This is a genomic window from Veillonella sp. CHU740 (assembly GCF_003992055.1).
In the GTDB taxonomy this organism is placed as follows: Bacteria; Bacillota; Negativicutes; order Veillonellales; family Veillonellaceae; genus F0422.
This window is the reverse complement of the sequence record NZ_RQVD01000006.1, coordinates 57,672-107,439: the sequence shown is the minus strand read 5'-3', so window position 1 is coordinate 107,439 and position 49,768 is coordinate 57,672. Positions and strand designations below refer to the sequence as shown.

The following is a 49,768-nucleotide window of genomic DNA, read 5'->3' as shown; positions in this document are numbered from 1 at the left end:
GAATAGCGCTAGCTATTTAGATAGCTAGCGCTAAGAACTTCTTATATGAGCAGCCCCCACATTTGACAAAGAGCCTAAATAATATATAAAAAAACAGACACTGTATACACAGTGTCTGTTACTCGTTGGTGCCGGAGGTGGGACTTGAACCCACACGGTGTTACCCGCTTGATTTTGAGTCAAGTGCGTCTGCCATTCCGCCACTCCGGCTCGTCAACAATTAATAGTATACATATATTAAAGATTTTTGTCAAGTCTATATCTATCTATTTTTGTTAACTCTTATGAACGCCATATTTCTATTGCTATAGGATACACCTATAACGAATCTACATATATCTAGAATGGATTCCGTATATGATATGCAAGTTTACCTAATACATGGTCAACCGGTACAAATCCTATAAAACGGCTATCTGATGAATGATTTCGATTATCCCCCATCACAAATACGTGACCTTCTGGCACTGTAATTGGTAAGGATCGTTCAAACTTCATCGTTTCCTTCTTTGTGTAGGGTTCATTTAATTTTTCCCCATTGCGCCATACATGACCTTCTTTGAATTCCAATACATCCCCTGGACGTCCTATGACACGTTTTACCCACACATCATGTCCTTGCAAAGAAGAAACAACTACGCTGGCGTAATTCATCAATGGTTCTGTTATATCATCTTTCCAAGAACGTTCACGTTGCACACGGCTATCTATGATAACAATATCCTCATAGTCAGGCAAAGAACGTGTCACATGAGACCATTTACTAATCAGCAAGAAGTCTCCATTATGAAGAGTATCCTCCATGGATTCTCCAGATACACGGGTTGGTTGAATTAAGAAAATGTGCGTGATCATTGCTACCAGTAAAGCAACAATAATTGCTTGTCCCCATTCTCTAGCTTCTTTTAAAATTTGACTTCCTATCGCTTTATCTTTTTCCATTATCGTTTCATACCTTTCTCCCTATACAATAGGGCTGTATTCTATTCTGTTCCTAGATATATTAATGAATAGACTTTTTACCAAATTGTCCCCCAAATACATCATGTACATCATTAATGGTAATGAAAGCATTTTCATCCACTTCATAGATAATATCTTTTAACTTAGTCATTTCCAAACGAGTCACTACACAATAGATAATCCGCTTTGGTGTTTTCGTATAGGCCCCTTCTCCATATAGTAAGGTAACACCACGTCCTAAGCGATGCATTACCACATTAGCCACTTCTTCAGATTTGTCGGTGATGACCATAACACCTTTCGACTCTTCTACCCCTGTGATAACAAGATCCATCATCTTATAGGCTACAAAGTAAGCAATCAATGAGTACATGGCACTATTCCAATCATACACAAAGCCTGCCGCACCTAAGATAAAGAAGTTAAAGAACATAACAATCTCACCGACAGAGAAAGAGCTTTTTTTATCAAATATGATGGCCACAATTTCAGATCCATCCAAAGAGCCACCATTCCGTATAATAATCCCTACCCCAAGGCCTAGAATAATGCCACCGAATACGGAAGCCAATAAAGGGTCCCTCACAAGAGGTGGTATATCATGCATAAACACAGAGAATAGAGAAATACATGCAATGGCAAATAGTGTAGATATGGTAAAGCTTTTACCAATTTGTTTATACCCTACATATAAAAATGGTAGATTGATGAGGATTACAAATATACTAAATGATATTCCTGTAATCTTACTCGCCATAAGAGCGATACCGACAACGCCACCGTCAATTAAATAATTGGGCACGAGAAATACATCTAGCCCATAGGTATAAATAGCAGCTCCGATAATCATCATAAAATACCGTAGAGCCACGTCTATCATTGTTCGTTTTTTGCTCTTATGTTCTTTCATTACTTAATTACTGTCTCCTTATGTGTTACTAACCAACGTTCTCCAATAATCCATGCTGTAATATCATCGACAGGTACCGGAGGATATAACATTCCTCTGGGAATTAACCGTCTCCAACCCCTTGGAGGATGCACTTCAAAATATCGTTTTCGAGCTTCTTCCGTAGTATGTGATTCATCCATATAGGAAAAGTGCTTTCCTTTTTTCACAGCTACGTCTCTTACTATATCTCCCACTGCACGGTGATTAGTGCCATCTCCACAAATTAAGTATTGCACGGAAGGATACATTGTAACTAGTGACTCCAGTTTCTTTTCAATCGACAGCGTTGGAACGATGTCCATCATCAATAGTATTGACTCACCGGATAGAATCGCTATACCAGTTTTTTCTCGACCAGGATCTACCACTAGTACATAGGCTGTTGTTTTCATATATGACCTCTCAACTGTCAGCAGGTATGACCCTCAACTGTATTTGTACAGGCCCACTAGTAAATGTATCTTCTCGAGTAATTGCTTCTAGTTTCACAGGCCCTTTTTGTAATTCTACCTTACGAATCGTATCAAACAGTTCATTTCCCGGAAGAGATCCTACTTCACCTGTGATTGGATCTGGTAGAATACCTCTTTCTTTTGCCTGTGTATTCACAGCTTTCAAAAATGCTAATACATCGTCTTGTGCGCCTTGCCCCCCTTGAACCGTAGAGGACCACAAGACAGTACCTTTTTGCAATACTAACGTATGTTGATAGGCATGAACCTCTGCCAAGGCAGGCTCTCCATAAATAATATTAGCCGCAGCTGTCACACGTATCATCAAGGGTGTATTGGACGCTGCAATTTGTTTCGCAATGGCATCCAAATTATCTCGACTAATATAGATTACAGTTTTTTCTTCATTCATTTGGAATCGATTTAGAATCAAACGGTTCGTATCTTTCAAGAAGCTTGTGAGTGCTGCCATGCTTTCTACTTCCCCTAAACCTGGACGAATCACAGCTTGGGCTAAGACTTCCCCATTGCGGAACACTACATTACCTTCTCGCACATGGTTAATACCATATTCTAGTTGTTTTGTAGTCAATTGTAACTCTTCCACATGGCTTTCCAATTGGTCTTTGACCGTTTCTAAATGGCCCACTGCTGCATTGGAAGCAGACAATTTATGTTCGGCTTCTGCATATGCATCCTGAATGGAAACTAACCGATCTCCCATATTCGACAATGCACTTCTCGTCTCTTCTAATTCACTTTCTGTCGCCACTACATCATTCTGTACTTGTCGCAACTGCTTATTTTTCTCTTGTAACTCATTGTTACTTTGATCTAAGGCTTTTGTTTTTGTTTCAATATCTGCTGAAAGTTGTGCCATTTCTGCTTTCAATTGTTCCATACCAAATAGTGCTGTACGCACATTATTTGAAGCAATGCTCAATATACCTAATGTAGATGCAGAAATTACTATCCCCGTTACTATAGTAACAATAATCGATGTATATTTAGGTCGCAACCCAAATAAGCTCATACGCCGTTTTCCTACTTTTGTACCGATTTTATCGCCTAAAAAAGCAATCAACCCTCCCATGACTGTAATAATGAGAAGGACCCATAATCCGACTAACATGGCAATATACCTCAACATAAAAATGATTATCTCTATACCTCTAACTAGTATATCAAAATCCCTACTCTACTACAATGGTTATAGGAAGATAAAAAGAATAGCACCAACTATTTCCATAATTGGTACTATCAATTTTCCTATACGCTACATCAATTTTTATTTTGACACACGCCAATTTAAATATAATCCTGCAAAAACGCCTAAGATATTAGGAATCCAAGCTGCCATTAACGGAGGTATAGCACCACCTTTACCTAAGGCACCGGATAATGTCATAACACCATAGTAAATAAAAATGACAAGAACTGAAATCCCGAATCCGATCGAGGAACTAGACCGTTGTTTTTGCAATCCTAATGGAGCACCTACTAATGCAAAAATAAAGCTGGCCACCGGAATTGTAAAGCGTTGGTACATTTCCATTTGCCATTCCGTAATTTTTCCACCTGTGGCTTCCATCCCTTTGATTTGTTGTCTAATCTCTTTAATTGTCATTTCTTCCGGCTTACGCTGAGAGTGACTAATTTTATCAGGATCTTGCTGTATTGGCAATATTTGTTCATCAAAATGCAATGTCCTATCAATACCTTCACCAGATGCATTGATATCATAAATGGTTCCATCATGCATAATCCAATATTGACCATTCCAATTAGCCGTTTTAGCACGTTCAATTTGTGTCACTTCACCATCGGTAAACTGTTGCACTGTAATATCTGATAAGAGCTTAGTTTCACTATCATATTTGCCAGCATACATCAGGGTATTAATCTTTTGGTCAGACAATGTCTTTAATACGATATGCTCCTGTGTTTGTGGTGTTGCCTTCTTAACAATCTCTTCCCGAATAATTGTCTGATATGCATGGTTTGCAGCAGGCACCACATACTCATTAAAAGCAATAGAGCATAGAGAAATCAAAAAGGCCATAATATACACTGGTGTAGCCAATCGTAAAAAGTTTTGCCCTCCTGCTCGCATAACAATAATTTCACTAGACCCACTTAATCGACCAAATGTCATTAAAGAGCCTAGTAGAACGGACATAGGGAATGTCAAAATAACAATATTAGGCAATGCTAATAGAAATGCTCTTGTAACAGACCATAAGCTAGCCCCATATTCAGTAATGTATTGAGCGATTCGAAATAGCGTACCTGTTCCGATAAAAATACTAGTAAAAGCAAAGATACCGAATAAGAAGGGCCCTATGAAAGCTTTCAATATATATTTATCTAAAATTCTCATATCTTCTCCTACATCCGGAAGTCATCGCCTAAATAGAATTTCCGAGCCACCTCACTGTTGGCTACTTCATCGGCAGTACCTTCTAATAAAATCTTACCACTATTCAATATATACGCTTTATCTACAATCCCTAATGTTTCTCGCACATTATGGTCCGTAATAAGAACACCAATCCCTCGATCCTTCAAATGACGAATGATAGATTGGATATCAGCTACTGCAATAGGGTCAACACCAGCAAATGGCTCGTCCAATAAAATAAACTTAGGACTTAACGAAATGGCCCGAGCGATTTCTACCCTACGACGTTCACCACCAGATAGTTGAATTCCCAATCTGTCTCGTACATGGGTAATATGAAACTCTTCAAGTAAAGATTCCATCATATCCTTTTGCTCTGATTTAGATAACTTCGTAGTTTCCAACATAGCAAGGATATTATCCTCTACCGTTAAATTGCGAAATATAGATGCTTCTTGTGGTAAGTAGCCAATTCCGTAAGTAGAACGCTTATACATAGGCATATGCGTTACATCTACATCTCCAATAGAGATAGTGCCAGAGGATGCCTTTTCCACACCAACAATCATATAGAATGTCGTTGTTTTACCGGCTCCATTAGGACCTAAGAGGCCCACAATTTCCCCTTCTTCTACGCGAACACTCACTTGGTCCACTACATTTCGCGATTTATATGTTTTAATTAAATCCTTTGTTTCTATATACATACAAGCTCCTTACTTTGGAGTAATGATTAATGTACTACGTCCTCCAAGAGTTTCTGCACTGTTGTCGCTTAGAGTAATTTTTAGCTCTGGAGCCTCCAGAACATTACCATTTTGTACTGCTTTCGCATTGCCTTTTAGATAGGCTACCCCATCATTTTGATTTGGTGTTTGTGTATACACAGCAGAATCAGCTGTCGCATTTACATTACGACTGGTGCTAGATAATGTAACACCACCTGTAGCTGTTGCTGAGATTTGGTTAGTATATGCTTCAATACGTTGGCCTGTCAGTACATTATCAGCCATGATGAGCTTACCATTACCAATGATCTCACCGTACCCAGTTTCCGTATTATAGTTTACACGATCACCGTACAGCTGTCGATCATCCTTTTGTAAATGCACATCTCCTGTGGCATCAAATTGACGATTTTGTAAAGAATGTACCTCTCCGGCTGCCATGGACATGTTTGTACCAATCATACTCACGCCCCCCGTTAAGAAACCTTCTTCACTTTTAGTATTGTACCAGCCAGAAGCACCAGTTAATGTCTTATCATCCTTTGTGATTACCACACTGCCTTTTGCTTCTGCTCGACCAGTCGAGCCATCATATGTTAATTGATCAGCGGTAATCATAATGCTGCCGGCTTGACGAGTATCCGCAGGAGCTGCCCATACGGGAATCATCATAACACCGCCCACAAGAGCCGCTACGAGTAAATGTTGTATTTTCATGAATATCCTTCCTACTTGCGAATCAATTGAGCATGACCTTTTGCTGTTACTTGTTGCAAGATCATATCTGCTTCTAATGCATCCCCCTCTAATGTTGTTTCCCCATCGGAGTATGTAAATTTAGAGGTAGATTTGAATTGTTGAGTTTTACTTATATATTCTATTCCTTCTGTACGAAGGCTAGCACCTGTATTAGAAGTAGCTTCTATACCACCTGATAAAGTAATCTTTCCATGATCACTAGAAACGACTCCTTTCGGTGCTTTTACAGTTAATACCGTTCCATCCCGATGAAATGTGCCCGTAATCATATCTAATGTAATCACTTTTGTTGTTTGGTCCACACTTATTTTTTCTGCTTTTACAGACCAAACTAGTTGTCCATTTTTTTCTTCTTTTAATTCTGTTCCATTAAAGCTAATGGAGTTTCCTGAAGGACCTTCTGTAGCTGTTTCTGTTCCACCATAGAGAAAATAGCCCAGTCCAATCAGGATGGCAATGCCTACTATGATAGTGAATAGAAGTTTTTTATTTTTCTCCATGCACTGCCTCCCGCACTTGCAATTTTCGTTCGATATCTGCAATATCCTCTAACTTTGTATTCCAACGATGTTGGAACCATAGCCATTCATCTGGATGTTCTTTGATAAAATCTTCTGTAATTTTAACAGTCTCTTCCGTAAGGCGGAACATATCTTTCTCCACATCACCAGTATCTTTATAATGCAGTGCTGGTAGAATATGTACAATATGTCCATTCTCCTTGCGGGAAGCAAATACAGGAACGACTGGAGCTTTAAATTTTCTTGCGAATGATGCTGGTCCCGTCACTGCTGACGATTCCTGTCCTAAAAACATCACTGGAAGACCTTGGTACCATCCATCTTGATCGGCCAAAAAGCCCAATAGCTTTTTAGCTTTCATAGCCTGTGCGGCACCTCTCATTTCTGATCCACCACGGGCGAATACTTCGAGACCTACCATTTCACGATATTCATTCATCAATCTTGTGAATTGTGCGTTCGGTTGATTCTTAACTATCGTTGTAGAAGGGTATCCATTAGCTGCTAAAGCAGCGCCCATCCATTCCCAATTCCCAATATGGGCCGTTAAGATAACAACACCTTTATCTTCAGCCATAGCTGCTTCTAAATGCTCTGCCCCTCGCAACTCAATATGTTCTTTAATAAACTCTGGTGTTAGGTTTGGCATATATAGCGTTTCTAATACAGATCGTCCCAAATTTTGAAATAAACGATCTAAGATAGCCATGGCTTCTTTTTCCTCTATGGCAAGGCCAATCATAAGGTTGTTTAAACCTCGTTTAACCTGTTTTTTTCCAAAAATTTTATACAACGGCCCTAGGAAAGCTCCAACAGATAAAATTGTAGAATATGGTAATTTACATACTAGCTTACTAATTGTTTTCAATGCCGTATATTGCCATTCTCCTGCCATGTAAGCCTCCTTTCTATTGACCTGTATGATAGGATTCGTCTTTATACTTGCGTACAGCTTCCTCCCAAAGTCCTTCATGTTTTAATATATATTCTACAGCTTCTCGAACGGCACCTTCACCGCCCTTAGCCTGACAAATATAATGAGCAATATCTTTTACTTCTTTCGCCCCGTCTTGAGGGGTAATTGGTAACCCTACTTTAGACATAATGCCTAAATCATTTAAATCATCGCCGATGTAGGCTACCTCATCGGCTGTTATAGGAAGGACCTTCAATAGCTCTTGAAGACCTTCACTTTTGTTATGACTTCCCATTTGCAAATGAGAAATTTTTAATTCTTTTGCGCGTCGCTCTACCATAGGCGATGTACGGCCTGTAATGATCGCTGTATATAGCCCCATGGTATGCGCTAATGTTAATCCTAATCCATCTTTTGCATGGAATGCTTTTATTTCTTCCCCTGTAGATGTATAGATAATCTCACCTTTTGTAAGGACTCCATCTACATCGAGAACTAAACATCGTATCGCCATTACACAATGCCTCTTCGCAATAAATCAGTAATATGTACCAAGCCTAAACTTTTACCATCATGACTGACTACGGGTAATACAGTAATCGGTCTAGGCTGATGCTTTTCCATCATATGTAAGGCTTCTGCCGCTAACTTATCCTTCGTAATCGTACGCGGCGCTTTTGTCATCATATCTTCAATTGGCCATACTAGGAAATTACTACCAGAATCTAAGCCCCTTCGTATGTCCCCATCTGTAACAAGGCCCACTAAATTCCCTTCTTCATCTATGACATTCGCAGCTCCTAACCCTTTATTTGTCATGACAAACAAAGCATCTTTCACCGTAGCTGTCCTATGAATGACTGGATTGTCTTCCTCCCCATGCATGATGTTCTCTACCGTCAATAATAGTTTGCACCCTAAGGATCCACCTGGATGGAATACAGCAAAATTTTCTGGTGTAAATTGATGTTGGTCTAACAAACATACGGCTAATGCATCACCTAATGCCAACGCTGCTGTCGTACTAGTAGTCGGTGCTAACCCTAATGGGCAAGCCTCTTTTTCTACTTCTACTAATAATGTTACATCGGAATTTCTTCCTAAGGTAGAACTTTGGTTCCCTACTACAGAAATAAGTTTAGCTCCGATACGGCGTAATGATGGCAACAAACTAACTACTTCACTTGTTTCTCCACTATTGGAAAATGCAAGTACCACATCATCAGATGTCACCATACCTAAATCCCCATGAACACCTTCACCGGGATGAAGAAACAATGCAGGTGTGCCAGTACTAGCTAAGGTAGCAGAAATCTTACGAGCAATATGGCCCGATTTCCCCATACCAGTACAAACAACACGACCTTTGGCTGCTAAAATTAACTCTACAGCCTCTACAAAACGGTGGTCTAATGTTTCAATTAAATCTAATACTGCTTTTGATTCTTCTTGGAGCACTTGTGATGCTCGTTCAAGTATCTTCATAGTTCACCTGCATCCTTTACATCTGTCCTATTTTTTTACGATTGTATCGATAGCAATTAAATCTGTCAATAATTCCTCTACGGAATCAAGATATAGCATATTTGGTCCGTCTGAAAGAGCTTCTTCAGGATTATCATGGACTTCAAAGAATAATCCATCTACACCACTCGCTACCGCTGCCCGTGCTAAGTTAGCAACAAACTCACGCTGTCCAGAAGATGCCGTACCCGCTCCACCTGGCAATTGTACAGAGTGAGTCGCATCAAAGATAACTGGATAGTCAAAAGATCTCATAATTGGGAAGGATCGCATATCTACGACCAAATTATTATAACCGAAACTAAATCCTCGTTCTGTAAGCATCAAATTTTGGTTTCCTGTTTCTTCCATTTTTTTCAACACATTGCTCATATCTTTAGGAGCCATGAATTGACCTTTTTTGACATTCACGCACTTTCCAGTAGCTGCTGCTCCATACACCAAGTCCGTTTGACGGCATAAGAAGGCAGGAATTTGAAGGATGTCCAATACCTCTGCTGCTCGTTCAATTTGTGTAATATCATGAATATCACTCACTACAGGGACTTGTAATTCTTCTTTAATAGCTTTTAAAATTTCTAATCCTTCTTCCAAACCAGGACCACGGAATGAAGAATAGCTAGATCGATTTGCTTTATCAAAAGAAGCCTTAAATACATAAGGAATTCCTAATTTTTCGCAAATTTCTTTCATGCGACGACCTATAGCCAATGTACGTTCATACCCTTCAATAACGCAAGGGCCTGCTAATAAAAATAAACCTTTACCACCACCAACGGTGAGGTTACCAATCTTAACCTCTTTCATAGGTTCTCCTTTCTTAGAGCATATATTATGCATCTAATGTTCGAAATATTTCATTTACCCGATCTAAATCTTCTGGTGTATCTACACCTACAAAGCGCTGATCAGTTGTAATCACTCGTATTGTATAGCCATTCTCCAAAGCCCGTAATTGCTCTAATGACTCTGTTAACTCCGCAGGGGTAGGTTCCATCTTCGCATAATTCAATAAGAACTGGCGTTGATATCCATACATCCCTACATGTTTTAACGGAGGCTGCACGAAGGCGTTTCTAGGGTACGGAATTAAAGACCTTGAAAAATACATAGCATTTCCTAAGCGGTTTACAATAACCTTTACAGCACTAGGTTCGTTGTATTCCTCTTCTAATAAAGGGCATCCAACCGTTCCCATTTGTAAACTACTGTCTTCTTTAAACTCTCTTGCCAAGGCATCAATGACATTGGCATCTATAAGTGGTTCATCCCCTTGTACATTGATAATCACATCAATCTCAGTATGTGTTGCAGCCACTTCTGCTAAACGATCTGTACCTGTTAAATGATCTGGTCGAGTCATCATAGCTTGTCCACCAAAGGCTACCACCGCATCATATACTCGTTGATCATCTGTAGCAACAATAACTTGTTCAATCTCCGTCGCCTTAGAAACTTGTTCATATACACGTTGGATCATTGGCTTATCACCAATCATGGCCAACGGCTTTCCCGGCAGACGAGTAGACCCATACCTAGCTGGTATAATACATGCGATATGCATTTTAATTCCCCTTTGCTACACGTAATAGATAGGATGTAAATTCTTCTTCACCAGCAGTAAATTCAATGCCGATGACAAGAACATATATTGGAATTTTCAAATCTCGAATGGCACGCACTTGAGATAATTTTACTGCATCTTTTTCTGTAGTGATAATACCTTGAATGCCCTTTGTAAAACAATGTTGCCAAATCTTAACTACATCCTCTTCCGTGTAGTCATGATGATCGCCAAAGCTCATCATGTCTTGCACTGCAAAGCCATAGCTTTTTAAGTTTGTTATGAAAGAAGCTGGCTGACCAATTCCACTGACAGCTAATAACGGTGTACCATCATAGTCTGCTATATCATGAATAGGACCAGAGTGACTCCATTCTTCTAATGTTTGAAATCCTAATGTTTTATGAATCGTTTCCGCTACGGGGATATGTGGTACCAATGTATATATCTCATTGCGCAAATCCTCTAGTACTTCTGGTTCCACCTGATTAGTTTTTGTTAATACAATATAGTGAGCCCGCTTCAGATTGTCTAGTGGTTCACGCAATAATCCCCGTGGTAATACATGTCCATAGCCAAATGGATGACTTGCATCAATTAATACAATATCTGCATCTCGTCCCAACGCTCTATGTTGAAAACCATCATCTAGAACCAATACATTTGACCCTAACTGCTCAACAGCTATCTTCGCAGATTCTACTCGTTTAGTCCCAATCACCACATTTGCATGAGGTAATGTTTTTGCTAACAACCAGGCTTCATCACCACTGATAAAAGAAGATACCTCTACATGACCTTGGCGAGAAACAACAATTGATTTTTTATTATTATCTGCTTTATAACCACGACTCAATACACTCACAGCATATTGTTTTCTGTCCAATACTTCACATACATATCGTACCATAGGTGTTTTACCTGTGCCACCAACAGTTATATTCCCTACACTAATCACTGGTACTGGTGCTGTATATACTCGTTTGGGATCATTATATTGGTCATTGCGATATTCTACCACTTTTTCATATAAGCGACTTGCCTTACTCAGTCCACCTCTAAGCATATCTCCAACAGATCCACCCATCTGCCCACTAATAATATACTTAAAAAGTTGTTCCCCTTTCATGATTCCGCCTCCTTATCTATCCGTCTAGTATAGACTAGGATGTTAAAAATTATATGAAGACTCACAACAAAATGTGTTGTAACTAGTTTAATAGCTTTCTAACCTCTTCTATATTACGGGCTGTTGCTCCTCTATTTTCAGCAACTACTGTTAAACAATTTTGACTCATTTCTGTGCGCAACTCTTCATGTTCACAAAGTTTTAGCATCACATGCAACAATTCTACTTCATCTTGTACCATAGTACAAGCAGACCTAGATTGCAACAGACTATAAATTTCCTTAAAGTTAAACATATGTGGCCCTACAATAATCGGCTTTCCATGTGATGCAGGCTCTAATATATTATGTCCCCCTCGTGGGATAAGCGATCCTCCCACAAATACAATATCTCCTACACTATATAAACGACCTAATTCTCCTATGGTGTCTAAAATAACAACAGAAATCTCTTGGGACACTGGTTCTGTCATTACGCTACGACGAACAACAGATAATTGGTGCTCCTCTACCATACTTTGTATGTCTTTACCTCGTATAATCTGACGAGGTGCAATTAGCAATTTTGCCTTTGGATTTATAGCTAGTATTTCCTTAAATGCTTTGAGTAAAGATAGTTCTTCCCCCTCGTGAGTGCTACCAGCAATAATAATAGGATGACTTTCAGTAAACCCAAATTCACGGCGTAATTGATCTTGCTCTTCCTTGCTTACAGTCCCATAGGTCTGATCATATTTTGTATTCCCCGTGACCACCACTGTATCTGAGTTCACACCAAGTTGAAGAATATTGTTTCTGTCAACAGCTGATTGCATGCAAAATCTATCAATGCACCCTAACATCTCATCCGTGAAAGATTGCACCTTTTTATATCGTTTTACAGACCGATCACTAATACGCCCATTGACCATCATAATAGGTATCCGTTGTTGAGATGCCATATGTAAAAAATTAGGCCATAACTCCGTTTCTACTAACAGAATCGCCACGGGACGTATCTTGTACAATAATCGTTTTACGAATATAGGAAAGTCCAAGGGAAAAAAGATAATCCCATCTGCTTCCTCTATAATACGTGTAGCCATACCGTGCCCTGCTTTCGTGACCACAGACACGACGACAGCCATATGAGGAAACTGTTGTTTTAGCTCCTTCACGATAGGGCTTGCTGCCACTACTTCACCAACAGACGCAGCATGTATCCAAATAACTGATGTATCAGCTATAGCCTCTTTCAAAGGTGTAGGTAGAATTCCCATACTCTGTTTCATACGAGAATAAAACCCTGTCTCTACAATCCACCAATATACTATGCAAGGAAGCAATCCTATCCAAAATATGCTAAGTACTACATTATATATCCAGTACATTGTTTATTCCTTTGCCGAAAATTGAACAGAATATAAATGACTATATACACCACCACATGCTAACAATTCGTCATGTGTACCTTCTTCTACTACAGATCCTCGTTGTAACACTACAATGTGGTCTGCATGTTTTATGGTACTCAAGCGATGTGCTATGACAAGAGCAGTTCGATTCTTCATCAATCGTTCCAATGCTTCTTGCACAATTTTTTCACTCTCCGTATCCAATGCCGAAGTAGCTTCATCTAGAATCAAGATACTAGGATTCTTAAGAATCGCTCTAGCAATAGCAATCCGTTGTCGTTGTCCACCTGATAAAGAGTTTCCTCGTTCTCCTACCATTGTATCAAAACCTTCCGGTAGCTTTTCAATAAACTCATACGCATTAGCAGCCTTAGCTGCAGCTAATACTTCTTCATCTGTAGCATCTAATCGGCCGTATAAGATATTATCTTTTACTGATGCATTAAATAACATGGTATCTTGTGGCACAAGCCCAATATTCTCACGTAATGATTGGAATGTGGTGTCTCGAACATCGACACCATCAATACGAATACAGCCACCAGTGACATCATAAAATCTAGGTAATAGATTAGCAATCGTTGATTTACCAGCTCCAGATGGTCCTACAATAGCCACCGTTTGTCCTGGCTTTGCATGAATCGTAACACCGTTTAATGCTAGCCCTTCTCCATCATAGGAAAACGTTACATTATCAAACTGTACATCTCCTTGCACATGAGCCAGTGGCTTTGCAGTTTCTGATTCTTTTACATGCGGTTCCGTTTCTAATATATCAATTACACGATCGCCGGCTGCTAACGCTTTTTGTAAATTACCATAGACTTGTGTCAACCGTTTCACAGGGTTTGATAAATTAATCGCATAAATTAAAAATGCAATCAAGGAACCTGCCGTAATATAGCCTTGTACTACAGAGTAGCCACCATACCACAGAATTACCACCACTGCAATGGCTGCAGAAAACTCTACCATAGGGCTCATGAGAGCTGTTAATTTTGTAGCTTTCATGGCTGCATCAAAGTTATTTTGATTTTCTTTTTGAAAGCGACCAAATTCATAATGTTCACGCGCAAAGGAACGAATCACACGAACACCAGAAATTACTTCTTGCAAAAATGCTGTAATATCTGCTGTTCTACCTTGCACTTCATGACCAGCAGAACGCAATCGTTTACCAAATACATTTGTTAACCCCAATACAACTGGCACAATAATTAAGGTTAATAGGGACAATTTCCAATCTAGATAGAACATGAACACTAGTGAACCTACTAATGTAACACCTTCCGTCATAAAGGAGATTAAATTATCAACGATGGCTTGCTGTAGCGCACCTACATCGCTGGTAATATTACTCATGATAATTCCCGTCTTACGACGATCAAAATAGGCTTGATCCAATCGTTGCAAATGCTTGAACAGCGTTTCTCGAATATCGATTACCACACGTTGTCCTACATAAGCCATTGTATAATTCTGTCCATAGGTTGCAAACCCACGAATCAAAAAGATAACCAAGATAGCCATCACTATGATGGTCAACATTGCCATATTCTTATCTTGTAACACTTCATCTACTACATTTCGAATTAACCATGGTACTACCAGATACCCCATGGCTGCTACAATCATACAAAAGACGCCTAATGCAAGCCGCATCTTGTATGGACCAATAAAGGCTAATAGTTGTTTATATCGGTTCATTTATGCCTCCTTCATTGCTACTGATGCAATGACATCAGCTACACGTTGCACCGCACCTGGCGCACCTAAATCTACTTTCACTTGGGCCAAGTCTAATTTCATCTGTTCATATATAGAAGTATCATCAAGTATCTGACTCATTTCATGACATACATTAGATACTGTCACTTCCCCTTGTAAAAGTTCAGGTATCACACGGCGTTTTGCGATAATATTTGGCAGACCTATATCTTTAATATTCACCAACAATTTCCCAATTCCATATGTAATAGGTGCTACCTTATAAATTAATAATGTAGGCACATTCATCAATGCTGTTTCCAGTGTCGCCGTTCCAGATGCAGCGATACAAGCCGTACAAATTTGCATTAAATCATAATTATTACCTTCTGTAATCGTAATAGGTACCGAATATTTTTGAATAATAGCTTCCAAATCAGCTCGTGGTATTGTATGTGCTCTTGGCAAGAAAAATGCAAGATCAGATCTAGACTTTGCTAGCTCTTCAGCAGCACTCAGCATAGTTGGCAACAACCCCTGTACTTCTTGTTTTCGACTGCCCGGCATTAACAATATATTACGCGCTTCTGGAGACGCTCCAAAATGAGTACATGCTTCTTCTCTCGTCATAGCTGGTTTTACAATATCCACTAGCGGATTGCCGACGAACTCCACATCGACGCCAAACTCTTGATATGCTTCCGCCTCAAAAGGAAAAATTGATGCTACCTTTGTCACTGTTTTAGCAATATCTTTGCCTCTACCCTTATTCCAGGCCCAAATAGTAGGCGCAATATAATATACCACTGGTATACCTAAATCATGTGCTACTTTAGCCAGCTTCATATTGAATCCAGGATAATCAATACATACTAATACGTCTGGTTTCTCACGCAACATCGCTTCTTTTAAGAACGTACGTAATTTAAAGAACGTTGGCAAATGTTTAATGATTTCAACGATACCAATGAAACCTAACTGTTCAATATCATATATAATATCGACCCCAGCTGCTTTCATCAAATCTCCACCCATGCCAAACAACGTGGCATCTGGGTACTTTGAAAGCAAAGCTTTCGCGACGCTGGCACCATGGGTATCTCCCGACGCTTCACCAGCAGAAAACATAATTTTCATTCTTACTCCTCATCTGGCCCTTCTACAGCACAGATTACGATACCTAATTCATTCGCTTTTTTTAGGACAGCTTCCTGTTCTATGAATATAGTTCGTTTCGCTTCCATCGCTAAGACTTTGCAATGACTGCCAATCATAGATTCCAATGTCTTCATGCCTACTGCAGGCACATCAAAACGTACATCCTGATTAGGCTTTGCTGTTTTTACAACCACAGCACCTTCTCTTGCCAAGGATCCCCCACGTTGAATGCATGCATCTGTACCTTCAATCGCTTCTATAGCCATCGCAGCTTGTTCTTTAACAACCACCGTTTGTCCAATGTCGAGACCACCCATTTGCTTTGCTAGGGTAAATCCAAATTCTATATCTAACGCTTCCGTTTCTGTAGGCTTCCGATGTGTCATAACACCTACTGGCGGCATCAAGGAACGCATATATTTCGTTTGATCTGCCACTTGAAGGCCTTCCTTCTCAAGCTCAGCTACAATGGCTAACATAATCGTATCATCTTTACGATTACGTAGGCGATTGAGTATTTTGATAGTTCTCATATCTGGAATAGTAGTAATCTTTTTATAGAGATGTTCTTTCGTTACCTTCCCAAGCATGGTTACATCCGTAACACCTTCTTTTAAAAAGGTTTTTATCACCGTATCTGATTTAAAGACGCTAATTTGATAGTATGCATCGGCTTCTACTTGTAATTGTGGAGCCCCATCAGTCACGACGGATATAACCACAACTTCATATCCTTCTCGTTGGGCTGCGCGCATAAATTCAACTGGCAGATTACCAATCCCTGCAATCAATCCTACTTTCGCCATAACGCCTCCTACTAACTTTTAATTATAAAAATTCCAATCTATATTATACCATAGAATCAGTATATAGGCATTAAAGTTCACCATAATAAAATACATGCCAAGTGCACTTTGACACTTAGCATGTATTTGTTATCATATATGAAATTAATCTCTTCTCACGCGCATAATACCGCGATCTGCATTTCGTAAGAATCGTAACATGTGTTCGATTTCAACAGAAGATGTTAAGTTCATTTCCATTTCTTCAATCGCTTTGGATAAACTATATCCACTACGATAAATGATCCGGAATGCTTTCTTTAATTCTCTGCGCACTTCTTCTGAAACACCTGCACGTGCCAAGCCTACAGAATTCAATCCAATGACATGTGCTGGTTGTCCATCGGCAATCACATACGGTGGAATATCTTGTACAACTTTTGCCATTCCGCCTACCATAGCGTTGCGACCGATTTTTACAAATTGATGCACACCGGCAATACCGCCAATGACAACTCGATCTTCTACGATAACATGCCCTGCTAAACCTGCACAATTACTCATAATAACGTTATTACCAACAATACAGTTATGAGCTACATGAGTACAAGCTTGGAATAAACAGTTATTGCCAATGCGAGTTTCCTCGCCTTCGCCAGTTGCACGACTAATCGTTACAAACTCACGAACTACTGTGTTATCACCAATCACGCAATAACTTTTTTCACCTTTAAATTTTAAATCTTGTGGTTCAAGACCAATAGCACATCCAGGAAAGAACTCGTTATTCTTACCGATCGTTGTCCAGCCACCAATGACCACATTTGCACCAATCTTGGTACCATCTCCGATTTCAACATGTTCTCCAATGACTGCACCAGGGCCAATGATAACATTCTTACCTATTTTGGCATCGGGATGTATGACTGCACTACTATGAATTTCAGATGTTGCATTTTCCATGCCAACTACTATCATCTGCGTCACTCCTTACATTTTGAAAGTTATTCTGGTTTTACCAAGGCGAACATATACTCACCACTAGCTACTAATTTATCACCTACGTAAGCGCGACCTTCTACTTTACCCATGCGGCCTTTAATTTTAACCACATCAGCTTCCATACGCACTTGATCACCAGGTTTTACTGGGTGACGGAAACGTACTTTGTCAATACCTGTAAACATTGGTGTCAATCCACGATTTTCCTCTGGATATAAAAGGGCAATACCACCTACCTGCGCAATTGCTTCTGTAATCAACACCCCTGGCATAACAGGATTGCCTGGGAAGTGTCCCATGAAATGCGGTTCATTGAATGTACAGTTTTTAATTCCTACAGCACGTTTCATAGGTTCCATTTCAATAATACGATCTACCAATAAAAATGGATAACGATGTGGTAGAATCTCCATAATTTCTTCAACAGTCAGAATCATAGTATGCCTCCTCTTACATTTCTTTCAAAATCTCTCTACTTAGGCGAGAATTTAAGTTATGACTTGATTTTACAGCAATAATATGGCCTTTTAAATGGCCTACTAAAAATAAGTCTCCCAATATATCTAAAATTTTATGTCGCACCAATTCATCAGGAAAATTCAAGTTTGATAAGCAAGTCGTCTCATCATAGACAATGACATTCTCTGTAGAACCGCCTTTGGCCAATCCCATTGCTTGCAACTGTTCGATTTCCTTAGTAAATCCAATCGTGCGTGCGGGAGCAATCTCTTTGGCAAACACTTCTGGGGTGATTTCATAATCACCATGTTGTGTACCTAGCATAGGATGACTATTGATACTTGTGAATGTCACACGGAATCCATCATAAGGGCGTATAATAATAAACTTATCATCTTCATAAACTCCATGAGACTCTTGTACTACATGGACATATCGTTCTGCATCTTGTTCTACAATACCTGCTTCCTGTATCAAAGACACAAAGGTTGCAGAACCACCATCAGCTATTGGAGGTTCAGGTGAATTCAATTCTATAATACAGTTATCAATGGCCATACCATAAAAGGCTGCCAATATATGTTCCACGGTAAATACTTTTGCCTCTCCATCTTCTAATGTGGTAGCACGCATAGTATTTGTTACATTGCGTATATCTGCTTTCACAGAAGGAGTCCCTGCTAAATCAGTTCTTACAAATGTAATTCCTGTATTAGCTTCACTTGGTAATATACGCATATGTACTGGCAATCCACTATGCAAGCCAGTTCCTTCATAGTCAATAGGTCTGCCAATTGTTTGTTGTTTCATTGGGGCCTCCTTTCTATTATTTTTGATTCATTACATCTGGTGGTACTTCTATCGTATCACCATATAAACGACGGGTCCATTTCCAACGGTTATGGAGCCAGAACCAATCTTCTGGATATCGTCTAATATAATCTTCTAACCATTCATTCAATATTGTCAAGGTAACTGCAATATCACGTTTTCGATCATCAGTTTTTTCTGCATAAATCGGTGGATGCACCGTGATTGCATGTTTTTCCGTATACTCATCATAACGAATTGTAACAGGAATAATAGGCACATCTTGCATCCGTGCCATAGCAGCAGGACCTACTGGAGTAAGCGTTTCATAACCAAAGAATGGCACTAGCTGACCTTGATCGCCAGGATCTTGGTCCATAATCAGCCCAATAAAAGAACCTTTTTGTAATTCTTTTACCATTTCACGCACCCCTGTTTTATAGGTCACATGTTGGTGCATCATAGTTCGATATTCATTGATAAATCGATCGGCATCACCTTGTTGTTGCATTGCTACAGAAATCAAAGGATATCCTTCTGATGCTAGTATGCCTCCTAGTAATTCCCAGTTTCCACTATGGAGTGCAATTACAATAGCACCTTTTCCATCTGCTTTAGCATCTTCTAGGTATTCACGACCATCCATGGTAAACATTTCTTTATATTTTCCATCTTTTATCTCTGGATATCGTAATACATCCACAATCATACGACCAAAACGAGTGACGCTAGCTTTTGCAATTCGTTTTGCTTCCTCTACATCATCAGTAATTCGACAAAACAAAATCTGTCCGATTGCAAGACGTTTACGCTTTTTAGGGGTAAACAACCAACCCAATTGTCCTAATAGGTATCCAATACCATATTGTAATCGATACGGTAACGCACAAAGTACTGCACTTAATGCTTTCATAGATGTATATATCATATGGGCCCCTATTTATCTTCTAACTTAGCTTTTAATTGAGCCAGCTCTTTTTCTAATGCTTTCACTTGTTTCACCATATCTGGCAATCGACTTTCATAAGCAGCTAATTTTAACCACTCTTTATGAGGTCTCATTGGAAATCCTGCATAGAGTCCATTCGATGGTACATTTCCAGTAATCCCTGTCTTCCCTGCAAATGTAACATTATCTCCTATTGTGATATGCCCCGTACATCCGGTTTGTCCTGCAAAGATAACATGGTTCCCACATTTAGTACTTCCAGCTATCCCCACTTGCGCAATCAAGAAACAATCTTCACCGATTTCTACATTATGACCTAGATGTACTAAATTATCTATTTTTGTACCACGTCTCACTAACGTAGAGCCCATAGTCGCATTGTCAATGCAAGAGCAAGATCCTACTTCTACATCATCTTCTAACACTACATTTCCAACTTGTGGAATATGTGTGTGCTTTCCGTTTTCCGTAGCAAATCCAAACCCCTCACCACCAATAACAGCATGGGCACGTAACACAACTCGCTTACCTAGCACACAGTTTTCATGCACAACAGCATTGGCATATATAGTTGTACCTTCACCAATCCGAGTATTATGTCCAATGTATGCATAGGCATGTAATGTAACATTATCTCCTATAATAGCATTGTCATAAACAACACAGTACGGTCCAATCTTTACATTGTTGCCTATACTTACATTGTTACCAATAATAGCTGTTTCATGAATTCCATCTGGAAAAACAACAGGTGGATGAAATACCTCTAATAGTTTAGCAAAAGCGGCTTTCGCATTAGGTACGATGATTTGTGGTATTTGACAATCCTCTATCACCGCATCTACCAAGATAGCCCCTGCTTTACTAAGCTTCGCAAATTCTCGGAAATCTCCAATCGCAAAGCTAATCGCATGGGGTGCACCTTGCTCTAAACTACGAGTTTCTTCAATACAAACTGAACTATCTCCATGTACAGTACCTTCTACCATACTGGCAAGTTCTTCCAACGAAAACTTCACTATGAAGCCTCCTTACTTTATAATCACATATTATTTGCTAGCTTCCTCCGAAGATGTACCTTCATTCATTTTTTTAATAACATCTTCTGTGATATCAATGCCACCAGTCATGATAGCTTGGTCATTCGCAACAACAGTCAATTCTTTTTCTTTTGCTACACTTTGAATATTAGACTCTACATATGCTTTGAATTCTTTACTTTTAGCTTGACCAAAGATTTGTAGCTCTTGTTGTGCATTCATTTGCGTATTATGGAATTCCTCTTCAGACTGCGTGCCTTGTACTTGTGCTAAGCGATCTGTAATTTCTTTTTGTTTTGCTTCCATCTCTTTATTCAAGTCTTTTGCTTTATTACTTTCTTGCACAATTTTTTCAGTGTTAACTACACCTACTTTATCACTACTACCACAACCAGCTACTAGTCCTAATGCACATACCATCATAGCTCCTGTAGCCATACGTTTCCACATGTCTTTCATTCTTTTACTCCTTTATTGCCCATAAGATGAAATAATCTCATCCGTTATATCCATATCAGTACGATCTGTTATATGATCGACAACTACTAATTCTAACTGCTTAGCTCTCGCTATAACCGCTACACGAACGCGAATATCTTCTAATATCGCATCATGTAAAGCTTGCACTTCATCACGCTTTTGAGCCAGTCGCTGTTCCCATTCTGCATCCCACAATTGAGCTCCTTCTTGATGAACTTTTGCCATAACAGTTTGTTGTGAATCCATCATAGTCTTCATAGATGCATCTCGTTTACTACCTAATTCTTTTGCTACCTCACTAGCATATGTTGCCAATGTACGATGCGCTGCTTCATAAGCAGGCTGCATATCTTGTTGTACTTTTGCTTCTATATCTTTCCAGTGATTAGCTCCTTTTATAGTAGCACCACGAGCTTCTAATAACTTTACTAATCGAGCTTCTTTATCTGCCTTACGCTGTGCCCATCGTTGACGTTGTGTGTCATCAATAGGCTGTAACTTAGCTTCTGTAGATAAAGATAATTGCAAATTTACAATTTCTATATCCGCTTCTGTAGGATCCACTTTATAGTCTTTGCGATATTGCTCTAATAACGCTCGTTGTCGTTGTGCTAGGTCTTGATTTAACTCTGCTTCCCGTACAGCAATTTTACTTTGCAATTCTTGCTGCAGACTATCTGTTAAATTAGCCTCTATTTTTTTCAGCTCTTCTTCAGATTTTCCAACTTCTACACCTAATTTTGCTTGTAGCAGCTGTTCTTCTTTATCTCGCTGAGCCTCTAATCGCAATAACTCTTTCTTTTGTTCATCATAACTATGAAAGTTAGGGTGCGACTCTACTACATCTTGTAGTCGCACAACACCAATTTTAGGTCCCTGAGGAACCTCTTTTTGTGTCTGTAAATAATATCCACCTATACCTAAACAGAGTATCACTACACTCAATACGGCAAAGATAGGTCCTTTTCGCATGCGGCTCCCACCTTATTTAGTTTCAGACAATTTTTTACTCACTTGCTCAGTTACATCAGTTCCACCAAATAAAACTGAATCACGAGTCATAACAACGCTTAGACCTTTTCCATCTGCTACTGCTTTAGATGCTTCATCAACGCGTTTTTTCAAATTTTCTTGAATACTTTGTTGTTTGTCTTGCAACTTTTGACGTAATTCATCTGAAAGTTTTGCTTTTCCTTCGTCATCTAAGTTTGCAGATTTTTCATTGAATTCTTTTTGCAACTCTTCATTATACGCAGCCATTTCTTTTTGCGCATCTTGTACTAGGTTAGGATTACTTTCAACCACACGTTGCATATCGATAACACCAATATTGCTAACTGCACCAGAGCCACCATGTCCTGCCATTTGTGTATATGCCAAAGCACCCACACTAATGACAAAAAGAACGCCTACAATGATTGACACCGTTTTTACATTCTTTTTATTATTCAATAAACGCATCATAGTTTATCTACCTTCTTTCCTTATATACGTCCCACAAGACGTAACCATCTGTCCTTATCTTTCCATATATACTCTAACTGCAAATAATCATGCACATCATAGGCAATGGCAAATTCATTTTCTTTTTCCCTGAGATCTCGCTCATACCGCAAGCTCCATCGATTTCCAATGTCTTGTCGAAGAAATGCTTTATGCCGCCCATGAGGAGACACATACTGATATCCTACTTGTGTATCTTTACTAAATTGGTACACATAAGAAGGCTTGAATTTCCAGTGCAAACTATTTGGTAAAAATTCTGTTTCCAAATACCATGTATGAGGGCCTTTGTGAACCCCTGTATATAATCGTATTCCTACAGAGTCTGTATTGCGTCCCATATCAAGATATCCTTCACCACGAATCATATACTTAGAAGAATCTACTTGCAAATATAGTTTCGTGTCAGATCCGACTTCCAATTGAGGTGCGATGGTAATCCCAAACTGTGTAACACTTCGACTTTGATTTAGTTCTTTCTGAATATCTGCTTCAATCATCACCTGATGTCGTCGCACAAATTGAATAGGTAATCCTTCCAAATCACGCATTTTTTTCTCATAATATTGACGCATAGTATAGAAAAAAGCACTCGGTAATGTATTTGATTGAAGGACTACATCTGTCCTATGGATACTATCTCCATTAGGAACTAAATACACCATCACTTGACCAGTTTCGCCACCCACAATATCGACTTGTGGAGTAAATTCTGGCAATGAGCCTTCCAAATCATTGCGCACCGTTTTTTGCGCAATAGGTTTTACCCAATGCAATGCATCAATAGAAGAACCTAAGAGAATTTGCTCCAATCTTTGTGATATAGGCCCAACATCTTTCTCAACTAATTGTTTGCCATAGGGAGATAGATTGCCATAATGAATCGTCGTTTCCACAGATTTCATCACATGCCCATAGGGTTCTATCTGAATGTTGACATCCATAGTTTCCCCCACATGCACAGCAACACCTTTCACAGTATATCCATATAAAATACGATCTACAATATCCATAGTAGCCTTTTCATAACTTGGTAAAGCTGCTTGAATCTCTTCCACTTCTTTTCCTTTATAGATATACGATGTAGCAGCTTGTACGCTGGCTTGCATCCGCTGTTGTAATGCTGATGGAATCATACCCGTTGTACTCTGCAGGTCTACATGCACAGTTTGAACAGGTGCACCATAGATGGAAGTGAAGCCCAGTATAGTTACAAGGGCTGCACTTCCCACCCAGTGTTTTATTTTCATCAATTAGAATTGACCACCAAAGCTGAAGTGGAATTTATTTTGATTTTTACTAATACCATAATCGATACGTACTGGACCAATTGGTGTTGTCACACGCACGCCGGCACCGATGGAGGCATTAAATGTTTTGGAATGATTGAACCAAGGTACATTCGGAGCATCCCATGCATCACCTAAATCCGCAAACAAAGCACCACTTACTTTATTCCAGATTGGGAAACGATATTCTGCTGTGAAGTTGTACATTTTTTTACCACGGTATTGATCATCTTCATAGGCACGAAGAGAATCAGAACCACCGATTGTATATAATTGGCTATATGGTAGGTCACCTTGCGCCCAGCCTAAACGAGCACGGAATGCAAGAACTTGTTTGCTACCTACTTTTTTGTATGTTCTAGCTTCGCCAGTAAATTTATAGAAATTAAAGTCGCCACCTAAGCCATGACCACCCCATTGCAATGTAGTAGACAATCGTTTACCACGAGTTGGTTCATACACATTATCACGGGAATCATATACTTTTTGCCAGCTAATGCTGTTCGTAGTACCGAAGTTGTTTTTTATGTAACCTTTTGACAAGAATGGGTATCCATGGTTATTCCAACGCGTCCCTTGTGCTCTGTCTGTATCATAACGGAAACCACTAGAATCTTTGTCATCCCAAATGTATTTATCATTGCGATGTTCTAATGTCACATAATCACGAGTAAATTCCGCTGTTTGACGACCTAAGGAAATATTGAAACCGCTAGATTTACGATCGTACGTAGCCACTGCTTTACCTTCTTCATTGTAATCAGTGTACTCATTCAATTGGTCATAGTAAGTCACGCCTAAAGATGTACCTTTGTTATCTAACCAAGGACGCAAGTAGGACACAGAATAGTTTTTATACCCTGCAGAACCGCCAAATTCCCAGTGTACTTTCACTTTATCACCAGTACCACGCAAGTTTTCTTCGCCCACTTCTACAACGCCGACAAATCCGTCAGAACCGGAGTAACCTGCACCTAATGTAACAGTTCCTGTTTTATGTTCTAATACGTCTACTTCAATGTTTACAGCTTCTTCTGTAGAACCTTGTGTCAAACGTACATTCACATCATCAAAGAATCCAAGATTGTATACTTTTTCTACAGAACGACGCACCAAGAATTTATTAAATGGTTGTCCTACTTTTTGATTGAACTCACGTGTAATAACACGATCTTTTGTTTTCTTATTACCATGTGGTGTAATGCGCTCTACCATGCCTTCTACTACAGATACATGAAGAATGCCTTTTTCATCGACAGCCATATCTTTCACATGAGCTAAAATATAACCATCACGTTGGTAAGCTGCATTGATACCTTGCACTTTTTCACCTACTGCAATTGTATTTAACACTGTATTCGGTTGCACACCAAGATATTGCACTAATACATCTGTTTTGTATACCGTATTGCCTTCTACAGACACGCCTTTTACTACAGGGTTAACCGTAACATGATAGGATACCTTTACACCTTCAGGTACAACGGTAAATACAGGTGTAATTTCTGAAAGTACGCCAGATCCACCTAAATTAGCGATGTCTTTGGAAATACCTTCCACTGATACAGCATCACCAATTTTACCTTGTAACAATGCTAAAAATTGTGGTTGAGATGCTTCATCCAGACCATCAATTGCAATATGTGTAATCGTTTTACCAACATATTTTTGTAATTCTTCTTCAGTCAAGCTTGTATAATATCTAGCTTGTACTTGAGGAATCGCAGTTTCTACACCTGCTGCTTGTGCTTCTTCTAATTTATCACCACCAGCTTTTGTAATGGTTTTAACTTCTTTATCATTCGTTGCTAAGGAAGAGTTATCAACGCGTTTACGTTGTTCTTCAATCGCATCACGTTTTGCGGCCTCAGAGATTCCATCACGTGCTGCTGCAATAGCCGCTTCCGTTGCTGCATCACCAGTTGCCACTTCTTCTGTACGGGTAGTATTTTGCTTGCCTAAATCCGCCATGGATAATTTTGCAATTGTTTTGCCACTGTCAGAATGATTTGCTGTCTCAGCAAATACTGGAGTTGTACTAATCGCTGCTAGTACAGCAAATGTTAAAAATTTCTTATAAGATAGGTTTCCCTTCATATAATCATCCTCCTTAGATATAAAAGGTTACTTACTCATCTCGCAAAACACGTCCACCAGTTTGCACCGCATCTCGCACTTCTTGTGAGGTAATGGAAGGCTTTTGAGTCGGTTCCACTGCGCGCTGTGCGATTGGCTCACGCGTCGGAGTAGAAACTGGTTCCTCTACTATTACTTCTGGTGTTTTTGAGGGAGTTTCCACATGTACAGGTGTATTCTTACTAGGGGATTCTACAGTAACTGATGCGTCCTGTTTCATCTCCGTCTGTGTCTCTACAACTGGATTCGTCTGTTCCGTCTTATGTTGTACAATCCACCACTGTGAAAAACCTATGATCCCCATCAATACCACAGCCATTATAGCTTTTTTTGCATACGATATAATGGACGGTTTGCCTTCATTCATTTGCTTCATTTCAGCTTGTGCTAAGAACAAATGCAAGTTTCCTTTTACACTACCTTTTGTAGCGTAGGACTTCGCTGCTGCATCTAGCCAAGCTCGAACCATGCGAATGCGTTTTTCCATAGGTGTTGATATTGGTTCCATAACATCCTCCTCTCATAATTATATAATCGTATTATGAGAGAAAAATGTGAACCATTTTTTTAACTATCTTTACTATTATACCAATGAACCGCTATTTTGCCTATTTTTTTCTAGTAACTTTCTGTATAGTACACTACTTTTTTAAGAGTTTTATGAAGAATCTATATCAAAATGCCTATGTTTGACATGCGTTCGCCATAACTGTCAATCTATGCTATACTTATTCATAGTATGTAGGAGGTTAGTTATGGATTTATTTATTAATATAGTGATTTCCCTTGGAATAGGTATCATAGCGCTCTTTCTAGTACGATTTCTAGCTCCCCACAGTCAAGGTTGGATTAGTATTACAGGGCGTATCAATCGATTTCAATTTATTATAGGCATTCTTTTTCTATCTGCTACCATGCATATATTTAATATGTTTATTCAACAGCTATTAGAAGCTGTCATCATATTACCCGCTTATTTTGGTATAAAAGCCTTAGCCTATGCTGGATACATTATATTATTACCCTGGTATTATACCCTGTATGTAAGACGTTTAAATGATATATCGATTCCAGGTTTTCCTTTTGGAATACTATTAGGTATGTATATTATCGGCACGAATCTATATATTCCGCTAAAAAATACGTATATGCTCCATCTAATCGCTACCTTTCTCATCCACGGAGCACTGGCATTATTGCCGGGGAGAAAGGGAACCAATCGATATGGCGATCCATCCTACTGGCCTCGTTCCACGCAAAAAAAATAAACTTATAGGCAACCCGAAAAGGACTACTCCAGTACATTCGTACTGAGGTAGTCCTTTTTATATTGCCTCAATCAATATTCTCTTCTCTAATCTCTTTTATGGAACGATAATGCCCCCTACAATATCTTGTACATGAGCAATTTGTTCTTTTTCACAATAGGCACTCATCTCTTTGGCAATGATGCCTATTGCTCGTGGATCTACCATCGTAGCCGTCCCCACAGACACGATGTCAGCTCCTACTAACATAAATTCTAACGCATCTTCACCGGTCATGATGCCACCACCACCCATGATAGGGATATCGATGGCCTTCGCCACTTGGTGTGTCAATCGCAATGCCACTGGTTTTACCGCTGGACCCGATAAGCCTCCATAGATATTACCCAACAGCGGTTTTCGTGTGCGTAAGTCTACAGACATACCCAACAAAGTGTTGATCATACTAATACCATCGGCTCCGGCTGCTTCTACAGCACGAGCAATCTCTACGATATCCGTTACATTCGGTGATAATTTCATAATCACCGGTAAATCTGTATGGGATTTGACGGCTTTACAAACTGCAGCTGCGCTATCTGCTTGCACGCCAAAGGCCATGCCACCACATTTTACATTCGGGCAACTAATGTTGACTTCCAGTGCTGCTACCCCTTCCACCGTCAACGTTTTCGCCATAAACTCATATTCTTCTAAGGTATTGCCAGAAATATTTGCAAAAATAGGCACCTCATACTGTGCCAAGGTAGGCAAAATATCTGCTACAAAGGCTTTTGCCCCTGGATTTTCCAAGCCAATGCAGTTCAACACACCAGATGGTGTTTCAGCAATACGAACACCTGCATTACCTGGTCTCGCTGTCGGTGTTAATCCCTTTACAGAAATAGCACCAATCTCTGTATTCAAATCTAGGTACCCATCATATTCGAGTCCAAATCCAAAGGTCCCCGATGCTGCTACGATAGGGTTTTTCATAGAAATACCGCAGAACTCTACGGCTAATCTAGGATCTACTGTTGCCATTAGAAAAACACCTCCTCAGCCGGGAATACAGGGCCATCTTTGCAGACTTTATAGCGTTTACCGCTTTTACCCTGACAAGCACAGCCTACGCAACCACCAGTTCCGCAACCCATGCGCTCCTCTAGGGAGACTTGGCATGGCACCTGCATACTTTGTGCCACGGTGGCTACGCCTTTCATCATCGGTGTCGGTCCACAAGTTAATACTGCATCAAATCGATGTTCTTTCATCAGCGTTTCCATCACTGTCGTAGGATATCCTTTTGTACCTAATGAACCATCATCTGTAGTGATATGGACCGTCACAGGGCTATCTTTGAACAAATCTGCCCAGAAGGATTCACTAGCGTTTCGGAACCCCAAGATAACATGGGCTTTTTGACCTGCTTCTAATCGATTAGCAATGCATAGCATCGGCGCAATACCAACACCACCACCCACTAATAGCATTTTATCCGCTGTTGTGAACGGCTCTCCTAGTGGCCCTAAGCAATCTAGGGTATCTCCCTCTTGCAGTTTCGTCATCAACTCTGTCCCTTTACCTACTACACGGTACAATAAGTCGATTGTGCCTGATTCCGCATCAAAGCCAGCATAGCTAATAGGGCGACGCAACAGGGGTGCTGTGCCCCCTGTGACGCGAACATTGCAAAATTGTCCTAACTGTGCCTCTTTAGCTTGTTTTGGTGCATAGATTAACATGCGCCATACATCGCTACCTATTTGTGTATTATGGATCACTCGACCCATTTCTACATATCCACTCATTCGTGATTACTCCATTTCATAATCTTGTACGGCATCAACAGTGATAGCATCACCTGCTGTAGCACGGCTTGCCACTACGTGTAATACTTCGCGAGCTGTATCTAAGGATGTCAAGCATGGTACACCCATTTCTACGGCTAAACGGCGCAATTGGAATCCTTCACGCTCTGGTTTTTTACCATATGTCAAAGTGTTCAACATTAAGTCTACTTTACCTTCTCGGATGAAGTCAGCGCAGTTTGGATTGCCTTCAGAAATTTTATTTACCACTGTGCAATTTACACCATGTTCTGTGAAATAACGACCTGTACCGCCGGTAGCCATAATATGGTATCCCAAGTCGATAAAACCTTTTGCCAAGCGAGCCGCTTCTTCTTTGTCACGGTCTGCTACAGTCATCAAGATATTGCCTTTATCAGGGATACGCATGTTGGCACCGTGAATAGCTTTGAATAAAGCATCTGCATAGGTACGACCGATGCCCATAACTTCACCAGTGGATTTCATTTCTGGTCCTAAGGCAATTTCTACTAAGCCCATTTTAGAGAAGGAGAATACTGGTGCTTTCACCGCCACATGTGGACGAGCTGGCACTAAGCCTGTTGGCAACCCTAGGCTTTCTAATGTTTCTCCTAATGCGATGCGTGTCGCATATTCTACCATATTGATGCCGGTTACTTTACTGATGAAAGGTACAGTACGGCTAGAACGTGGATTTACTTCGATGACATGAAGTTCACCATTCACCACGATATATTGAATATTCAATACACCTTTTACATTCAATCCTTTGGCGATGCGACGTGTGTAATCTACGATTTGTTCTGTCAATTCGTCAGATAAATGCTGTGCTGGATATACTGCGATGGAGTCACCAGAGTGTACGCCGGCACGCTCTACTTGTTCCATGATACCAGGGATGCATACATCGATACCATCAGAGATAGCATCTACTTCTACTTCCATACCCACCATATAGCGGTCGATTAACACTGGATGGTCTTTCGATGCTACTACAGCTTCTTTCATATAACGATCTAATTCTTGGTCATTATACACAATTTCCATAGCACGGCCACCTAATACATAGGAAGGACGTACAATCAATGGATATTGAAGACGTTTTGCCGCCTCTAATGCTTCTTCATCACTCGTAACCAATGCACCCACTGGACGAGGAATTTCTAATTTTGCCAATAATTCATCGAAACGTTCACGGTCTTCCGCCATATCAATGCTATCTACAGATGTACCTAGAATATTTACTCCTCGTTCTGCTAATGGGCCTGCTAAGTTTATGGCTGTTTGTCCACCGAACTGAGCAATAACCCCCACTGGATTTTCTTTACGGATAATTTCCATTACATCATCTACCGTCAACGGTTCAAAGTACAAACTGTCAGATGTATCAAAGTCTGTACTTACCGTTTCTGGGTTATTGTTTATAATAATGGATTTCATGCCTGCCTTGCGCAATGCCCAAGAAGAATGTACGGAGCAATAGTCGAACTCCACACCTTGACCGATACGAATTGGGCCAGAACCAAGAACGATTACACTATTTTCACCACGTGGCACAACTTCATCTTCTGTAGCATACGCACTATAGTAGTATGGTGTATGCGCTTCAAACTCTGCTGCACAAGTATCTACATATTTATAAGTCGGATGAATGCCAAGCTCATTGCGTTTTGCCAATACGTCTTCAGGAGAGCAGTTTGCATAGCGAGCAATCACTTTATCTGGGAAGGAATATTTTTTCGCTAATTTTAAATTACTTTCCGTAATACCATTCGCAGACAAGTCTTTTTCTACCATCACAATATTTTTAATTTTGTTAATGAAGAAAGAGTTAATTTTTGTAATGTAGCAAATTTTTTCGACGCTAATGCCTACACGAAGTGCTTGTGCAATGACATATAAACGCTCATCATCGACTAATTGCAATCGTTCAATCAATTGCTCTGGCATCTCATGGGCAATTTTTTTCAATTCAATGTGGTCTAGCCCAATTTCCAAGGAACGAATCGCTTTTAGTAAAGAACCTTCTAACGTACGGTCAATCGCCATAACTTCGCCAGTAGCTTTCATTTGTGTTCCCAATGTACGATCCGCCAAGTTGAATTTTTCAAATGGCCAACGTGGGAATTTAGTTACTACATAATCTAAAGATGGCTCGAAACATGCTTTTGTCTCACCAGTTACGGCATTTGTAATTTCATCTAATGTCATGCCGATAGCCACTTTCGCCGCTACTTTAGCAATTGGGTAGCCTGTTGCTTTAGAAGCCAAGGCAGAGGAGCGAGATACACGTGGATTTACTTCGATTACATAATATTGATTGCTATATGGATCTAAGGCATATTGTACATTACAACCGCCTTCGATTTCTAGATATCGGATAATATCTACAGAGGCCGTACGAAGCATTTGGTATTGTGTATCATTCAATGTTTGTGATGGTGCCACAACCACAGAGTCGCCTGTATGTACGCCTACTGGATCAATATTTTCCATGTTACATACGATAATACAGTTATCCGCACGGTCACGCATCACTTCATATTCTACTTCTTTCCACCCTGCAACAGAGCGTTCTACAAGAATTTGATGAATAGGACTTAATTTAATACCACGAAGTGCAATCATGTACATTTCTTCTTCGTTATGAGCAATACCACCGCCAGTACCACCTAATGTATAGGCAGGACGAATGATGATAGGATACCCAATACGATTTGCAAATTCCACAGCTTGTGCTACATCGCTGAAAATATCTGATTCAGGAACTGGTTGATTAATGCGTTTCATCGCTTCTTTGAACAACTCACGATCTTCTGCCTGTTTAATCGCCTCAAGAGTAGTACCTAATAATTGTACATTGTACTCTTTCAATACGCCCGCTTCTGAAAGTTCCACAGCCATATTCAGACCTACTTGTCCACCCAAGGTAGCTAGTACACCAAATGGTCTCTCTTTACGAATAATCTCTGTAACAAATTCTAAGGAAATCGGCTCGATATATACGCGATCCGCAATATCACGGTCTGTCATGATTGTAGCGGGATTGGAGTTTACCAACACTACTTCATAGCCTTCTTCTCGAAGGGATTGGCATGCTTGTGTACCTGCATAATCAAACTCTGCGGCTTGTCCAATAATAATTGGACCAGAACCAATAACGAGGACTTTTTTCTTTTCCATCATTAACCCCTTCTCATTAATTCTTTAAAACGTTCAAACAAGTATACATTATCTGTTGGTCCCGGTGATGCTTCAGGATGATATTGAACAGACATAATTGGTAATTCTGTATGCACTAATCCTTCTACAGTTCCGTCGTTGACACTGCGATGAGATACACGTAAACCAGACCCTTCTAAGCTAGCTTCATCGACTGCATAGCCATGATTTTGAGACGTAATATATACGCGATTTGTATCTAAATCTTTTACTGGATGGTTAGAACCACGATGTCCAAATCGTAATTTATACGTTTCACCACCAAAGGCACGTGCAATCAATTGATGACCCATGCAGATACCAAATATTGGCTTTTGTCCTACTAATTTTTTAATTTCTTCTACAATCTCAGGCACATCTTTTGGGTCTCCAGGGCCATTGGACAAGAAAATGCCATCTGGTTTGCAAGCCATCACTGTTTCCGCTTTTGTATTGGCTGGGAAAATAGTTAATTTACAGCCTTCATTTTCCAATGATTGTAAAATATTTTCTTTGATACCAAAGTCATATACAGCTACATGGAACTCTGCTGTATCACTACCACGATGTCCTTCCCATTTTGTTGTAACCCGCATGATATGATCCGTTGCCAATGGTTGTGCCAATAGAGCATCAATTTTATCTTGTGGTGTATCTACTGGACATATAACACCTTTCATAACACCGTGACTACGGATAGCACGAGTGATAGCACGAGTATCTACATCATATAAGCAAGGAATACCATGCATACGCATATACTCTTCAAAAGCACCTTCATTTTGCCAATTACTTGGGAATGTACATAACTCTCCTACAATCATGGCTTTACAGTATGGTTTAGAGGATTGATCTACTTCCCGTGTCACACCATAATTACCTACCAATGGATACGTCAACGTAATGATTTGATCCGCATAAGATGGGTCAGTTAAAATCTCTTGGTATCCTGTCATACCTGTATTAAATACTACTTCGCCGACGATAGGCATACCGCCTAATAAAGTACCTTCGAAGATAGTTCCATTTTCTAGTACTAATTTACCTTTCACTCTGTTACAACCCCGTCTTTCATTACAATTTGTCCATCTACTACTGTTAATTTAGCTTTACCTTGCAATGTCATGCCATCAAATGGGCATGATTTGCCACGTGTATAAAATTGATTTCTATCTACTGTCCATGTTTCATCTAGAGATAATACGGAAATATCTGCCGGTTTTCCTACTTCTAGTACGCCTGCATCTACACCGATTAATTGAGCAGGTTTTGTACTCATCAAGTTAACGATATCATCGATGGACAAAATCCCTGGTTTCAATACATGTGTTACCACCGCTGCAAATGATGTTTCTAGTCCCGTGAAACCATTCGCTGCACAGCAGAATTCCACGTCTTTTTCTTCATACGCATGTGGTGCATGGTCTGTAATTATGGCATCAATCGTTCCATCTTGTAAGGCTTCTAGTAACGCTTTACGGTGATCTTCGGAACGAATTGGCGGCGCCATTTTAAAATCTGTATTGTAATCTCTTAAATATTCATCTGTGAAAGCCAAATGTTGGCTCGTCACTTCACAAGTGACCTTAATACCTTGCGCTTTTGCTCTACGCACTTGGTCAACTGCACTTTTCGTACTCACATGAGCGATATGAATATGACCACCTGTCATTTCTGCTAGCATAATATCACGAGCCACCGCTAGGTCTTCCGCCACAGCAGGACGACCTTTGACGCCCATTTCGTAAGAAACAATGCCTTCATGCATATGACCTTCACAAGTTAAGCTACATTCTTCGGCATGGTCGATAACCATTTTTCCAAACATAGACGAATATTCCAATGCACGACGCATAAACGCTGCATTCTCAACATAATGTCCATCATCAGAAAATGCCACTACACCAGCTTCTGCCATATCACCCATTTCAGTCAATTCTTTGCCTTGAAGACCTTTAGAAATAGCTCCTATGAATTCAACTTTCACAACGCCAGTCAATTCTGCTTGTTTACGTAAACCACGCACTAAGGCAGAATTATCTACAACAGGATTTGTATTTGCCATAGTGGCAATGCGTGTAAATCCTCCAGCTGCAGCAGCTTGTGTACCACTGTGGAAGTCTTCTTTCGCTTCTTGGCCTGGCTCACGCAAATGTGTATGAATATCTATCAACCCCGGTGCTACAATAAGACCTGTTGCATCATAAACTTCCGCATTATCTGCCTGCAAGTTTTGACCTATATTGGTAATGACACCGTTTTCTATTAGAATATCTGCAATTTCATGTTGCCCTTTCGCAGGGTTAACTACTGTACCATTTTTAATCAACAAGCTCACTGCCGTCACCTCCCATAATTGTTAAGTATAATACTGCCATGCGGATAGCTACACCATTTCGCACCTGCTCTTGAATCGCTGATTCATCGCCATAAGCCACATCTGGCGCAATCTCAAGGCCTCGGTTCATCGGTCCTGGATGTAGTACTAGTACATCATCTTTCGCATTAGCTAATACAGATTTATTGATTCCAAAGATTCTCGCATATTCACGATTGCTTGGATATAAGGCAGAATTAATACGCTCTAGTTGAATGCGAAGTACGTTTACAACATCTGCATCTTTCACTGCTTCTCGTACATCATGATGAACGGTGACCCCCAATTTTTCAAGTTCTGGATAGACTAACGTTCTAGGGCCAGCCAAATGTACATCTGCCCCCATCGTTTTCAATCCATAAATATTGGATCGTGCTACACGACTATGCATGATGTCGCCTACGATGACAACTTTCAATCCTTCTAAGCTTGGTTTATGTTCTAAAATAGAATACATATCTAACAAGGCTTGTGTTGGATGCTCATGAGCACCATCACCAGCATTGATGATGATAGGATCTACGCATTTCGTAGCGTACAAAGGAGATCCTTCTTCGCTGGAGCGCATAACGATAGCATCTGTCCCCATATAGGACACAGTAAGCAATGTATCACGGAAGCTTTCGCCTTTGGCCATAGAGCTGCCACTTTTTGTAATATTGATGACATCGGCACCTAAATATTTCCCTGCCAATTCAAAGGAGCTTCTCGTTCTAGTACTATTTTCCATGAACAAGTTAATAATAGCTTTACCCTTTAACAATGGATATTTTTTATCCTCTGAAAGGATAATTTTCTTCATTTTCTTTGCTACCCGTAAAATGAGGTCAATTTCTTCTTTTGTGCGACCTTGCAGTCCCAATAGATGCTTACCTTTTAAGCTAATGTCTCCCATTACAGCCTCCTTTGTACTATGTCTTTATATGCAAAAAGACCTCTCACCCGAAGGCAAGAGGTCGCATAGTTCTATCTATCACAATTAAATCCACCATATAGGTAGACCTATAGCATTACTTTCACTATGTTCCCTTACTAGCCTCACAGGACTAATTTAAAAGGTTTTACAATGTTTGCTTTCGGTCTCTCGTACCGATGTTAAGCTTAGATATTATTATAATGTATATCATTAAAAACGTCAAGAATTGCTAGACTTCACTCTAAAAACATAACGACTTTGTCTACGCGCCAAATGATGTAATGCTCCCCATTTAGCCATATACGAACGATAAATTTTTTGCGCTACATCAATAGATACTAATTCAAATTGAATTTCATCTCCCACTGGTAGCTGACTGAGGCGAGGTAAGTCTGCTGATATAACGGTTCCAATCTTAGTATATCCTCCCGTCGTTTGTCGGTCTGCCATCAAAATAATAGGTTTACCATTCGATGGAACTTGTATAGAACCGAACACGGCTCCATCAGAAATAATGTCAGCACCTTTCACATGAGCAATCTCAGGTCCTTCCAATCTAAATCCCATTCTATCACATTGATCTGTTAACACATAAGAACTATTTACAAATGTTTTTATTCCTTCTTTTGTAAAGTGCTTGGCTTGTTCTCCTAGTACAACCCGAAACGGTTCATGACAATATCGGCCACCCCGATTATAAAGCGCTGAATTAAATAATCGATTCGCTGTATCAGTGATATCACATTGTGTTAATGCACCCCTAACAAAAGCATGCAAAGACAGCTGGTCACCTCGTTGCAAAGACCGGCCTTCATAGCCTCCTATACACGCTTTCGTATGCGTTGACACACTCCCATTAATAGCTGGAACATCAATACCTCCGCAAAATGATATGTACATACGCATCCCACATTCAGTAACACTTCCAGAAATAAGATCTCCATCTTGGCAGATATACGGTATATATCTCGATACCTGTACTCCATTAATAGTAGGATTCATATTAGCGCCTGTAAAAGCTACAATACACTCACCATGAACTTCTATGGTTGGAGGAAGAACAGTACATTCTAAAGAGCCTACGTTCGTTTTATTTCCAACTAGAGCCTGTCCCAGCAAGTAACTTTCTATATCCATCGGTCCTGCTACGGGCATACCATACTGTTGATAACCTGTTCGTCCCGCATCTTGCACAGTTGTAAATAACCCTGGCTGTAGTATCTCGATTGAGGCCCTCTTGCCTATATATTTATCCACGTAACTCACCTACCTTAATCACCCGTGATATAGGTACATACTGATTTTGTATTTTCTTTATATCGAGAAATGACTCTTCGTCAATAGGAACATATCTAACATATTGACCTGCTGAAAGTAATGACGGTACCTCTCTTTGAAGATCATACATAGTAATCGGTGTGCGCCCAATAATCTGCCAACCACCTGGAGATTGACTTGGGTAGATACCTGTTTGCTCACCTGCAATACCTACTGAACCAGCTGGTATAGATTGTCTAGGAGTCTGCAGACGAGGTGTTGCAATTCTAGAATCCATTCCACCCAAATAGGCAAATCCAGGAATAAATCCTAGCATATACACCAAATAATCTCGTCCAGAATGAATAGAAACAACCTTATCTTCTGACATATGATTATGCGCAGCTACAACAGGAAGATCTAGCCCATATTCTCCACCATATAAAGTAGGAATCTCAATGACAGTTACACAATCCTCTTCTGATATTTCAACTGGTATAGACACGAGAGGTTCCAATCTTGCTTTAAGTTCTTTATAAGAAGACTCTAGCGCGTCATACTGTATTAACAAGGATGTATAGGCCGGGATTATCTCCCGTATCGACGGGTCTTTCATATCCTCTATCATCTCTATCATTCGCCGTATTTTATAGTTAATCGTTGGTGAAATTACATCTCCAAATGATATTAATAGCGCTGTATCCCCAACAGGTGAAATCATATCCATTATATATACCCTCATTTCTACGTAGCAGCATCAACGTTCATGCTGTATACAGCTTTGTAGAAGAACTATCTTATTAATGTAATAATTTTGTAATTCCTTCTAAAGAAGTTATACCAATGTAGGCTGTAATTAGCACGACACACCATCCAGCGTAATATAATAATGTAGGATGTTTGTAGGTACCTACAATATTGGTTTTACGTGTAGCAATTAACATAACTGCCAATGTGATAGGTAGGATAAGCCCATTAATAGAACCTGCTAGAATTAAAAGTGCTGCTGGTTTTCCAATAAAAATTAAAATGCATGTTGAAACTGCAATAAATAGCATGATCGTTAACTTTTCATAAGCTTTTACTACAGAAAATAACGTTTTTAGAAAAGATACTGACGTATACGCTGCACCTACTACGGATGTAATAGCCGCACAGAAAAATACAACTCCAAAAATAATATATCCTATAGGCCCTGCTCCTAACAAAAATGCTGAGCCAGCAGGGTCTTTGGGATCAAGTACAAATCCACTAGATACTACGCCTAATACAGCCAAAAATAATAGAACTCGCACTAATGCATCTACAGACATACCTAAGAACGCCGACTTTCTAACATCAGGCAAATGCTCCTCACCTGTAATGTTGGAATCGATGAGTCTATGTCCTCCTGAGAATGTAATATAACCACCTACAGTCCCCCCAATTAACGTCAATGTTGCTAACCATGGATACGTATCAGGCATAACTGTATGAGTCATGGCCTCTTGTACAGGAGGGTGTGTAGAGAATGCAATCCACCCGATGAGCACAATCATAACTGTCCCTAACACTTTAGCCGTCATATCGAGGGCTCCTCCAATTTTAGGAGATGCAAATAAAGCAATCCCGATGATTCCACTAATAGCTGCTGCAGTAGTGGCATCAATCCCCAATATGATATGCAATCCCATGGAAGCCCCACCAATATTACCAATATTAAATGCTAAGCCACCTAGAGCAATTAAAAACGCTACTACATACCCCAGTCCCGGTAAGATTTTATTGGCAATATCTTGTCCTCTCATGCGAGAAACACTGATAATAGTCCAAACATTTAATTGAGCTATAATCGAAAAAATAACTGATATAGCAATAGCGAATCCAAAATCCGCTTTATATTCTGATGTAAATGCCGCTGTTTGCAACATAAAGCCAGGTCCAATGGAAGATGTAGCCATTAAAAATGCTGCTCCTAACAAAACTGATATATTACTACTATTTGTCAATGGTTTCATGTATATAACTCCTTCTATCTAGCTTGAAAACTACTCAGGGTAATTCCTTCTCTAATAAGTCCCTCTCTCAATCCCTTAACAAACTCAATGGCTTGTGGATTATCCCCATGAACACAGACTGAATCTGCCTGAATAGGAATGCTTTTACCTGTGTTTGTAATAACGGTTCCTTCTTTAATCATTCGCAACACACGCTCTACTGCTTCATTAGGATCATGAATAAAGGCACCAGGTTCCGAACGTGGTACTAATGTTCCCTCTTCTGTATAGCCTCGATCTGCAAATACTTCATGTATCACAGAAATACCTCTCTTCTGTGCTGCTTTTGTAATATAACTTCCACTTAATGCCATAATCGCCAAAGAAGGGTTCATGGCTGCTATTCCATCGAGTATCGCATCTGCTAGGATAGGTGTCACACAGGCTGTATTATAAAATGCGCCATGCAACTTTATATGTTGTAATGTAAGTCCATATAAGTTACAAAACCCCTGTAAAGCGCCTACCTGATATACCATATAAGCTTTGGCCTCTTCTGGCTGTATCGCCATATGCCTTCTGCCAAACCCCAATAGATCTGGATAACCTGGATGAGCACCTACAGCAACACCTTCCTGCTTACAAATTTCCACCGTCTTTAACATGACCATAGGATCTCCTGCATGCCAGCCGCAAGCCACATTAGCACTAGTAACATATTGTAATACTTCTGCATCCATACCCATAGTATATACGCCAAAGCTTTCACCTAAATCACAATTTATATCAATATAATATGACATACTATCACTCCTTTATATTTCTATAAATCTATATTCTATAGAATATAGATTTATTTTATTATATACTAAAAATATATGAATAATCAATCTTATAATCTATATTTTTTAAAAATAATATAAACTTTAATTAATTATATTATGTTAAGCACAAAAAAACTGTATCCTATCACACAAAAATATGTCACATATCTTCGTGCAAAGGATACAGTCGTTATTACACAGTTGTATTCGCTATTGCATTAACAACTTTATTAAATTGATTTCACAACCTCGGAAGCGAATGCTTTTGCATTAGCTAAGTCATTTTCGTCTGGATGAGATGCAGCTTGTGCATGACGTGCATCACGTTCAGCGCTCTTACCATGGCTATGTCCTTCTGGGAACATTTTGTACATCATTTCGATTACTTTTGGATCTACTTTACCTTGGCATTTGAAGTAACCTACTGGGGTTTGGCCATTTGGTAACAATTTCGCAGCTGCTTCTACAGTTTCTTGTGCATGAGGAGATACTGGAGGAACCCCTAAAGTACAGAATAAAGCTACTTTTTCATTTGTAATTTCTTTAATCACAGCTTGTGCCGCTTTATCTGCATTACCTTGGTCCGCCCAGAATCCCATGAATACTACATCATAAGATGCTAAGTCAGCTGGAACTTCTTTTACAGTTACGCATGGAGTACCTTCAGGTAAAGCACTTGCAATAGCTTCTGCTACCATTTTTGTATTGCCTGTACGGCTTGAGTAAATTACGATTGATTTCATTAATTTTTTCACACCTTTAAAAAGTGTGCTCCTTTTACATATACTATTATACACTCTGTATTAAATATACTAATTAAATCATTATATATCGGTATCCTCAGATACAAATATACACAATGTATATCAGATATACGTCCGTAGGCAAAGCCTACGGACACTGCACATAAACAAGTGATTTTAAACGTATCAACGTATGATAGCAGTCTTGTCAACTTTGATCTTGGTATACCTGACTCCACCAAAAAGGTGGCTATAGAACTATTACAGGAAACTATATATTTTGGTTTGGTAAGGTGTGTAGGAGTTCACCTGTAATAGATACTACCTAAATATTTTTCTTAAATGGACTATGACCTACTGTACCATGGGCACGCGTAGTTTCAACATCCCCTGGATGTCCGCCCATTGGAACTCCTTCTGGATGTCCTTTTGGGATGCCTGCTGGGTGTCCACCTGCTCCATGTGGATGCTTAGGTACACCCGCTGGATGTCCGCCCATTGGAACTCCTTCTGGATGTCCTTTTGGGATACCTGCTGGGTGTCCGCCTGCTCCATGTGGATGCTTAGGCACACCCGCTGCTGGATGTCCGCCCATTGGAACTCCTGCTGGATGTCCTTTCGGAACACCTGATGGATGACCACCGCTTCCGTGTGGATGTTTCGCCACTCCTTCAGGATGACCACCACCTACATGTGGATGATCTTTCGGTCTGCCACCATGGTTTTGGGCTGCAATATTTTCATGTAACAATGTGCTTTCACCCGTTAAGATGTATTGAACACATTCAATGACAGTTTGCGTAATATTTACATGCCAGAATCCACCAGCAGTTGTTAAGCGATACAACACGCCATTGTATTCCATCAGACCACGTGTTACCCAAGTATCAAGTAACCAACGTAAATCTTCTAATTTTGGATCCATTTTGATCAAAGCATCTAAATTTAGAACGCCTCTTTCTAAGGAACTAATTACATAATTTGAAAATTCTTGTAGCTCAGATTGTTTCATAAGAACCATAAATGGTTTTTTACCTTCTTCTACAAGTGCTTCGTATGGAGGTAATACACGGTGTAACATTGTCATATATCCACCTAAATTACCACCGGCACCACAACCAAATGGATACATTGGGTATCCAGCTTTCGCCATTGTGTTGTACATAGAGCGTTCACGTGGTGCTCGACTCCAATGGGCTGCGCTCAAACGTGTGAAATCACGTTTCATTAAATACTTAACAGCTGCTTCATACATTAACGCTTGTTCTTTAGTAGTAGCTGCTGGGCTCACTTTACCGCGCTCAATTAGGCTTTGTAAATCACTATTTTCAAAGACATTTAATTGATACAAGTCCATGCCATCTGCTGCGGATTGTTCAAGAAGTTTTAAATCTTCCATCCATACGTCCATCGTTTGATCTGGCAATCCATAGATTAAATCTACGATTACAGAACATTGTTGGTATGCTTTCAATTGTTCCAATCGAGACAATACTGTATCTTGATCATCTAAACGGCCCAATTGACGACGTACATGAGTATGGAAAGACTGTACTCCTAAGGACATACGGTTGACACCATGGCTCATCCATACATCCATTTTTTCTGGCACTAGGTCATGAATACGACCTTCTAATGTTAGTTCATAGTCATTAGCCAATGGGAAATATTGTTGGATGGCAGCCAACATGCGTTTTGCATTATGAGCAGATAGCGATGTTGGTGTACCACCACCGATAAAGATTGTGTGAATCAATCCATCACGAAAACGAGGTTGATCTGCTGCCATTTGAATTTCTTTCAATAGCATATCTACATATCTATCTTCTGCATCTTGATTTGTTGCATGTTGATAGAATCCGCAATATGTACATTTCGTTTGGCAGAAAGGGATATGAATATAGGCTGTTTGCATTTGACCTGGCGTAGGGGGCTGTTGCATTAATTCATTCCATACGCGTTGGGCCTCTTCCTTTTCTAATGGACGGCCACTTAACCCTGCATGAACCGCACGCTTACTTGTAAATGCGTGTGTTAACGGCGTTGCCGTGTCAAAGCCTAATTGTATATTACGTTGTTCCTCCGACATGGAGTCAAATAATGCTTTTAAATCCATAATTCCTCCTGAATTATTTCCAGTGCTTTAGCACTATTCACCGTTCAATGTGTAATACACCGTGAACGAGTTTGATACTGTTTCGCCACTACCATTTGGATAGTTCCCTATACCGTAGACAACATCCTGGGTATGACTATTTAAAATACCTGGTCCACCACCTGCAGAAACAGATACAATATTACCACCGGCGTCAATGGTTACACTAACACTTACGCTACCTTGTAGGTTACGTTTGATTGCCATTGGAGGGTATGAACCTTGTGCTCTAGCTTGTACTGTAGCTACGAATCCTGCCCAGTCAAATGGAGCATTACCAGATGTAGTACCTACACCATCTCCATTGCCACCACCGCTGCCAGATCCAGAACCGCCTCCGCTACCAGAGCCTGTACCATCTCCATCACCAGTACCGTTTCCAGTGCCATTACCGCCACCAGATCCACCACCAGTGCCTTGATTGCTCGAAGTACCATCACTACTACCTGTTGCAGAAGTGGATGTAGATGTAGGCACATTCACCGCATCTTCTACTGGTACTGGAGATGAAATACTTTGTTGTGCTGCTTGCACTTTCGCTTGTACAACTTCTTGTGAAAGTGGTTGTGGGAAGGATACTCCACCACCACCGCCACCACCACCGGCAGAAGCTTTCAAATCTTCGGATATGGACATATCAATTTCAAAGGCATTTTCAGTTTGTTTGTGTTCCACCACAGATACCAACGTAAGGCCTAATACAACGGCTAATAGAAGGTGGATCAAAATGGAAATCAAGTAGGATTTTTTCCAGGAAATAAATTGTTCCATGCTTCATCCTTTCTAGCTAGCCGCAATTGAGAACTTCTTAACCCCAATAGTTTTTAGCATATCCATAATGGCAACCACGAATCCATGTTGCGTATTTTTATCTGCTTGCAATAGTACCGCCGTATTTGGATTTTCACCCACTTTGCTACTGATATAGCTACGTGCATCATCGATACTATACGGTTTAGAGTCAATCAAAATATGTCCTTCTTTGTCTAGTGTTAAAATAATAGGACTTTGTTTGACTTGTGTTGCTGATTGTGCTTGTGGTAACTGTACACCCAAGGACTTTTGTGCCACGGTTTCAATACTATTCATCATAAAGAAAACCAGTAAGAAGAAAATGATATCAATCATTGGCACAATCATGAACTCAGGTTTCATTTTTAATCGACTATTTTGAAACATGAGAATCACTCCATTGTTCTTTCATACCATTTAATAACACTACAGATAATGTTTCTGTATCATTGATGATTGCATCCATACGATGGCTAAAGTATGTGTATATACAGAATGCTAAAATCGCTACAAGCAAACCAGTTGCTGTGGCAATCAAGGCCTCCCCTACACCACCTGAAATAGCAGATGCACCAGCACCATTATCCAAGACACTGAATGTACCAATCATACCAGATACTGTCCCCAATAAACCCAACAATGGAGAAATCGTTACGATCGCACTCAAGTAATCTAAATGAATTTTTAAGTGAGATGCTTCAATCATCATTTGTTCAGAGAAAGCATTTTTCATGCTAGTTTCATTTTTGGAATATGTTAAACCTGCATTTAAAATACGACCTGTAGCAGTTTTATTCTCTGCACACAATTCTTTTGCTTTCGCCCAATCATTTTCTTTAACTGCATAGTAGACATCGTGACTGAATTCTTTTAATGATGCTGTATTAGCTTTAAAATAAGTGAGTCGCTCAATCCCAATGGCAATGACAATGATTGATAAAATGACTAATGGATACATTACTAATCCACCGCTGTTAAATAAATGTACAATGTATAAAAGGCTGTCCATGTTGTTACCTCCCTAAAAAATATGATAATTTTTATCAGCTGTTGTTATGATATCAAATTTATTATTTTTAAATCTACTCTAAAAAGCTTTTAACCGCTCCATTCCGACATTTTATTTTTCTTCCTATATTCACTAGGTTTACAACCAATAATACCCCGAAATGCTTCGGCGAACTTACTAGCATTTTCATAACCATACTTATTGGCTATGCTGAGAATACTCTCATCTGACTTTAATAATTCTTTTGCTGCTTCCTTGATTCGTACATGTTTTATATATTGATGTATGCTAGTACCGTAAATGCCTTTGAAACATTTTTTCAGAGCTGTCGGGGCTAATCCATACATTTTTGCCAGTTCTTCTATGGTCGGTTTTTCGTTTAAATTTTTTATCAAAAATTCATGCATTTCTTTTACACTCTCAACATGCTTTCTTTCAAAGTACGGCATGCAACAATCACGATCTGCGGTCATAGTACTAAGAAGTAGTATAATTTCCATGCATTTCAATTGGAATAGATTAGACTTGATATCTCTCGGTAAATCATAGAGGCTTTTAAAAATTTCACTTAATCTAGACTCTCTGCGGCACACAAAACCAAACTCAAAATCTTGACAGAAGCGATTGCAAATCTCTCTCAAGTTAATACGATCATGACCTACAAACTTATTAACCATAGCTTGTGCCTTTGGAATGTATATGGATAAATTGATTCCTTTATAATAAGACGTCGGAAATTTTGTAGAGTGTACATACCCGGGGGATTCTTTCCAACCTACGGAAACATCATTTTCATCCATATATAAAATACGACCATTATCAAATGCACATTCTATACGTCCTTCTTTACAGTAATGTATTTCAAACATTCCTTCTAAAGGCTTCGCTTGATGTTTAATTTCCTTCATAGACACTTCCTGAAATGTCAATTCCACCCCATCAAATATAAAATGACTAATCATTTTCGCATTTCCATGGGGCATATTCATTTCATATACAGTAGCACCATCTACATCAGTGGAAGAGAGCATATGTAAATCCATTACCTTGGGTTTATACTTTTCTAATGATTTTGTTTTAGTTTGTTTCATAATTCTCCTTTAAAAAAGCCCATTTGCTGTCTCATACGACTAACAAATGGGCCTCTTCGCCGAACTACATCGCCTACTTTAATCTGAGTATCATTTCTATCTCATTATATTTATAATTAGCAATGATTGTCAATATATAATTTTCCCTTTTGGATTATTTTAATTAGTAAATAAATCATTCAATATGAGTAAATTTGCATATTACTGATATATATTAGTTTAAAACACAGATTAATTCAACCCTTTTTTCATAAAAACTAATGGATTCTTTTGTTTTTATATTGATTATTTTCCTAAAATTCTACGAACTAAATCAGCTACATAACTTGTCGTGCCATCCTTAGACAAGTTTGACTCTACTTGTGGAATCAGTAAAAATCGCACCGGCAAGTTCGAAGCCCCTGGTGACATATATTCCAACAGCAAGTCTTCTGGTTTATCAAAGGTATCTAGCAATTGAGTATCGTATATCGTTTCATGGCCCAAATAACTTCCTTTGTTAGGAATATGATACGTACGGGTTCCCTTAGAAGAAGTAATGGCAAAAGAACCACTAAAGGCCCCACCTAACGGGTTAAAATACAAGGCATAGGGCGTTTTCCCTTCCGTTTGAATTAAGTACGTATTAGTAACACCATAATTACCTTTGTTCTTAACCACTTTCCGATTTGATGTTTCATCTATCCCTGGTATAAAAGCATCTTCTCGATCATTAGCAATTTCAAATGCACCTGGACCAGCATCACTATTATAGCGAGGTTCTACTATATGCAAGCGATCTCGACCCATATACGTTCCTCTTAGCTCCACATCATCAATAGGATGCACTAGCAATAATGGCAACCCAAACTCAACGGTAGACTTCGGTTCCATCATAGCTACGTATGCATACAATGGTTGAGTCGTTGTAAAATCAACTATACCGCTAAACAAATCATCTTTATGAACCATAACAGAATCTAATTTTCCAAAGATCTGTCTAGATTCACCTGGATGTAATACAAATGAGGTTTCTTCTGCATCTCTATGTAGTCCGAAAGAAACTTTCGTTCTTTTCCCCTCCGACTCCATAGCAGCCTTCATTAAGCCTTTGTATTCTTTTTCTTTTTGTTGGATTCGCTGACTATCCTGTTGTATTTCTTTTTTCAAACTGTTAGAACGCACAGGTAATTTCACGCCGTAATGCTCCCATTTGCCTAATTGATGAGTCGCCGTTTCCAACTCTTTTTTTGAAAGCTCTCTGCCTACTTTAAAATAGTCTGGACTCGGCTTAGCATAGACAGCACGCTCAATTTGTACAAACGCTGGTTGCGTCCCTTTATTTTCAAGAAGAATACCAATCTTTCTATCAGCCTCATGTTCGTTGACATGATAAAAATAAACTCGGCTATGCCCCTCCAATGTACCTGCCGCTACGATACCTGGTTCTTTCACATATTCTGGGCTATCTGATAGTAACAATGTATTCACTTCTTTTAACGTCTTTACCTGTAATGGCGTGAATGTAAACTCATCAATATTTACTGTACTCGGTGCTTGACCATACACTGAGCCTAATCCTAACAGTGTTACTATACTCGTTACAATACGATGTTTCCATGTTGCTTGTTTCATACTTCCTCTATTCTATGTCTAACCCATTAGGCTCCCACTGCAAAGCTATGGCCTCTAACTTGCGCAATCGATGACCAATCCCAGATTTTGTTAATTCTCGCTTATATGTCGCTTCATAGGCATCTACTAACTCTTGCAAACTTCCGTCGGGAAACTCTTTACGAAGTAATGCAGCTTCATACAATCGCACTGGTAATGTATCAAGGTCTTGATGTTTTTCAATAATCCGTATCGCATCTAATTGGCGAACCGCAGCATTGACCGTTTTTTGTAGATTGGCTGTTTCACAGTTAACCTGGCGATTGATTGTATTCCGTACATCTTTCATGATCCGAACATTTTCAAAATTCATCAATGCCGATTGAGCTCCCATGATTTGCAAGCATGATGTCACCGCATCACCCTCTTTTAGATACACCACAAATTCTTCTTTTCGCTCCACCTTTCTTCCATGTAAGCGGAACATTTTAAGGACCCGAATTATCTGATCCGCAAAGTCCTCTTTCGTTGTCATAAACTCTAAATGGTAATCACTTTGCGGTTTATTCACAGATCCACTACCGAGAAAGGCGCCACGTAAGAAAGCTCGACGAGATTCTAAATCTTTAAGCCATTCATCGGGAATCATGGCATCCACCGGCCATAACTGAAGTTCTTCCAGTGCCAGTCGACTCGGTTCAGTAGGTTCTACGGTTAAGGTATACATATTCTTCTTGCGTAAGTTTAAGCCTTTTCGAATCAATACCGACGTTGGCAAGTCATATTGCTCTTTAATAATAGCTAATACACGTCGTGCTACTGCATTGTTAGCGGTCACTAATCGCACGCCTACTCTACCTTGCATGCCTAATAAAATTGACCCACCCATACGGAGTAAACAAGAGGCTTCCACTTTAGCTGCCCATGCATCATCCGTTTTAAATTGACATAATTCATTTTTTACATCTTCTGCAAATGACATAACCGCTTCCTCTCTAAATTACATACTATTTCAAAATAGAGCCTATATAGGCTCTATTTTAATATCAATGATCATCTCGTTGTAAATAATATTCTAAAATATGTGGCTCAATATCTGTTTGTAATGCATATACCACATCCATCACAACTTTTGCTAATCGTTCAGAATTATGTATAGCCTTATCTTGGCTATCCACTAGGTTCGCCCGTATTGTACGAACGCCCATAGACTGCAACGCATCCATATCTACCTCAACAGGTTCTTGCCCTGCTTTTTTATATTGCTCTAACGTAGCATCTTGGATCCGATTATCGTTGACTAGTACCGTATCTATAATTCCTTTTTCACTATGAGCTTCAATAGCTTTCACATGGTCAGATACAGTATAACCATCTGTCTCACCAGGCTGTGTCATAACATTACAAATATAAATCGTAGCCGCTTTGGCATTTGCAATATGTTCTGCTACCTTATCGATTAATAAATTAGGCATCACCGAAGTGTATAAACTACCTGGTCCTAAAATAATCGCATCTGCTTCATCAATGGCTTGTAAGGCAGCCCCTACAGGAGATGGTCTTTCAGGCTGTGTATATACTTTCGCAATTGGCTTTCCGCCATTAGGGATATTACTTTCCCCTTCTACAATCGTACCATCTGTCAACTCTGCAATTAATTTAATTTCTTCTGTGGAAGACGGTATGACACGACCACGAACTTGTAATATTTTGCTCGATGCTTCTAAGGCTTTTTCTACATCATCATGTAGCACCTGTGTCATAGCTGTCAAAAATAAGTTACCAAAACTATGGCCAGATAATTCCACACCTTTTGTAAATCGATACTGAAAGAGCTCTTCCATGAGGCCTTCTTTTTCTGCCAACGCTACTAAACAGTTCCTCAAATCTCCTGGGGCAATCATCTGGAAATCTTCTCGCAATCGCCCCGAAGAACCACCATCATCTGCTACCGTAACAATAGCTGTTAAATTCGTGGTCTTACTTTTCAATCCCCGGAGAAGCATAGACAATCCAGTTCCACCACCAATGACTACAATTTTAGGCCCTTGACCTAATCGTATCTTTTCAAAAATATAATCACTCACACCATCTTCTGTATCTGGCAAAATCGCTCCCACGATAGTTTGAATAAT

At 39.6% G+C, this 49,768-nt stretch carries 49 protein-coding genes and 1 tRNA gene (1 of these 50 running past the window's edge); 1 reads left to right on the top strand and 49 read right to left on the bottom strand.

The annotated features are described in order from the left end of the window. Positions 1–126: 126 nt before the first annotated feature. The 30 genes from EO115_RS05040 to EO115_RS04895 form a co-directional block, all read right to left on the bottom strand. A tRNA-Leu gene (locus tag EO115_RS05040) sits at positions 127–210 on the bottom strand. A 129-nt stretch (positions 211–339) separates the two neighbouring features. Then, positions 340–942, bottom strand: coding sequence for a signal peptidase I (lepB, locus tag EO115_RS05035; protein WP_126937895.1), 603 nt, complete (start codon positions 940–942; stop codon positions 340–342). 61 nt (positions 943–1,003) lie between these two features. Next, positions 1,004–1,873, bottom strand: a complete 870-nt coding sequence (locus tag EO115_RS05030) for a YitT family protein (RefSeq protein ID WP_240628952.1) — start codon at positions 1,871–1,873, stop codon at positions 1,004–1,006. Continuing rightward, positions 1,873–2,307, bottom strand: a complete 435-nt coding sequence (locus tag EO115_RS05025; protein ID WP_126937894.1) for a hypothetical protein — start codon at positions 2,305–2,307, stop codon at positions 1,873–1,875. The genes EO115_RS05030 and EO115_RS05025 overlap by 1 nt, the downstream gene beginning before the upstream one ends. Before the next feature lie 10 nt (positions 2,308–2,317). Beyond that, complete coding sequence (locus EO115_RS05020; protein WP_126937893.1) at positions 2,318–3,499, bottom strand: DUF3084 domain-containing protein; 1,182 nt, start codon at positions 3,497–3,499, stop codon at positions 2,318–2,320. 156 nt (positions 3,500–3,655) lie between these two features. Beyond that, positions 3,656–4,747 carry an LptF/LptG family permease gene (locus EO115_RS05015; RefSeq protein ID WP_126937892.1) on the bottom strand — a complete coding sequence of 364 codons (1,092 nt, stop codon included), beginning with the start codon at positions 4,745–4,747 and terminating at the stop codon, positions 3,656–3,658. Between the two features lie 8 nt (positions 4,748–4,755). After that, complete coding sequence (gene lptB, locus EO115_RS05010; RefSeq protein ID WP_126937891.1) at positions 4,756–5,475, bottom strand: LPS export ABC transporter ATP-binding protein; 720 nt, start codon at positions 5,473–5,475, stop codon at positions 4,756–4,758. Positions 5,476–5,484: 9 nt separating this feature from the next. Beyond that, positions 5,485–6,213 carry an LptA/OstA family protein gene (locus EO115_RS05005; protein WP_126937890.1) on the bottom strand — a complete coding sequence of 243 codons (729 nt, stop codon included), beginning with the start codon at positions 6,211–6,213 and terminating at the stop codon, positions 5,485–5,487. Between the two features lie 11 nt (positions 6,214–6,224). After that, the gene (lptC, locus tag EO115_RS05000) at positions 6,225–6,755 is read right to left on the bottom strand and encodes an LPS export ABC transporter periplasmic protein LptC (protein WP_126937889.1); all 531 of its coding nucleotides are present in this window, start codon (positions 6,753–6,755) and stop codon (positions 6,225–6,227) included. Further along, positions 6,742–7,671, bottom strand: a complete 930-nt coding sequence (locus EO115_RS04995; protein WP_126937888.1) for a lysophospholipid acyltransferase family protein — start codon at positions 7,669–7,671, stop codon at positions 6,742–6,744. The genes lptC and EO115_RS04995 overlap by 14 nt, the downstream gene beginning before the upstream one ends. Positions 7,672–7,684: 13 nt before the next feature. Then, entirely contained in the window at positions 7,685–8,206 is a 522-nt protein-coding gene (locus EO115_RS04990) for an HAD family hydrolase (protein WP_126937887.1), read from the bottom strand. Next, a complete protein-coding gene (locus EO115_RS04985) occupies positions 8,206–9,177 on the bottom strand; it encodes an SIS domain-containing protein (RefSeq protein ID WP_126937886.1) in 972 nt (323 codons plus the stop codon). Before EO115_RS04985 ends, EO115_RS04990 begins: the two co-directional genes overlap by 1 nt. Positions 9,178–9,204: 27 nt before the next feature. Next, a complete protein-coding gene (gene kdsA, locus EO115_RS04980; RefSeq protein ID WP_126937885.1) occupies positions 9,205–10,023 on the bottom strand; it encodes a 3-deoxy-8-phosphooctulonate synthase in 819 nt (272 codons plus the stop codon). A 25-nt stretch (positions 10,024–10,048) separates the two neighbouring features. Next, positions 10,049–10,780 carry a 3-deoxy-manno-octulosonate cytidylyltransferase gene (gene kdsB / locus EO115_RS04975; protein WP_126937884.1) on the bottom strand — a complete coding sequence of 244 codons (732 nt, stop codon included), beginning with the start codon at positions 10,778–10,780 and terminating at the stop codon, positions 10,049–10,051. 1 nt (position 10,781) lies between these two features. Then, positions 10,782–11,909 (bottom strand): tetraacyldisaccharide 4'-kinase, encoded by a 1,128-nt coding sequence (gene lpxK / locus EO115_RS04970; protein WP_126937883.1) that lies wholly within the window; start codon positions 11,907–11,909, stop codon positions 10,782–10,784. A gap of 82 nt (positions 11,910–11,991) precedes the next feature. Then, positions 11,992–13,278 carry a 3-deoxy-D-manno-octulosonic acid transferase gene (locus tag EO115_RS04965; protein ID WP_126937882.1) on the bottom strand — a complete coding sequence of 429 codons (1,287 nt, stop codon included), beginning with the start codon at positions 13,276–13,278 and terminating at the stop codon, positions 11,992–11,994. Between the two features lie 3 nt (positions 13,279–13,281). Continuing rightward, positions 13,282–15,009: a lipid A export permease/ATP-binding protein MsbA gene (gene msbA, locus EO115_RS04960; protein ID WP_126937881.1), complete on the bottom strand. Its 1,728-nt coding sequence runs from the start codon at positions 15,007–15,009 to the stop codon at positions 13,282–13,284. Continuing rightward, entirely contained in the window at positions 15,010–16,146 is a 1,137-nt protein-coding gene (gene lpxB, locus EO115_RS04955; RefSeq protein ID WP_126937880.1) for a lipid-A-disaccharide synthase, read from the bottom strand. A 2-nt stretch (positions 16,147–16,148) separates the two neighbouring features. Next, the gene (locus tag EO115_RS04950; RefSeq protein WP_126937879.1) at positions 16,149–16,973 is read right to left on the bottom strand and encodes an LpxI family protein; all 825 of its coding nucleotides are present in this window, start codon (positions 16,971–16,973) and stop codon (positions 16,149–16,151) included. 144 nt (positions 16,974–17,117) lie between these two features. Further along, a complete protein-coding gene (gene lpxA / locus EO115_RS04945) occupies positions 17,118–17,930 on the bottom strand; it encodes an acyl-ACP--UDP-N-acetylglucosamine O-acyltransferase (RefSeq protein ID WP_126937877.1) in 813 nt (270 codons plus the stop codon). Positions 17,931–17,956: 26 nt separating this feature from the next. Continuing rightward, complete coding sequence (gene fabZ, locus EO115_RS04940) at positions 17,957–18,391, bottom strand: 3-hydroxyacyl-ACP dehydratase FabZ (protein WP_126937876.1); 435 nt, start codon at positions 18,389–18,391, stop codon at positions 17,957–17,959. A 13-nt stretch (positions 18,392–18,404) separates the two neighbouring features. After that, complete coding sequence (lpxC, locus tag EO115_RS04935; RefSeq protein ID WP_126937875.1) at positions 18,405–19,223, bottom strand: UDP-3-O-acyl-N-acetylglucosamine deacetylase; 819 nt, start codon at positions 19,221–19,223, stop codon at positions 18,405–18,407. A 16-nt stretch (positions 19,224–19,239) separates the two neighbouring features. Beyond that, the gene (locus EO115_RS04930; RefSeq protein WP_126937898.1) at positions 19,240–20,148 is read right to left on the bottom strand and encodes a lysophospholipid acyltransferase family protein; all 909 of its coding nucleotides are present in this window, start codon (positions 20,146–20,148) and stop codon (positions 19,240–19,242) included. An 11-nt stretch (positions 20,149–20,159) separates the two neighbouring features. After that, positions 20,160–21,191 (bottom strand): UDP-3-O-(3-hydroxymyristoyl)glucosamine N-acyltransferase, encoded by a 1,032-nt coding sequence (gene lpxD / locus EO115_RS04925; RefSeq protein ID WP_126937874.1) that lies wholly within the window; start codon positions 21,189–21,191, stop codon positions 20,160–20,162. A 30-nt stretch (positions 21,192–21,221) separates the two neighbouring features. Continuing rightward, entirely contained in the window at positions 21,222–21,671 is a 450-nt protein-coding gene (locus tag EO115_RS04920) for an OmpH family outer membrane protein (protein ID WP_126937873.1), read from the bottom strand. 12 nt (positions 21,672–21,683) lie between these two features. After that, positions 21,684–22,664, bottom strand: a complete 981-nt coding sequence (locus tag EO115_RS04915; protein WP_126937872.1) for an OmpH family outer membrane protein — start codon at positions 22,662–22,664, stop codon at positions 21,684–21,686. A gap of 12 nt (positions 22,665–22,676) precedes the next feature. After that, entirely contained in the window at positions 22,677–23,156 is a 480-nt protein-coding gene (locus EO115_RS04910) for an OmpH family outer membrane protein (protein WP_126937870.1), read from the bottom strand. A gap of 20 nt (positions 23,157–23,176) precedes the next feature. After that, positions 23,177–24,445 carry a hypothetical protein gene (locus EO115_RS04905; protein ID WP_126937869.1) on the bottom strand — a complete coding sequence of 423 codons (1,269 nt, stop codon included), beginning with the start codon at positions 24,443–24,445 and terminating at the stop codon, positions 23,177–23,179. 3 nt (positions 24,446–24,448) lie between these two features. Next, on the bottom strand, positions 24,449–26,581 hold the full coding sequence (locus EO115_RS04900; protein WP_126937868.1) for an outer membrane protein assembly factor: 2,133 nt from the start codon (positions 26,579–26,581) through the stop codon (positions 24,449–24,451). A 31-nt stretch (positions 26,582–26,612) separates the two neighbouring features. Further along, the gene (locus EO115_RS04895) at positions 26,613–27,128 is read right to left on the bottom strand and encodes a hypothetical protein (protein ID WP_126937867.1); all 516 of its coding nucleotides are present in this window, start codon (positions 27,126–27,128) and stop codon (positions 26,613–26,615) included. 247 nt (positions 27,129–27,375) lie between these two features. On the opposite strand from EO115_RS04895, the gene EO115_RS04890 reads away from it, so the two are divergent. Next, on the top strand, positions 27,376–27,888 hold the full coding sequence (locus EO115_RS04890) for a DUF805 domain-containing protein (RefSeq protein ID WP_164724055.1): 513 nt from the start codon (positions 27,376–27,378) through the stop codon (positions 27,886–27,888). A gap of 96 nt (positions 27,889–27,984) precedes the next feature. Here the strand turns inward: EO115_RS04890 and EO115_RS04885 are convergent, their stop codons facing one another. The 19 genes from EO115_RS04885 to yvcK all read right to left on the bottom strand — a co-directional run. Next, positions 27,985–28,911 carry a dihydroorotate dehydrogenase gene (locus tag EO115_RS04885; RefSeq protein WP_126937865.1) on the bottom strand — a complete coding sequence of 309 codons (927 nt, stop codon included), beginning with the start codon at positions 28,909–28,911 and terminating at the stop codon, positions 27,985–27,987. Next, positions 28,911–29,678 (bottom strand): dihydroorotate dehydrogenase electron transfer subunit, encoded by a 768-nt coding sequence (locus EO115_RS04880; RefSeq protein WP_126937864.1) that lies wholly within the window; start codon positions 29,676–29,678, stop codon positions 28,911–28,913. The genes EO115_RS04885 and EO115_RS04880 overlap by 1 nt, the downstream gene beginning before the upstream one ends. Before the next feature lie 6 nt (positions 29,679–29,684). Further along, positions 29,685–32,882 (bottom strand): carbamoyl-phosphate synthase large subunit, encoded by a 3,198-nt coding sequence (carB, locus tag EO115_RS04875; RefSeq protein ID WP_371413259.1) that lies wholly within the window; start codon positions 32,880–32,882, stop codon positions 29,685–29,687. Positions 32,883–32,884: 2 nt separating this feature from the next. Beyond that, positions 32,885–33,952, bottom strand: a complete 1,068-nt coding sequence (carA, locus tag EO115_RS04870; RefSeq protein ID WP_126937862.1) for a glutamine-hydrolyzing carbamoyl-phosphate synthase small subunit — start codon at positions 33,950–33,952, stop codon at positions 32,885–32,887. Next, a complete protein-coding gene (locus EO115_RS04865; RefSeq protein WP_126937860.1) occupies positions 33,949–35,238 on the bottom strand; it encodes a dihydroorotase in 1,290 nt (429 codons plus the stop codon). The genes carA and EO115_RS04865 overlap by 4 nt, the downstream gene beginning before the upstream one ends. Beyond that, entirely contained in the window at positions 35,222–36,172 is a 951-nt protein-coding gene (locus EO115_RS04860) for an aspartate carbamoyltransferase catalytic subunit (RefSeq protein WP_126937859.1), read from the bottom strand. Before EO115_RS04860 ends, EO115_RS04865 begins: the two co-directional genes overlap by 17 nt. Before the next feature lie 240 nt (positions 36,173–36,412). Next, entirely contained in the window at positions 36,413–37,450 is a 1,038-nt protein-coding gene (locus EO115_RS04855) for a biotin-dependent carboxyltransferase family protein (protein ID WP_126937858.1), read from the bottom strand. Continuing rightward, a complete protein-coding gene (pxpB, locus tag EO115_RS04850) occupies positions 37,443–38,180 on the bottom strand; it encodes a 5-oxoprolinase subunit PxpB (RefSeq protein WP_126937897.1) in 738 nt (245 codons plus the stop codon). The genes EO115_RS04855 and pxpB overlap by 8 nt, the downstream gene beginning before the upstream one ends. A 70-nt stretch (positions 38,181–38,250) precedes the next feature. Further along, entirely contained in the window at positions 38,251–39,447 is a 1,197-nt protein-coding gene (locus tag EO115_RS04845) for an NRAMP family divalent metal transporter (RefSeq protein ID WP_126937857.1), read from the bottom strand. A 14-nt stretch (positions 39,448–39,461) separates the two neighbouring features. Continuing rightward, positions 39,462–40,229 (bottom strand): LamB/YcsF family protein, encoded by a 768-nt coding sequence (locus EO115_RS04840; RefSeq protein WP_126937856.1) that lies wholly within the window; start codon positions 40,227–40,229, stop codon positions 39,462–39,464. Positions 40,230–40,480: 251 nt separating this feature from the next. Next, positions 40,481–40,993 (bottom strand): flavodoxin family protein, encoded by a 513-nt coding sequence (locus tag EO115_RS04835; protein ID WP_126937855.1) that lies wholly within the window; start codon positions 40,991–40,993, stop codon positions 40,481–40,483. A 325-nt stretch (positions 40,994–41,318) separates the two neighbouring features. Next, positions 41,319–43,109 carry a heme anaerobic degradation radical SAM methyltransferase ChuW/HutW gene (gene hutW / locus EO115_RS04830; protein ID WP_126937854.1) on the bottom strand — a complete coding sequence of 597 codons (1,791 nt, stop codon included), beginning with the start codon at positions 43,107–43,109 and terminating at the stop codon, positions 41,319–41,321. 33 nt (positions 43,110–43,142) lie between these two features. Then, the gene (locus EO115_RS04825) at positions 43,143–43,919 is read right to left on the bottom strand and encodes an energy transducer TonB (RefSeq protein WP_126937853.1); all 777 of its coding nucleotides are present in this window, start codon (positions 43,917–43,919) and stop codon (positions 43,143–43,145) included. 12 nt (positions 43,920–43,931) lie between these two features. After that, entirely contained in the window at positions 43,932–44,327 is a 396-nt protein-coding gene (locus EO115_RS04820) for a biopolymer transporter ExbD (RefSeq protein ID WP_126937852.1), read from the bottom strand. Beyond that, positions 44,314–44,949 (bottom strand): MotA/TolQ/ExbB proton channel family protein, encoded by a 636-nt coding sequence (locus EO115_RS04815; RefSeq protein WP_126937851.1) that lies wholly within the window; start codon positions 44,947–44,949, stop codon positions 44,314–44,316. Before EO115_RS04815 ends, EO115_RS04820 begins: the two co-directional genes overlap by 14 nt. Positions 44,950–45,038: 89 nt before the next feature. After that, positions 45,039–46,040: an AraC family transcriptional regulator gene (locus EO115_RS04810; RefSeq protein WP_126937850.1), complete on the bottom strand. Its 1,002-nt coding sequence runs from the start codon at positions 46,038–46,040 to the stop codon at positions 45,039–45,041. A 285-nt stretch (positions 46,041–46,325) separates the two neighbouring features. Next, on the bottom strand, positions 46,326–47,654 hold the full coding sequence (locus tag EO115_RS04805) for a hypothetical protein (protein WP_126937849.1): 1,329 nt from the start codon (positions 47,652–47,654) through the stop codon (positions 46,326–46,328). A 7-nt stretch (positions 47,655–47,661) separates the two neighbouring features. Further along, positions 47,662–48,615 (bottom strand): DNA-binding protein WhiA, encoded by a 954-nt coding sequence (gene whiA / locus EO115_RS04800; RefSeq protein WP_126937848.1) that lies wholly within the window; start codon positions 48,613–48,615, stop codon positions 47,662–47,664. A 64-nt stretch (positions 48,616–48,679) separates the two neighbouring features. Further along, positions 48,680–49,768: the 3' portion of a gluconeogenesis factor YvcK family protein gene (gene yvcK, locus EO115_RS04795; RefSeq protein ID WP_126937847.1), read on the bottom strand. Its footprint extends 261 nt past the window's final position; the window shows 1,089 of its 1,350 coding nt (coding positions 262–1,350); its start codon lies beyond the right edge, outside the window — the gene reads right to left on this strand; the stop codon is at positions 48,680–48,682.

Coding starts and splice junctions, on each gene's coding strand:
- lepB (WP_126937895.1), bottom strand. CDS start 942: ATGGAAAAAGATAAAGCGATAGGAAGTCAAATTTTAAAAGAAGCTAGA.
- EO115_RS05030 (WP_240628952.1), bottom strand. CDS start 1,873: ATGAAAGAACATAAGAGCAAAAAACGAACAATGATAGACGTGGCTCTA.
- EO115_RS05025 (WP_126937894.1), bottom strand. CDS start 2,307: ATGAAAACAACAGCCTATGTACTAGTGGTAGATCCTGGTCGAGAAAAA.
- EO115_RS05020 (WP_126937893.1), bottom strand. CDS start 3,499: ATGTTAGTCGGATTATGGGTCCTTCTCATTATTACAGTCATGGGAGGG.
- EO115_RS05015 (WP_126937892.1), bottom strand. CDS start 4,747: ATGAGAATTTTAGATAAATATATATTGAAAGCTTTCATAGGGCCCTTC.
- lptB (WP_126937891.1), bottom strand. CDS start 5,475: ATGTATATAGAAACAAAGGATTTAATTAAAACATATAAATCGCGAAAT.
- EO115_RS05005 (WP_126937890.1), bottom strand. CDS start 6,213: ATGAAAATACAACATTTACTCGTAGCGGCTCTTGTGGGCGGTGTTATG.
- lptC (WP_126937889.1), bottom strand. CDS start 6,755: ATGGAGAAAAATAAAAAACTTCTATTCACTATCATAGTAGGCATTGCC.
- EO115_RS04995 (WP_126937888.1), bottom strand. CDS start 7,671: ATGGCAGGAGAATGGCAATATACGGCATTGAAAACAATTAGTAAGCTA.
- EO115_RS04990 (WP_126937887.1), bottom strand. CDS start 8,206: ATGGCGATACGATGTTTAGTTCTCGATGTAGATGGAGTCCTTACAAAA.
- EO115_RS04985 (WP_126937886.1), bottom strand. CDS start 9,177: ATGAAGATACTTGAACGAGCATCACAAGTGCTCCAAGAAGAATCAAAA.
- kdsA (WP_126937885.1), bottom strand. CDS start 10,023: ATGAAAGAGGTTAAGATTGGTAACCTCACCGTTGGTGGTGGTAAAGGT.
- kdsB (WP_126937884.1), bottom strand. CDS start 10,780: ATGCATATCGCATGTATTATACCAGCTAGGTATGGGTCTACTCGTCTG.
- lpxK (WP_126937883.1), bottom strand. CDS start 11,909: ATGAAAGGGGAACAACTTTTTAAGTATATTATTAGTGGGCAGATGGGT.
- EO115_RS04965 (WP_126937882.1), bottom strand. CDS start 13,278: ATGTACTGGATATATAATGTAGTACTTAGCATATTTTGGATAGGATTG.
- msbA (WP_126937881.1), bottom strand. CDS start 15,009: ATGAACCGATATAAACAACTATTAGCCTTTATTGGTCCATACAAGATG.
- lpxB (WP_126937880.1), bottom strand. CDS start 16,146: ATGAAAATTATGTTTTCTGCTGGTGAAGCGTCGGGAGATACCCATGGT.
- EO115_RS04950 (WP_126937879.1), bottom strand. CDS start 16,973: ATGGCGAAAGTAGGATTGATTGCAGGGATTGGTAATCTGCCAGTTGAA.
- lpxA (WP_126937877.1), bottom strand. CDS start 17,930: ATGATAGTAGTTGGCATGGAAAATGCAACATCTGAAATTCATAGTAGT.
- fabZ (WP_126937876.1), bottom strand. CDS start 18,391: ATGATTCTGACTGTTGAAGAAATTATGGAGATTCTACCACATCGTTAT.
- lpxC (WP_126937875.1), bottom strand. CDS start 19,223: ATGAAACAACAAACAATTGGCAGACCTATTGACTATGAAGGAACTGGC.
- EO115_RS04920 (WP_126937873.1), bottom strand. CDS start 21,671: ATGAAAGACATGTGGAAACGTATGGCTACAGGAGCTATGATGGTATGT.
- EO115_RS04915 (WP_126937872.1), bottom strand. CDS start 22,664: ATGCGAAAAGGACCTATCTTTGCCGTATTGAGTGTAGTGATACTCTGT.
- EO115_RS04910 (WP_126937870.1), bottom strand. CDS start 23,156: ATGATGCGTTTATTGAATAATAAAAAGAATGTAAAAACGGTGTCAATC.
- EO115_RS04905 (WP_126937869.1), bottom strand. CDS start 24,445: ATGAAAATAAAACACTGGGTGGGAAGTGCAGCCCTTGTAACTATACTG.
- EO115_RS04900 (WP_126937868.1), bottom strand. CDS start 26,581: ATGAAGGGAAACCTATCTTATAAGAAATTTTTAACATTTGCTGTACTA.
- EO115_RS04895 (WP_126937867.1), bottom strand. CDS start 27,128: ATGGAACCAATATCAACACCTATGGAAAAACGCATTCGCATGGTTCGA.
- EO115_RS04890 (WP_164724055.1), top strand. CDS start 27,376: ATGGATTTATTTATTAATATAGTGATTTCCCTTGGAATAGGTATCATA.
- EO115_RS04885 (WP_126937865.1), bottom strand. CDS start 28,911: ATGGCAACAGTAGATCCTAGATTAGCCGTAGAGTTCTGCGGTATTTCT.
- EO115_RS04880 (WP_126937864.1), bottom strand. CDS start 29,678: ATGAGTGGATATGTAGAAATGGGTCGAGTGATCCATAATACACAAATA.
- carB (WP_371413259.1), bottom strand. CDS start 32,882: ATGGAAAAGAAAAAAGTCCTCGTTATTGGTTCTGGTCCAATTATTATT.
- EO115_RS04860 (WP_126937859.1), bottom strand. CDS start 36,172: ATGGGAGACATTAGCTTAAAAGGTAAGCATCTATTGGGACTGCAAGGT.
- EO115_RS04845 (WP_126937857.1), bottom strand. CDS start 39,447: ATGAAACCATTGACAAATAGTAGTAATATATCAGTTTTGTTAGGAGCA.
- EO115_RS04840 (WP_126937856.1), bottom strand. CDS start 40,229: ATGTCATATTATATTGATATAAATTGTGATTTAGGTGAAAGCTTTGGC.
- EO115_RS04835 (WP_126937855.1), bottom strand. CDS start 40,993: ATGAAATCAATCGTAATTTACTCAAGCCGTACAGGCAATACAAAAATG.
- hutW (WP_126937854.1), bottom strand. CDS start 43,109: ATGGATTTAAAAGCATTATTTGACTCCATGTCGGAGGAACAACGTAAT.
- EO115_RS04825 (WP_126937853.1), bottom strand. CDS start 43,919: ATGGAACAATTTATTTCCTGGAAAAAATCCTACTTGATTTCCATTTTG.
- EO115_RS04820 (WP_126937852.1), bottom strand. CDS start 44,327: ATGTTTCAAAATAGTCGATTAAAAATGAAACCTGAGTTCATGATTGTG.
- EO115_RS04815 (WP_126937851.1), bottom strand. CDS start 44,949: ATGGACAGCCTTTTATACATTGTACATTTATTTAACAGCGGTGGATTA.
- EO115_RS04810 (WP_126937850.1), bottom strand. CDS start 46,040: ATGAAACAAACTAAAACAAAATCATTAGAAAAGTATAAACCCAAGGTA.
- EO115_RS04805 (WP_126937849.1), bottom strand. CDS start 47,654: ATGAAACAAGCAACATGGAAACATCGTATTGTAACGAGTATAGTAACA.
- whiA (WP_126937848.1), bottom strand. CDS start 48,615: ATGTCATTTGCAGAAGATGTAAAAAATGAATTATGTCAATTTAAAACG.